This is a genomic window from Nanoarchaeota archaeon (assembly GCA_018897155.1).
Taxonomy (GTDB): Archaea; EX4484-52; EX4484-52; order EX4484-52; family LFW-46; genus LFW-46.
Genome location: JAHILE010000040.1, coordinates 1 through 57671 on the forward strand (window position 1 = coordinate 1; position 57671 = coordinate 57671).

At 41.5% G+C, this 57671-nt stretch carries 56 protein-coding genes, 3 tRNA genes and 1 pseudogene; 32 read left to right on the plus strand and 28 right to left on the minus strand.

The genetic code is table 11. The features are described 5' to 3' along the window. The first annotated feature begins 58 nt into the window (after nucleotides 1-58). The 6 genes from KKB09_04510 to KKB09_04535 all read left to right on the plus strand — a co-directional run bounded on the left by KKB09_04510 (nucleotide 59) and on the right by KKB09_04535 (nucleotide 10501). Entirely contained in the window at nucleotides 59-5923 is a 5865-nt protein-coding gene (locus KKB09_04510; GenBank protein ID MBU4300457.1) for a heparinase II/III-family protein, read from the plus strand. Between the two features lie 68 nt (nucleotides 5924-5991). Then, a complete protein-coding gene (locus KKB09_04515; protein ID MBU4300458.1) occupies nucleotides 5992-6150 on the plus strand; it encodes a hypothetical protein in 159 nt (52 codons plus the stop codon). 272 nt (nucleotides 6151-6422) lie between these two features. Then, nucleotides 6423-6872 carry a transcriptional regulator NrdR gene (gene nrdR / locus KKB09_04520; GenBank protein ID MBU4300459.1) on the plus strand — a complete coding sequence of 150 codons (450 nt, stop codon included), beginning with the start codon at nucleotides 6423-6425 and terminating at the stop codon, nucleotides 6870-6872. A gap of 67 nt (nucleotides 6873-6939) precedes the next feature. Further along, nucleotides 6940-9222 (plus strand): hypothetical protein, encoded by a 2283-nt coding sequence (locus KKB09_04525; GenBank protein ID MBU4300460.1) that lies wholly within the window; start codon nucleotides 6940-6942, stop codon nucleotides 9220-9222. Between the two features lie 136 nt (nucleotides 9223-9358). Continuing rightward, nucleotides 9359-10201, plus strand: a complete 843-nt coding sequence (locus tag KKB09_04530; protein MBU4300461.1) for an arsenite methyltransferase — start codon at nucleotides 9359-9361, stop codon at nucleotides 10199-10201. Between the two features lie 39 nt (nucleotides 10202-10240). Continuing rightward, entirely contained in the window at nucleotides 10241-10501 is a 261-nt protein-coding gene (locus KKB09_04535; protein MBU4300462.1) for a thioredoxin, read from the plus strand. Between the two features lie 21 nt (nucleotides 10502-10522). On the opposite strand, the gene KKB09_04540 is transcribed toward KKB09_04535, so the two are convergent. The 4 genes from KKB09_04540 to tuf form a co-directional block, all read right to left on the minus strand. Then, entirely contained in the window at nucleotides 10523-11146 is a 624-nt protein-coding gene (locus KKB09_04540; protein MBU4300463.1) for a hypothetical protein, read from the minus strand. A gap of 51 nt (nucleotides 11147-11197) precedes the next feature. Beyond that, complete coding sequence (locus KKB09_04545) at nucleotides 11198-12034, minus strand: NAD(P)H-hydrate dehydratase (GenBank protein ID MBU4300464.1); 837 nt, start codon at nucleotides 12032-12034, stop codon at nucleotides 11198-11200. 156 nt (nucleotides 12035-12190) lie between these two features. After that, the gene (gene rpsJ, locus KKB09_04550) at nucleotides 12191-12499 is read right to left on the minus strand and encodes a 30S ribosomal protein S10 (GenBank protein ID MBU4300465.1); all 309 of its coding nucleotides are present in this window, start codon (nucleotides 12497-12499) and stop codon (nucleotides 12191-12193) included. A gap of 100 nt (nucleotides 12500-12599) precedes the next feature. Continuing rightward, nucleotides 12600-13883 carry a translation elongation factor EF-1 subunit alpha gene (gene tuf, locus KKB09_04555; GenBank protein ID MBU4300466.1) on the minus strand — a complete coding sequence of 428 codons (1284 nt, stop codon included), beginning with the start codon at nucleotides 13881-13883 and terminating at the stop codon, nucleotides 12600-12602. 202 nt (nucleotides 13884-14085) lie between these two features. Here tuf and KKB09_04560 point away from each other — a divergent pair, with 202 nt between their 5' ends. The 5 genes from KKB09_04560 to KKB09_04580 all read left to right on the plus strand — a co-directional run bounded on the left by KKB09_04560 (nucleotide 14086) and on the right by KKB09_04580 (nucleotide 17185). Beyond that, complete coding sequence (locus KKB09_04560; GenBank protein ID MBU4300467.1) at nucleotides 14086-14652, plus strand: hypothetical protein; 567 nt, start codon at nucleotides 14086-14088, stop codon at nucleotides 14650-14652. A gap of 25 nt (nucleotides 14653-14677) precedes the next feature. Beyond that, a complete protein-coding gene (locus tag KKB09_04565; protein ID MBU4300468.1) occupies nucleotides 14678-15445 on the plus strand; it encodes a hypothetical protein in 768 nt (255 codons plus the stop codon). Between the two features lie 177 nt (nucleotides 15446-15622). Continuing rightward, a complete protein-coding gene (locus KKB09_04570) occupies nucleotides 15623-15865 on the plus strand; it encodes a DUF4258 domain-containing protein (protein ID MBU4300469.1) in 243 nt (80 codons plus the stop codon). Then, complete coding sequence (locus KKB09_04575) at nucleotides 15862-16074, plus strand: DUF2283 domain-containing protein (protein MBU4300470.1); 213 nt, start codon at nucleotides 15862-15864, stop codon at nucleotides 16072-16074. Before KKB09_04570 ends, KKB09_04575 begins: the two co-directional genes overlap by 4 nt. A 61-nt stretch (nucleotides 16075-16135) precedes the next feature. Beyond that, the gene (locus KKB09_04580) at nucleotides 16136-17185 is read left to right on the plus strand and encodes a tRNA pseudouridine(13) synthase TruD (GenBank protein MBU4300471.1); all 1050 of its coding nucleotides are present in this window, start codon (nucleotides 16136-16138) and stop codon (nucleotides 17183-17185) included. Between the two features lie 26 nt (nucleotides 17186-17211). On the opposite strand, the gene KKB09_04585 is transcribed toward KKB09_04580, so the two are convergent. Beyond that, the gene (locus tag KKB09_04585) at nucleotides 17212-17532 is read right to left on the minus strand and encodes a hypothetical protein (GenBank protein ID MBU4300472.1); all 321 of its coding nucleotides are present in this window, start codon (nucleotides 17530-17532) and stop codon (nucleotides 17212-17214) included. Nucleotides 17533-17604: 72 nt separating this feature from the next. Continuing rightward, on the minus strand, nucleotides 17605-17943 hold the full coding sequence (locus KKB09_04590; protein ID MBU4300473.1) for a nascent polypeptide-associated complex protein: 339 nt from the start codon (nucleotides 17941-17943) through the stop codon (nucleotides 17605-17607). Nucleotides 17944-17977: 34 nt separating this feature from the next. On the opposite strand from KKB09_04590, the gene KKB09_04595 reads away from it, so the two are divergent. The 4 genes from KKB09_04595 to KKB09_04610 all read left to right on the plus strand — a co-directional run bounded on the left by KKB09_04595 (nucleotide 17978) and on the right by KKB09_04610 (nucleotide 21514). Further along, nucleotides 17978-19189, plus strand: coding sequence for a tripartite tricarboxylate transporter permease (locus KKB09_04595; GenBank protein MBU4300474.1), 1212 nt, complete (start codon nucleotides 17978-17980; stop codon nucleotides 19187-19189). Between the two features lie 223 nt (nucleotides 19190-19412). Further along, nucleotides 19413-20120, plus strand: coding sequence for an LAGLIDADG family homing endonuclease (locus KKB09_04600; protein MBU4300475.1), 708 nt, complete (start codon nucleotides 19413-19415; stop codon nucleotides 20118-20120). A 98-nt stretch (nucleotides 20121-20218) separates the two neighbouring features. After that, nucleotides 20219-20854, plus strand: a complete 636-nt coding sequence (locus tag KKB09_04605; GenBank protein MBU4300476.1) for a cysteine hydrolase — start codon at nucleotides 20219-20221, stop codon at nucleotides 20852-20854. 48 nt (nucleotides 20855-20902) lie between these two features. Then, nucleotides 20903-21514, plus strand: coding sequence for a hypothetical protein (locus KKB09_04610; GenBank protein MBU4300477.1), 612 nt, complete (start codon nucleotides 20903-20905; stop codon nucleotides 21512-21514). Between the two features lie 16 nt (nucleotides 21515-21530). Here the strand turns inward: KKB09_04610 and polC are convergent, their stop codons facing one another. Further along, nucleotides 21531-26405, minus strand: a complete 4875-nt coding sequence (polC, locus tag KKB09_04615) for a DNA polymerase II large subunit (protein MBU4300478.1) — start codon at nucleotides 26403-26405, stop codon at nucleotides 21531-21533. A gap of 74 nt (nucleotides 26406-26479) precedes the next feature. Here polC and KKB09_04620 point away from each other — a divergent pair, with 74 nt between their 5' ends. Continuing rightward, on the plus strand, nucleotides 26480-27217 hold the full coding sequence (locus KKB09_04620; protein MBU4300479.1) for a hypothetical protein: 738 nt from the start codon (nucleotides 26480-26482) through the stop codon (nucleotides 27215-27217). A gap of 71 nt (nucleotides 27218-27288) precedes the next feature. Here KKB09_04620 and KKB09_04625 read toward each other — a convergent pair. Beyond that, a tRNA-Thr gene (locus KKB09_04625) sits at nucleotides 27289-27474 on the minus strand. 101 nt (nucleotides 27475-27575) lie between these two features. On the opposite strand from KKB09_04625, the gene KKB09_04630 reads away from it, so the two are divergent. The 3 genes from KKB09_04630 (at nucleotide 27576) to KKB09_04640 (ending at nucleotide 28603) form a co-directional block, all read left to right on the plus strand. Next, complete coding sequence (locus KKB09_04630; GenBank protein MBU4300480.1) at nucleotides 27576-28127, plus strand: hypothetical protein; 552 nt, start codon at nucleotides 27576-27578, stop codon at nucleotides 28125-28127. 16 nt (nucleotides 28128-28143) lie between these two features. Continuing rightward, entirely contained in the window at nucleotides 28144-28380 is a 237-nt protein-coding gene (locus tag KKB09_04635; protein ID MBU4300481.1) for a hypothetical protein, read from the plus strand. A gap of 65 nt (nucleotides 28381-28445) precedes the next feature. After that, nucleotides 28446-28603, plus strand: a tRNA-Leu gene (locus KKB09_04640). 115 nt (nucleotides 28604-28718) lie between these two features. On the opposite strand, the gene KKB09_04645 is transcribed toward KKB09_04640, so the two are convergent. Next, nucleotides 28719-29240, minus strand: coding sequence for a hypothetical protein (locus KKB09_04645; GenBank protein MBU4300482.1), 522 nt, complete (start codon nucleotides 29238-29240; stop codon nucleotides 28719-28721). A gap of 122 nt (nucleotides 29241-29362) precedes the next feature. Here KKB09_04645 and KKB09_04650 point away from each other — a divergent pair. Further along, nucleotides 29363-29434 (plus strand) — tRNA-Arg (locus KKB09_04650). Nucleotides 29435-29459: 25 nt separating this feature from the next. On the opposite strand, the gene map is transcribed toward KKB09_04650, so the two are convergent. After that, entirely contained in the window at nucleotides 29460-30350 is an 891-nt protein-coding gene (gene map / locus KKB09_04655) for a type II methionyl aminopeptidase (protein ID MBU4300483.1), read from the minus strand. Between the two features lie 44 nt (nucleotides 30351-30394). On the opposite strand from map, the gene KKB09_04660 reads away from it, so the two are divergent. From KKB09_04660 to KKB09_04670, 3 genes and pseudogenes are all read left to right on the plus strand, one after another. Beyond that, a complete protein-coding gene (locus KKB09_04660) occupies nucleotides 30395-32008 on the plus strand; it encodes a lamin tail domain-containing protein (GenBank protein MBU4300484.1) in 1614 nt (537 codons plus the stop codon). A 30-nt stretch (nucleotides 32009-32038) separates the two neighbouring features. After that, nucleotides 32039-32340 (plus strand): annotated as a pseudogene (locus KKB09_04665) (hypothetical protein). Between the two features lie 163 nt (nucleotides 32341-32503). Then, nucleotides 32504-33751, plus strand: coding sequence for a DEAD/DEAH box helicase (locus tag KKB09_04670; GenBank protein ID MBU4300485.1), 1248 nt, complete (start codon nucleotides 32504-32506; stop codon nucleotides 33749-33751). Here KKB09_04670 and KKB09_04675 read toward each other — a convergent pair whose 3' ends face one another. Beyond that, nucleotides 33752-34030 (minus strand): PspC domain-containing protein, encoded by a 279-nt coding sequence (locus KKB09_04675; GenBank protein ID MBU4300486.1) that lies wholly within the window; start codon nucleotides 34028-34030, stop codon nucleotides 33752-33754. A 763-nt stretch (nucleotides 34031-34793) separates the two neighbouring features. Here KKB09_04675 and KKB09_04680 point away from each other — a divergent pair. Continuing rightward, a complete protein-coding gene (locus KKB09_04680; protein MBU4300487.1) occupies nucleotides 34794-35669 on the plus strand; it encodes a hypothetical protein in 876 nt (291 codons plus the stop codon). 147 nt (nucleotides 35670-35816) lie between these two features. Here the strand turns inward: KKB09_04680 and KKB09_04685 are convergent, their stop codons facing one another. From KKB09_04685 to KKB09_04705, 5 genes are all read right to left on the minus strand, one after another. Next, complete coding sequence (locus KKB09_04685) at nucleotides 35817-36407, minus strand: nucleotidyltransferase domain-containing protein (protein MBU4300488.1); 591 nt, start codon at nucleotides 36405-36407, stop codon at nucleotides 35817-35819. After that, the gene (locus KKB09_04690; protein ID MBU4300489.1) at nucleotides 36397-36882 is read right to left on the minus strand and encodes a hypothetical protein; all 486 of its coding nucleotides are present in this window, start codon (nucleotides 36880-36882) and stop codon (nucleotides 36397-36399) included. The genes KKB09_04685 and KKB09_04690 overlap by 11 nt, the downstream gene beginning before the upstream one ends. 213 nt (nucleotides 36883-37095) lie before the next feature. Beyond that, nucleotides 37096-37539 (minus strand): GNAT family N-acetyltransferase, encoded by a 444-nt coding sequence (locus KKB09_04695; protein MBU4300490.1) that lies wholly within the window; start codon nucleotides 37537-37539, stop codon nucleotides 37096-37098. After that, nucleotides 37539-40082, minus strand: a complete 2544-nt coding sequence (locus KKB09_04700) for a DNA-directed DNA polymerase (protein ID MBU4300491.1) — start codon at nucleotides 40080-40082, stop codon at nucleotides 37539-37541. Before KKB09_04700 ends, KKB09_04695 begins: the two co-directional genes overlap by 1 nt. 35 nt (nucleotides 40083-40117) lie before the next feature. Then, a complete protein-coding gene (locus tag KKB09_04705) occupies nucleotides 40118-40894 on the minus strand; it encodes a geranylgeranylglyceryl/heptaprenylglyceryl phosphate synthase (GenBank protein MBU4300492.1) in 777 nt (258 codons plus the stop codon). Nucleotides 40895-41099: 205 nt separating this feature from the next. On the opposite strand from KKB09_04705, the gene KKB09_04710 reads away from it, so the two are divergent. Further along, nucleotides 41100-42038 (plus strand): NAD-dependent epimerase/dehydratase family protein, encoded by a 939-nt coding sequence (locus KKB09_04710; GenBank protein ID MBU4300493.1) that lies wholly within the window; start codon nucleotides 41100-41102, stop codon nucleotides 42036-42038. A 25-nt stretch (nucleotides 42039-42063) separates the two neighbouring features. On the opposite strand, the gene purD is transcribed toward KKB09_04710, so the two are convergent. The 3 genes from purD to KKB09_04725 are packed head-to-tail and all read right to left on the minus strand — an operon-like array spanning nucleotide 42064 to nucleotide 45097. Then, entirely contained in the window at nucleotides 42064-43398 is a 1335-nt protein-coding gene (purD, locus tag KKB09_04715) for a phosphoribosylamine--glycine ligase (protein MBU4300494.1), read from the minus strand. 15 nt (nucleotides 43399-43413) lie between these two features. Beyond that, nucleotides 43414-44052: a fibrillarin-like rRNA/tRNA 2'-O-methyltransferase gene (locus KKB09_04720; protein ID MBU4300495.1), complete on the minus strand. Its 639-nt coding sequence runs from the start codon at nucleotides 44050-44052 to the stop codon at nucleotides 43414-43416. Between the two features lie 4 nt (nucleotides 44053-44056). Continuing rightward, complete coding sequence (locus KKB09_04725) at nucleotides 44057-45097, minus strand: hypothetical protein (GenBank protein MBU4300496.1); 1041 nt, start codon at nucleotides 45095-45097, stop codon at nucleotides 44057-44059. A 136-nt stretch (nucleotides 45098-45233) separates the two neighbouring features. Here KKB09_04725 and KKB09_04730 point away from each other — a divergent pair, with 136 nt between their 5' ends. From KKB09_04730 to KKB09_04760, 7 genes are all read left to right on the plus strand, one after another. Continuing rightward, complete coding sequence (locus KKB09_04730; GenBank protein ID MBU4300497.1) at nucleotides 45234-45425, plus strand: 30S ribosomal protein S17e; 192 nt, start codon at nucleotides 45234-45236, stop codon at nucleotides 45423-45425. 78 nt (nucleotides 45426-45503) lie between these two features. Next, nucleotides 45504-46142 (plus strand): hypothetical protein, encoded by a 639-nt coding sequence (locus tag KKB09_04735; GenBank protein ID MBU4300498.1) that lies wholly within the window; start codon nucleotides 45504-45506, stop codon nucleotides 46140-46142. After that, the gene (locus KKB09_04740) at nucleotides 46111-47067 is read left to right on the plus strand and encodes a radical SAM protein (GenBank protein ID MBU4300499.1); all 957 of its coding nucleotides are present in this window, start codon (nucleotides 46111-46113) and stop codon (nucleotides 47065-47067) included. Before KKB09_04735 ends, KKB09_04740 begins: the two co-directional genes overlap by 32 nt. 78 nt (nucleotides 47068-47145) lie before the next feature. Further along, complete coding sequence (locus tag KKB09_04745; protein ID MBU4300500.1) at nucleotides 47146-47496, plus strand: hypothetical protein; 351 nt, start codon at nucleotides 47146-47148, stop codon at nucleotides 47494-47496. Nucleotides 47497-47507: 11 nt separating this feature from the next. After that, complete coding sequence (locus KKB09_04750; protein MBU4300501.1) at nucleotides 47508-48404, plus strand: radical SAM protein; 897 nt, start codon at nucleotides 47508-47510, stop codon at nucleotides 48402-48404. Further along, nucleotides 48401-49801 carry a radical SAM protein gene (locus tag KKB09_04755; protein MBU4300502.1) on the plus strand — a complete coding sequence of 467 codons (1401 nt, stop codon included), beginning with the start codon at nucleotides 48401-48403 and terminating at the stop codon, nucleotides 49799-49801. The genes KKB09_04750 and KKB09_04755 overlap by 4 nt, the downstream gene beginning before the upstream one ends. A gap of 4 nt (nucleotides 49802-49805) precedes the next feature. Then, nucleotides 49806-50654 (plus strand): hypothetical protein, encoded by an 849-nt coding sequence (locus KKB09_04760; protein ID MBU4300503.1) that lies wholly within the window; start codon nucleotides 49806-49808, stop codon nucleotides 50652-50654. A 28-nt stretch (nucleotides 50655-50682) separates the two neighbouring features. Here KKB09_04760 and KKB09_04765 read toward each other — a convergent pair whose 3' ends face one another. The 9 genes from KKB09_04765 to KKB09_04805 are packed head-to-tail and all read right to left on the minus strand — an operon-like array spanning nucleotide 50683 to nucleotide 57379. After that, nucleotides 50683-52776 carry a hypothetical protein gene (locus KKB09_04765; protein MBU4300504.1) on the minus strand — a complete coding sequence of 698 codons (2094 nt, stop codon included), beginning with the start codon at nucleotides 52774-52776 and terminating at the stop codon, nucleotides 50683-50685. 4 nt (nucleotides 52777-52780) lie between these two features. Then, nucleotides 52781-53299 carry a hypothetical protein gene (locus tag KKB09_04770; GenBank protein ID MBU4300505.1) on the minus strand — a complete coding sequence of 173 codons (519 nt, stop codon included), beginning with the start codon at nucleotides 53297-53299 and terminating at the stop codon, nucleotides 52781-52783. Nucleotides 53300-53312: 13 nt separating this feature from the next. Continuing rightward, nucleotides 53313-54020 (minus strand): hypothetical protein, encoded by a 708-nt coding sequence (locus tag KKB09_04775; protein MBU4300506.1) that lies wholly within the window; start codon nucleotides 54018-54020, stop codon nucleotides 53313-53315. Between the two features lie 9 nt (nucleotides 54021-54029). Then, nucleotides 54030-54497 (minus strand): hypothetical protein, encoded by a 468-nt coding sequence (locus KKB09_04780; GenBank protein MBU4300507.1) that lies wholly within the window; start codon nucleotides 54495-54497, stop codon nucleotides 54030-54032. A gap of 4 nt (nucleotides 54498-54501) precedes the next feature. Further along, nucleotides 54502-54711, minus strand: coding sequence for a hypothetical protein (locus tag KKB09_04785; protein ID MBU4300508.1), 210 nt, complete (start codon nucleotides 54709-54711; stop codon nucleotides 54502-54504). Between the two features lie 38 nt (nucleotides 54712-54749). After that, entirely contained in the window at nucleotides 54750-54971 is a 222-nt protein-coding gene (locus KKB09_04790) for a hypothetical protein (GenBank protein MBU4300509.1), read from the minus strand. Between the two features lie 18 nt (nucleotides 54972-54989). After that, nucleotides 54990-56945 carry a hypothetical protein gene (locus KKB09_04795; protein ID MBU4300510.1) on the minus strand — a complete coding sequence of 652 codons (1956 nt, stop codon included), beginning with the start codon at nucleotides 56943-56945 and terminating at the stop codon, nucleotides 54990-54992. 10 nt (nucleotides 56946-56955) lie between these two features. After that, nucleotides 56956-57228 carry a hypothetical protein gene (locus KKB09_04800; protein ID MBU4300511.1) on the minus strand — a complete coding sequence of 91 codons (273 nt, stop codon included), beginning with the start codon at nucleotides 57226-57228 and terminating at the stop codon, nucleotides 56956-56958. A 1-nt stretch (nucleotide 57229) separates the two neighbouring features. Next, the gene (locus tag KKB09_04805) at nucleotides 57230-57379 is read right to left on the minus strand and encodes a hypothetical protein (GenBank protein MBU4300512.1); all 150 of its coding nucleotides are present in this window, start codon (nucleotides 57377-57379) and stop codon (nucleotides 57230-57232) included. Nucleotides 57380-57671: the final 292 nt, after the last annotated feature.

Sequence of the window (57671 nt, forward strand, 5' to 3'; positions counted from 1 at the left end):
GTCAACAGAGAACCTGTCTTTTGCATTCCTCGAGTGGGCTGGCATAAAGAACGAGACCATGCAGGGCTCAGGAATGAACTGGTACAGGAACAAGACTTTTGTCCCGCGGGGCAACTACACTTTCAAAGTCTACGCAAACGACTCTGCAGGCAACTGGAACGTTACTGTGTTACGGTGGGTATATATGAACTCAACCAACATCTCTGTCCCGCACCCGTCGCTGTTGTTCACCAACATAAGCGAAACACCGGGTTACCAACATAGGACAGAAGAGCCGTGGCTTGGGTGGGAAAAGAGCGTTATCAACTCCGCAATTGCATCGCTTGCGCGGAACTTTTCTGCTGAAGGATGGATTTATTACGATAGAATGTTATACCGGGCCGCTTTCGCAAGAGATTTGGCACTGGCTTATCAAATAACTAAAAATGAGTCTTATGCTGAAAAAGCCAAGGAGGCTCTCTTAAACATAGGCGTGGGTTTAATATCCAACGATATCGACAAATCCGATGCTTTGGAGGACTATTCCTTTGCATATGACTGGACCCAGCCATACCTTGACCCTGCAAATGACACCATCATCCGTGACAAATTGGCCAACCTGACAGATGTGGTCTACATGGACCTCAATGATAACGGCACATACCTCAATTATGTTACTTTTGCGGATTACCACGGCAAAGCATATCCTTCTGTCGGCATTGCATCCCTCGCACTCTATGACTATACAAATCCGAACAGCATAACTCTCGTGTCCGGTCCCTCTGACTGGCTGAAAGTGGGGACTGATTATCTTTTCGTAGACGACAAATTGCACATCTTCAACAGGTCTGTGATGTCCTTCGGCTTTTCAGATTCAGGCAAGCATTTAAACGGCGCTTACAAAGGATATGTCGCTGAGAACTTTATGTGGTGGCTCCAAGCGTACAGCCATTTTCTCAACAGGAATGCCTTGGACGACTACCCGGTTGCCAAAAATGCATTCACATCAGAAATCTGGGAGTCTATGCCGAACCACTACCATAACAACTATATTACTGACGGCAATAGAAAAATAATATATTCTAAAGGGATAATTAACCTCCTTGACAGCGACTATAAGTCTTATGTCCTCAACCATCTGGAGATGCTTGATAATTTAAGCATATTGCCGTATTCAGGCACACTCGGATATTATGCAAACGGCTTCTATTACCTCACTTACCAGAATTACTCCGAAATCCAGCGGAAGTATCCTTCATGGACGAGCCGCATGGATTCTGATGTTTCTAAAGCCCAATACCAGGTCTTCAGGGGCAGCTGGCTGAATGACAGCGACTGGCTGTCTTTTATCACATGGAATATTACCTCGAATAGCAACCGGGATATGGCTCATCACGACCAGTTAAGCTTCGAGTATTACAGCAGGGGCGATCTGCTTCTTGCCGATGGGGGAGAGGAGAAGCACATCTTGGACAGATATTATGGAGATTACGAAACATACCATAACGTTATTGCCATTGAGAATCCGAGGTCCCCCTTTGCTTCGTCTTCATGGGCGGACAGCACAGCAAGAGGGATTAACAAAGGCGATTCCTCGGGCCTGAAAACGCCAATTTCTATTGAGCATTTTGCCCAGACACCCTGGATAGAATTCATAGACGCAGATGTGACTATCACAGCCGTAAAAGATACATCAACATATACTCTTTCCTCCCCTATCGGCTATAGCCGGGCAATCATTTATCCAAAGGACTATTTCATCGTTATAGACCGGATGGAGAGCAGCGAAACATGGACGTATAGGAACATCTTCCGGCCGACGAGCCTAAACATAACGCCTACAAAACAATATACGAATCTAACAGATATTGATATAAATGTCACTGCCGGCGATGTCGATGCAGTTCACATGATTACGCCGACATCGTTTGACGGCAAATCCGCAGAACTTTTGGTAACACTAGCGAACGTCTCTGCCCCGGGCAACCTTTCAGTCTACATAAACGCTACGTATTTGGGAACTATCCCGTTCAGCGCCAACACAAGCTACTACCTAAGAGACATACCCTCAGGGAACTTCACAAAGGGCGCAGCCAACAAGATAAACTACTCGACTACGAATGATGTTTCGCTTGTCATTGATGAAACCCAAATTACAATAATGGGCGAGGTTAATTTAAACCTCTCCGTAGGGGATACATACTACGACTGGCTGTCCCTGCCATACAAGGATGAAACCCAAACAGGAATAAGCACGAACTCTGTGAAGTGGAACACCACAAACCCGTACGGGAACAAAGTGGAAGCGCATCTTTTCTCTTCACCTGCATCAGAAATAAGGGTGACAAAGCATGTCGGAAGAATTGCAGGTTACAATACTGACTCCGAGGTTTTCAACCCCGTCGTGTATTTCAGGACAGGCCCAACGACTACGCTATACTGCGTGAGTGTCCTGCTCTCAAGATATGGAAACGAAACCGAAAAAACACCGGCGAACCTGTCGGTCACAGGAAACGGAAACGCAGTAAAGGTCACTTCAACTGATTACGAAGACTACATCTACTCTGGAAGCGGCAGTTCCACTTACGCAACGGCTGCGACCGACGCAGACACAGCGTTCAACAGATACAACCTGACCTCGGGTAAGATGCAATACATCATGCTCTTGAATGCCAAATATTTCACTTACGGTTCAGATGAGTGGCTCAACTCAACGCAAAAAATATCTTCGTTCCTGATGAACATTTCCGGCACAAATCGCACGATAACCGCAGACGGCACCAACGGCACAAATGCGACAATTTACGTTGCAAACAGCTCGAACATCACAGTTAAGCGTGATGGCGTTACTCTTTCGCAGAACATCGACTGGTGGGCCATTGACCCGACTCATGTGAAGATAAAGATGACGTTCTCAAGCCCGACAACATACGACATATTCGGCGGGATTGAGTCCGACACAACGCCGCCGACAATAACTTTTGTTTCCCCGACATGGGAAAACAATGACAATAGACCAGAAAATTGGGAATTTGTTAACATAACTTTAAACGAGGCAGGAAATGTCTCCTTACTGGAATGGAACAACGGCACATCATACAATTACACAATGCAAGGCTCCGGAACAACAAATTTCTATCTGAATATGACCAATCAAACCGGAATGATAATGTATAGAGTATATGCAAACGACAGCGCAGGCAACATGAATATTTCTGAAATAAGAACTGTAACTTTGAATTACTCTGTAGCACCGATAACGATCATAGGCAATGAAATGTGGGTGTCTTCCGACGGATACTCAGATTTTATTGATGATAATGTGTCTAAGGTTGCTACTTGTTTCCAGGCACCCGTAACAAAAAACATATCTGAAATATGGGTTATAAACGGGGAATATGGGTCATCAATTAATATTACAACGAGATTGGCGACTGCGGACGAGAACTTTGATCCCGTGGAGTATTTTGAAAATAATGTCACATGGACCACAAAAAATGGGGGATTAATGAGGAGTTGGAGAAATTTATCTGGTTTTGGTTCAGTTACTATGAATCAATCAGATAACTATTGTATTGTATCTTGGTCTAATGATCCTAATGTATCATCATCTAATTACATACGTCCGTTTGTGGTTAGCAATACAGGTGCAAAAGCAGCCAATATGACACCCTATAATTATTTAGACAATGAACATACGGGCAAATATACTACTTCCGCGAGATATTATGGTGGTGTTTCGTGGGTGAAGAGTACTGGTTCGGGTGGTGTTAATAGTCCGGAATCTATCTTTTTTTTATTATTCGATGATGGGACGGGGTGGGGGCAGCAATTTTCCAAAAAAACATCTTCTTTAGATATTTCTCCTTTACAAGAAAGTGGGCAGTATTTTATATTTAACAAGAGTTACACAATAACAAGGATATTTGGGGTGTTTTATGGTTCTCCAGACGCCGATTTAGATTATCGCGTAATTTATTCAAACAATACCGCAATAGATTCCGGTGTGTTTGCATCCAATACATCGCTATCACCAACTGCATTCCGAGCAATTAACAAGTCAGTTAATTTCACAATTCCTGCAAATACCGGTTTTAAGGTACTATTCAGTTGCAATAAGTGCACGGACACGAAGTCATGGGAAATAGGGCAACTTGATATTGCGAACCTATGTAATCTCAATGGGGCGTCGTGCAATGCCGAGAATGATGCAGTATTTGCACCTTTGAGGAATAGAACATATAACGGCCTGGTATCCTACCGTGTTCATAATGTATCCAATGTTGTTACAAACTACTACTCTCAAGACGCATCCATTTGGTTCGAAGCAGTAGCTATTATGACCAACAACACCCTAGTTTCCTTAAACATCCCACAAAACAATCTGGCGACAAACAATGCCACAGTCACCTTCAACTGCTTCGCTTCAGCTGGTAATCCACTTGTGAACCTCACTTTATACGGCAACTTCTCAGGGACATGGCAATCAAACGGCACAGCCAATATTAGCGGAACAAGCAATTCAAGCCAATGGTTCAATACTCTGGCAGACGGCTCATATATATGGAACTGTTTGGCTTATGACAATACATGCAACTCGTCGTTTGCGGACAGCAATTACACGCTGACTATAGATGCAACTCCACCTTCAACAATAACAAACCTTGCAAACCAGTCATCCGGCGACACATGGATTTACTGGAACTGGACAAACCCTGCGGCAGACTTCAGCCACGTTGAAGTCTGGCTTAACGGCACATGGAAACAAAATATTTCCCTGAATTACTACAATGCCATAGGGCTTTCTGGAAACACAGGGTATCAGATACAGACAAGAACCGTGGACAATATTGGAAACATCAACACAACATGGGTTAATTCAACTGCAAAGACAACTTCCGACATTACTGCGCCCATAATTACTGTCGTATTTCCTGTGAACGGCTCGGCATTGGCAGCAGGAACAATATCAACAACCGTCAATATAACCACAAATGAAAACGCAACATGCAGATATTCAACAAACTCATCATTTGTATATGCAGACGGAACTAATTTCACCAACACCGGTGAAACAAACCATTCGTTCATTTATCCCGTATCTGCCGGAACCTATAGTTTGTATTACTTATGCAACGATATTATTGGAAATGTTAATGCAGAGGCACTACAACATACCTTTAGTATAGCTTCTGCCGTAGTGCCGCCAACTACACATTCCGGCGGCGGAAGTGGCGGTGGAGGAACGCTGACAGTTGTGGAAAATAAAACAAATTCGACTGTTGCAAATGCAACTGTTGTTGTTCCAGTAATTGTGAATAATACTAATACAACTGTAGCACATCCTGCGCAACAAGAACTGGAAATCAAAATAAAGGCATATGAAAAAATAAACGAAGTCAGGCAAAAGATTCCTGCAGGCAATACAAAAGCAAAAGAAAAAGTTGCAGATGCTGAAATTGCTTATAAAACAGGAGATTATTCCAGTGCATATAATTTAGCAGTTGAAGCCGAAGGATTAATTGATTCTGTTGCTCCGGAAGAAAACAAGACGAATTATGCTGTTTATGCAGTTACTTTAGCAGTGTTTGCTACTGGCGCATATGCTGCAAAGGCGGGATTGATGAAACTGAACAAAAAGATTGTTGAAGGGCGCGCAATAGTTGAGGAAGATATAATTCCGCAGGAACTTACGTGGAAGCCGGCTGCACCTAAGGAGCCGAAAGTACAGATTCCGAAAAACTTTGAAAATGAACAGCCCGAACAGATTAAAGACGAACCCGAGCTTTCGATGCCTAAAAACGCCGAGGAGAAACCGCCAACAAGCCAAATGTTGCAAAACGCGCCGGAGAAAAATAGCGACAAAACGGTGCATTCGCAGGATGATGAACTTGATGACATACAGCGCAGGCTTGAGGAGATTAAGAAGAAACTGAATGAATAGACGTTCTATCGGCAATGTGTAGGGCGCACATATATAAGGCGCGCAAAACCAGTTCTTTTGTGAGCTATATGGCTACAAACTGGCAAATGGAACGATTTATGGTGCGCCACCGCATGAAGCAAAAAATTGTGGAGCTGAGCAAAAAATATCCTGTTTCAGACATTAAACCGATGTCGCGCGTCATAGGACAGCAGCAACTATTCGATTGGAACAACACAACATATTGAAAGAATAATTTTCGAAATAGAATTCACAAAATATATCGTTCAGTATCAAAAAGTATATATACTTAAGATTCTATATAACACAACATATGGTTGTTATGAGTGGAGCTAACCACCATATATGGTATTTAGGCGTTTTTCACAACACTGAGCAAAAAACGTTGCTGAAAAAGAAAATTGCGTAAAAAATGCCGGTGATTTTCAATGAAATTGCGCAAATCCCGCCAATATTGCCCGATTTGCTGATTTCATATCCAACATATATGGTGATTGATATAAAATGCCCCTTTTGCACTCATTCAGAAACAAAAGTCCTTGACTCGCGCGAATCAGAAGACAACATAAACCGGCGAAGAAGGGAATGCGAGAAATGTTCCAAAAGGTTCACTACCTACGAGCGCATCGAGCTTCCGTCACTACTTGTGATAAAAAAAGACGGAAACAGGGAGGAATTTGATCGGGAAAAAGTCAGGCGCGGCATACTACATGCATGTGAGAAACGCCCGATAACGCACGAAGCAATAGAAAAACTCGCAAGCGAAATAGAATCAGAAATAAGGCAAAGGCATGAAGACGCCCACGAAGTAAAAAGCTCTGAAATCGGTACCGTCGTCATGAGGAAGCTAAAATCGCTTGATGAAGTCGCATACATCAGATTTGCATCAGTATATAAACGATTCACAGACGTCGAATCGTTCAAGAAAGAAATCGACAAATTGCTGTAAGGATGCAAAAGAACATATTATTAAAATATAATTTTTAATGTTAAAATTCTTTTTGGAGAGGAATATTATGAGTGATGGGGATATAAGTGCGGGCAGTATTGAAAAACAGCAGACGCTTCTAAGAACCGAGCTGAAGCTTCCAAAAATAAGGACAAGCAATCAGGAACTTAGCGAGTTCACTCCAAAAAAGATTTATGATGTTTACATAAATGAAGCGGGCCTAGATCCGGAAACCGCTGAATACTACACACAGCTCATAATGGCGGACTTGAACAAGCTGTACATACAGAACAGGCTGCACGAGATATCAACAAGAATGCTTCGAGAACTTATGTGTGCGCACGCAATACAGCAGGGCGACTTTGCCACAAGAAACAGGCTATCCGTTCTCGGGCTGCCAATAAAAGATGTGGAAAACCTGTTCTTCAGCTATAATTCTGAAAACAGTAATCATGTTCCGTCAGAAGAGTTCATCCATAAGGCAATGGCAGATGTCATAAACGAGCAGTATTCATTCTCAACGCTTTACAACTTCAACACGCAGTGGGGAAACCCAGCCTACTCCCATATGAATGCAGACATCTACATCCATGACAGAGACTACCCGGGAAGGCCGTTCTGCTACCAGCACAGCGCGCGTTTCATATTCCGCAACGGCCTGTACATCGACGGCACAGGAAAGCATGTGAATGTCTCAAGGCCTCCAAAAAATCTTGAGGTCGCAATAAGGCAGGTGTGCGAATTCCTCGGAGCAGCAAGCAGGAACTGGAACGGCGGCCAAAGCTTTCGAAATCTTTTCTGGGAACTAGGCCCTTACCTTGAAGCTTCTGCAAAAAACAATCCAAGCACAAAAAATCTTGGCGGCGTTGAAATCCCGACATCTATTGTTCAGGCAGCTCAGATGATGCGCTATGAGCCAAATCATATCCTTGTCGGTAGAGGAAGCCAGGCGGCATTTTCATCTCTTAGCAACTTCGCAGTCCCTCCAAAATATCTTACAGAGGATTCTGATGTAGTGCTTCCGGGCGGCCAGGTAGTAAAAGGTTCTTATGCAGATTACAAAGAATATGTACTGAAATTCTGGTATGCCTATCTTTACGAATCAACGCGCGGGGATTCCAACGGCGGAATGTTCCACTGGATGAAAGATGATATAGGAATAAAACCCGAATGGTTCAGCGACCCTGAGCTTCAGCAATATGTTTTTGAGCCTTTGATGAAGTATGTTGCAAAATTCGGCGGCCCATACATCTATAATGTAAAGAATGTCAGCGACGATGAAGTAGCATGCACATCTTGCTGCTCGCTCGTGCTTCAGTCAGAAAGCCCGGATGACTTCGAGCTTGCGCGCCAGGGAACTCTTGGAATGGGTGCGCTTCAGTGCGGCTCATTCAACCTGCCAAGAATCGCGTATCTTGCAGGCGGAGACGATGCAAAGGTATATGAAATGATTGAAAGCAGAATGAATCTTCTTGCAGAAGTGATGAAAGCAAAGAAAGAATTCATGAAAAAAATCATCGCAACAGGGGTGGCGCCATTCCTCACTCAGCCAAGGCTGCGCGGAAAAGACAACACCCCATACTTTGACATAGAAAAACAGAGCTATCTTATGAGCTTCTGCGGAATGAACGAATTCACAAAAGCACATACAGGCTACGAACTTCATGAAAGCAAAGATGCCCACAACTATGCGATGAAGCTGCTCATGCATATGCTAAACTACTCAAAGAAATTGTCAGAAGAAACTGGCTTGAACATGGCATTCTGGAGACAACCCGGAGAAACTATGCCTGGCAAATTCGCACAGGACGACTACAAGAAATTCAACGGAAAGGCAGTAATTCAGGGAAATCCAAAAATTGGTGCAGGATATTATTCGAACTTCACTCACGTAAATGTGAATTCGGGATTGTCAGTATTTGACAAAGTCAAAAACGAGGCGCCATTCCACGCACTTTCGCCATCAAATCTCTTGCACATATGGCTTGGCGAAACAAATCCGGATCCTGACGCTCTCTGGGATATGACAAAAAAAATCCTTGACAAGTCGCTTACAAACTATTTTGCTTTCACGCGCGAAATAACAGTCTGCAACACCTGCAAAACATCGCATTCAGGCGTTGTTTCTCACTGCAAATGCGGCGCAGGCCCAAAAGACCTTGTGGTAAACAGCAGGATTGTGGGCTATTACAGCGCTGTCGGAACTGTAGAAGCAATACTCAACTGGAGAAAAAACCAGTCAAAAGAATCGCTCAAGGGCGCATTCTGGCAGCCGCATAAGTTCGCAGAATTCAACAACAGGACTGCAAATTATTCTGGTGCAAGGCTGAGCCAGCTTGGGGCGAACTGAGGATGAACAAACCTTGGAAAAATATTAATAAACTTAACGAATATTCGCGCGCTGAAAGCTGATAAAACTACGGCAGGGTTCTTTCATTGCATCAATTCATATAACTAAGATTTTCTTAGACTAAATTGTGACCTGTATGAAACAAAAACATGAAGAGATAAAAAAAGCTGTGCGCGAAGGCTACGGCAAGATTGCTAAAAATAAAATATCCTGTTGCAGCCCGATGTTTCCGTGCTGCGGAAATTCAAGCGCAAAAATTATAACTGACGTCAGTAAAAGCGTAGGATATGCGGACGATGATCTTTCTTCAGTTCCAGAAGACGCGAATCTTGGCCTTGGATGCGGAAATCCCGTTACCTTGGCGTCTTTAAAAAAGGGTGAAACAGTTCTCGACCTTGGTTCCGGCGCCGGAATTGATTGTTTTCTTGCTGCAAAAAAAGTCGGAGAAACCGGCCGCGTCATCGGCATTGACATGACGCCGGAAATGCTTGCGCGCGCAAAAGAAAACGCAAAAAAAGGCAATTACAAAAACGTGGAATTCCGGCTTGGTGAAATCGAGAACCTGCCTATAGAAGATAATTATGTTGATGCAATCCTATCAAACTGCGTTGTAAATCTTTCTCCTGATAAAGATGGTGTTTTCAAAGAGGCATTCCGTGTTCTGAAGCCTGGCGGGCGCCTGATGGTCTCAGACATAGTTCTTCTGAAAAAGCTCCCGGAGTCCATAAAAAAATCAATAAATGCGTATATCGGGTGCCTCGCGGGGGCAACAATGAAAGAAGAATATCTGAACGCGATAAAGGCTGCTGGATTTAACGAAGTGAAAATCATAAGCGAATCGACTTATCCTGTTGAGCTTGCTGCAAGCAATCCGGCTGCAAAGGATATTATGGACTCGAATGATATTTCAGAAAAAGATTTCGCTGAAATGATAACATCCATTGTCAGCATAAGGGTTCAGGGAATAAAGACAAAATAAGTTATTAAATATTATGAAACAATTTTAAAGAGTGAGATTATGGAACTGAAATTTTTCGAATCCCCGACTTGCCCGGATTGCCCGGCTGCAAAGAAGAATGTAAAAGAAGTTCTGACAAAATTCAATATTCTGGATACTCTGAAATTCTTTGACATATCAACAGACGACGGAAGGATAGAATCCCTGAACTGCATGGTAATGGGCTCACCCACACTGGTTATTGATGAAGACATCATTACAAAAGACATTCTCCTAGATGCGAGAAAATTAGAAGAAGAGATACGTGGAAGAATTAATTAAATGCTGGTCCACACCATAAACTTAGAACCATGGATTATGGCCTTCCCTCATCATTGCTTCACTTATTCCTTTTTCCTTAGCAACCAAACGGCAAATAATATTTAGAAGTATCTGTGACTCTTTTTCAGAATCCTCACCCATATAATGGCATAAATCTTCATTATTTGCATCCGAGAATTTATTGTTGGCGGTTATAACGAAATATTTTCCGACATCACATACTTTTTTTAGAGGAGATTCTGGACTCGCACTTATTCCTAGTGACGTTAAATCTAAATCAATGCCATATTTTTCTTTATCTTTATAAATGGTCTTTACTTTTTCTGCGATTTTTTCATTTCCAGAACCTGAAATAGATAAAAGAACGCATTTTCCTTTTTGAGAAAGAACTCTTATACCTGGAGTGAATTTATAATTTGTCTCATACACATCGCAGTACCCCATTTGAGTCAATCGAACAAACTCTGTTGATGCATTAAGGTTAGAATTGCCTTCTGCGTTTAAAATAACTACGTCCGCATTAAGAATTTCATCATATACTGCATTGAATACACCTATCTGACGTACAATATCCTGCTTCAAATTTTCTGTGCGACCCGAATATGGAGCCATCAGAGAATTCAGTTCATCTACAGACAATGCCATAAAAAACGTGTAGTTAATGAACTTTAAAAATACAACATCACGTTTAAATAATTAAATAGTTCTTAGAACGTTTGGGAGTTCTGTAATAATATCCGACGCAATCAGCGAATTTCCGAATTTTTTGTACGCCAAATCTCCAGCCGCGCCGTTGATATGTGCTGCGCAAATGGCTGAATTCAAAGCGGAATTTTTCTGCGCAAGAAGCGCGCCGCAGACGCCCGCAAGCGTGTCTCCTGTTCCGCCGCAGGTCATTCCGGAATTTCCGGTTTTGTTCAAAAGCATAATCTTTCCGTCAGACGCGATATCAATTTTGCCTTTCAGCAAAACTGTAGAATCAAAATTTTCTGCAATTGAATTTACAAGAGATTTTTGCGCGCCGAAATCTTGCGGCAATGCGCGACCAGCAAGCCTCTCAAATTCTTTGACATGCGGCGTATAGACTGCATTTTTTATCCCGCTGCCGCCTGCAATTATTGCATCGGCGTCTATCACACACGGCTTTTTGTATTCTCGAATCATTTTTTCTGCAACTTTCAAAACATCGGGTTTTTTCGTCAGGCCATTTCCGATTACCATAACATCTGTTTTTTCGCGAAGTTCACGAAATAAAGGCATTGCCGAATCATTCAAATATTCTCCTTTGCACCCCCATACAATCAAATCAGGAGAATATGATGCAACTGTCGGCGCGATATATTCCGGCACAAGAAGATAAACCAAATCCGCACCTGTGCGCAAAGCAGAAAGCGCGACAAGCGCGGGAGAACCAAAATACTGCCTTGAGCCTCCGACAACAAGAACGCGGCCGTTCTGGCCCTTTCGTGAATCTGCTTTTCTTTTGGCAAGATTATCTGAAAGAAATTTCGCGCCGATGTATTTGTCCGCCATATTAATTTATTGGCAAAACGCGCTTATATAATGCGCGACTATTCAAAATACAGTTAACTATCAAGTACTTCTTCGACATCTTCGATATATGGAAGAGATGTATGCACTAACATACAGCCTTATTGTCAGGAGATATTTTTAAAGAAAAGTACTGAATTATTCCTTCAGCTCAATCTCAATATTAACGCCCTCGGGAACTTCTACTCGCATGATTTGCCTTAGTGCGCGCTCATTAATTCCAACGTCAATTACGCGCTTATGCACTCGCATTTCCCAGCGCTCGAATGTTGCTGCTCCAGAACCAGAAGGTGATTTTCGGGTCACAATTTTCAGCTTTTTTGTCGGAAGCGGCATCGGTCCTGTGACTGATGCGCCGAATTTCTGGGCTGTGTCCTTTATTGAGTGGACCAGTTCTTCCAATTTCTTGTAGTCTGTGCTTGCGACCCGTATTCTTGCGATTTGCATAAATATCTATCCTTTTTTGTTTGTTTTCCGAACGCAATTGCCGTTGCGCGCGGACATAAAAATAAACTCCGCCTCGTTTTTGCATGGTGGCTCATATAACTTATTTTCCTGCTTTCTTTGCAGGAACAACATCAATCACCATGCCTGCTGCAATTGTCATTCCCATATCCCTTATTGCGAATTTCGCAAGCTGCGGGAATTCAGACTGCTTTTCAATAACAAAAGGCTTTAGTGGCTTGCATTTGATAACTGCTGCATCTCCGGCTTTTATAAAATCCGGATGCTCTGCCTCAACAGCTCCTGTTGCAGGATTCATTTTCTTAACTATTTCAGTTATGGTACATGACACGTGTGCTGTGTGTGCGTGAAACACCGGAGTGTATCCTTTTGTTATGACTGAAGGATGCTGCAGAACAATTATCTGCGCTGTGAACTCTTCAGCAACTGTCGGAGGGTTATCTACATGACCCGCCACATCTCCTCGGTCAATATCATTTCTTGCAAGGCCACGGATATTAAATCCGATGTTGTCACCTGCCGTTGCCTGAGGAACTACCTCATGATGCATTTCAATCTGTTTTACATCACCGATTTTCCCCGAAGGCATGAAAATCAATTTGTCATTTGGCTTAAGTGTTCCTGATTCCACTCGACCAACTGGAACTGTTCCAACGCCTGTGATAGTATAAGCGTCCTGAATCGGAATTCTAAGCGGCTTGTCTATTGGTTTTGCCGGAACTTCCAATTTATCAAGTGTTTCAAGAAGTGTCGGACCTGTATACCATGACATTTTTTCAGATTTCTTTGCAACATTATCTCCAGTCCATGCAGAAAGCGGAATGTAAGGTAAGGTATCAGTCTTAAAGCCAACTGATTTCAAAAGCTTTATGATGTCTTCTTTTGTCTTGTTGTAGACTCCTTCATCAAAACCTGCATCATCCATTTTATTTATTGCAACAATGAGCTGCTTCAAACCCAGTGTCTTTATGAGAAAAACGTGTTCCTTTGTCTGCGGCATCACGCCATCCTTTGCTCCAATAACAAGGATTGCCGCATCAGCCTGTGATGCGCCAGTAATCATGTTCTTTACAAAGTCTCTGTGCCCTGGAGCGTCAATGACTGTAAAGTATCTGTTTGCGGTATCAAATCGTTGGTGCATGATATCTATTGTCACGCCGCGTTCTCGCTCTTCCTTTACAGTATCCATTAAGAATGCGAATTTGAATGATTCTTTTTTCAATTCCTTTGCTTTCTCTTCAATTTTCTTCATTTCCTGCTCAGGAACATTTCCAGTATCCCAAAGAAGCCTGCCTACCAGTGTTGATTTACCCTGGTCAACGTGTCCAATTGTCACGATGTTCATGTGCGGTTTTGCTGATGCCATTTTAATCACCATTAATTACTCTGTACGAGTTCTCTATTATTTACGCACAAGATTTATAAATCTATACTAGATGCAATAATCTTGGTGCGTACTCACACGAGCAACTCATTTCCTTTAAGTCGTAAATATAAAAAGGGATTAGATTTAAACCTCGTTTTTTCACATATTTAAAACTAACTAATCAATAAACTCTTGTGATATTATGGCTCAAAAACAAGCAGAAGAAATAATTTCGAGCATTAAAGATGATGCTATTGAAAGCGTTCCGGCGGCTCCTGTCGTTGATGAAGAAATATGCGATGAATCGCTTCCGTTTCCAAACGCAACGGTTGTAAGGCACATAAAGGCATATGCCCCAAACAAGATGATTTCGTCAAAAGTAAAGATAGCGCTGAATCATTTTCTTGGCGATGTTGTGAAAGTCGTTGCAAAGGATATGGGTAAAACCAGGTATTCCATGATTGAAATGGACGATTTTCAGCGCGCGACAAAACCGTACACAGTAGCCGAAGATTTGGAATTCGAAAAGCAGAGAATCGTTGCACAGCTTGAGAAAACAAAAATGGACATCGACGGATTAATCCGCGATTTCAACAGAAAATTCAAGATGCAGGAAGCAAACGAATTCCATGTTCTTGGAATAGAAAACATTCCGGTTGCAGTTTCTAAAAAAGAAGATGCAAATGCAAATACTGAAGGCGCAGAAAAGAAAGATAGTGATGATAAGAAAGAGCACCAAAAACTTGCATTCGGGAACTTGGATGTATAAAAAGTAAGTTGGAGTGGTGGATTGTATGGGAATACTAAAGAAAATCGGGCTTGCACTTCTTGTACTTATTGTAATCGGGGCTATTTTTGGAGAAAAATCGGATACTTCAAAGAATACTACGCAAAGTAACGATAAACTTACGAGTACAGATATAACAACACAAACACAACAGAGCCCTTCTGAAAAAAGTATGATAAATAAAGCCATAACTGCAGTGAATAATAATATTGAGGCATCCACAATATCTTACGAATATTTTGAATACATGAGCCAGAAAGTATTGAGAGTGGATTTAAACATCACCAATAAAGGTTCTAAAAAATTACATTTCATGCCTTTGGACCCGGATAAACGTTCAAAAGCTGTTGACATTAATGGAGACAAATATGATATAATCCAGAGCGGTACATTGATTTATTCCAATAACGAATTTATATATCCAAAAAATTCAATTGAAGGTTATGTCTTATTTGAAAAAACAGAAAATACACCGCAAATAGATTATATTCTTTTAGGGCTCGGTTATTATGGCGACGACTCGATAACGGACTTCTTGAAAATAGATTTACGGAACACTTTGACTGAAAATGGAAGTTCTGCTTCAACAAGCGCGAATCCTTCGGAAAAAACATCGGGCTACACAGTAGCTGAATGTGATGCTCTTTGTGAAAAATACGCTATGAAGATTCAGGTTGATAATTGCCAAATGCAGTGTGATTACACCTTCGGCAAACCAAGTGCGCAACTCGACGAATACGTCAATGGAATAAAAAATAGTTTGAAACAAAAATAAGTGTCCACCCACATGCAACGACATGACCAGCGAAACCGCGATAGTAAAGCTGATGTGGATAATGGGCAATTTCGGCAAAGACACGAAAACTGTGAAAGAACTGATGCTGAAGAATTTTATCGGAGAAATACGTGCTTAGATAAACAAAGATATATTCACGCGAATGCCACTAATTCTATGGATGTGGTTTATACAAATCACGCAGAAGAAAGGCTCGCTGAGAGGAAAATTCCAAAAGCAGTTATTGAGGAAGCTCTCAAGAATCCTGATGCCGTTGTGGATGGCACGTTTGGAAAAAAGATCGCTCAAAAGCTTATAAGAAACAAACTTCTAAGAATAGTATATGAAGACTCGGGCGAAAAATACCTAATAATAACTGCATACTATGCAGAGCCCGAAAGATATGTTGTGGTATTATGAAAATAACATATGACCCGAAAGCCGATGCAATGAACATACGGTTTCAGAAAGGAAAATACGAAATCAGCAAAGAGATAGCAGACGGTATAATTATAGATTACACAAAAGGGGGGAAAGTCATATCCATAGAAATTCTGGATGCTTCAAAAAGAATGCCAAAAGAAAGCATTACGGACATTATTGTCGGCCTTCCTGTGAAAGCCGCTTAAGTGCGTGTTCTCAAAAGTAAAGCCATTGCGCAAATAAATCATTTGTCATGCAATTAATATTATGCCAAATAGTGCATTCGCATTAAAGTCTATTCCATCAGACTTCATAGTCGAAGAAATCACTCCTGACAGAATTGTTCTTGCGCGCAACACCAAATATTCTTTTGATGCAGAAAGTAAAGGCAAATTCCTGCACTTCATTCTCCAGAAAGAAAACCGCGATACACATGAAGTATTGGATGAAATCGCGCGCGCTCTTCACGCTCCGCGCGAGGTTCTCTCAATCGCAGGAATGAAAGACAAATCTGCAATAACTGTGCAAATGGCTTCTGCACACAGAATCAGAAAAGAACAGCTAGAACGGCTGAAAATCCGCGGCGCGAAGTTAATTCCTTTGCAATACATCGACAAAAAAGTGTTTCTCGGCAATTTGTGGGGTAATAGGTTCACTATTACTGCGCGCGGCATCTCAAAAACACATTCAGAATTGCGCGAATTAATTCTGGCGCGCGTTAAAGATATGTCTGGCGTTTTCCCGAATTACTTCGGAGAACAGCGATTTGGCGATGACAACAGCACGCAAAAAATCGGCAAATTGATTCTGAAACGCGATTTCAAAACCGCTTCAAAAGAATGCGCGAAAAGATACCGCGAATGCGCAGCACATTTGGAAAAAAATCCTAAATATCATCTTGGCGCAATAAAGCAGTTGCCTTTGAAACTGCAAAAAATGTTCATTCATGCGGTTCAGGCAGAGATATTTAATTCGGCACTTGACGAACTTTTGAAGCAAAAAACAATAGACAAAGACGCTAATATCCCCCTTCCAGGCTACACTTTTGCGTCACGCATATTCACGTCCGAAATCGATCGATTAATCGAAGAAATAATGAAAAAAGAAGGGATTACGCCTGAAATGTTTCGCGTGAAGGACCTGCCTGAAATAGCGTCAGCCGGAGAACTGCGGCGCGCGTTTGAAGAATTCTCGGATTTTGCGATTCTCGCAACAGAAGCTGACGAACTAAATGCCGGAAAGACAAAAGCGGTTGTGCAATTCGCGCTCAAGAAAGGATGTTATGCGACCGTGTTTTTGGATTGGGTTTTTAAATAACCTTGAATGGTAAACATAACGAATACTTAAAAATCCCTCGCAGAAAGATTTACAGACACTTTAGAATAGAGCACACCAGGAACCTCACAAGAATTATATAATTTACAAGGAAGACAATAGTCCCTTCTGCACCCACAAACTATTTGGTCGTCAGGTTTTTCTGCCTTCCCCTCAATCTTAGAAATTTCTTTTCCTTTTCCAAATGCTTCGCGTCCAGCTTTATCCATGGATAAGTAGTAGGATATAATACCCACATCTTTGTTTTTACATCCTTTCAGAAATGCGCAAGAATTAAAATCTGTCAAATCTTTATCCTCTGGTGCATACGCGTATCTTCCTGGTGGCATGGTATATGAGTAAAATCTAACATTTAAAAGCTGTATTACCCTGAGTAAACTCTCAAATAGAACTTCCCAAAATCACATATCTGCAAGTTTCATTATCGTCTCAGCAATATCCCCATTCGCTTCTTCAAGCGCTTTCTTTGCTTTCTCGCGCGACACTCCTGCTTTCTCTGCAACAATGGCGATGTCGTCTTCAGTTATCTCAGCTTCTGCACTGCGCTCAACAGCCTCGCCGCTCACCTGAAAGCTCGCGTTGCCGGCCATAATCACTTTCTGCACGCTCGGGTTTGATATGACGAGCTCGCTGCCTGAATTCAGGCGGATAATCACTTCAGAAGCGTCAATATCTTCGCTTTTAATGCCCATCTGGCGCATTGCCTTTTCCATCTGCTTTGGATTGATTCCCGGGAACATAAAGGATAAAATAGTTCTGCAAAATAATAAAGCTATGCTTGCGGAGCTTGTGTTCACGCTTGTCGGTGTTGTATTTGGAATAATTACCGGGCTCATCCCCGGAATGCACATAAACACAATTGCCGCAATACTTGTTGGAGCATTCTACAAATACGAATTTCCCGGGCTGCCTCTGGTATATTTTGTAATCGGGCTCTCGGTTGCAAATTCTTTCTCGGGCTTTATCCCGTCGATTTTTCTTGGAGCGCCTGATGAATCAACAGTGCTTTCAGTTGCACCGGGGCATCGTATGCTTAAGCGCGGCAAAGGATATGAGGCACTCGCACTTACTGTTCTTGGCGGCGGCGGAGGATTTATCGCCCTCATCATTCTGCTGCCAATACTAGCATACACAATTCCTGCAATTTACGCGGTCCTGCGCCAGTACATGCAGTATGTCCTCATCATTGTTGCGGCGTTTCTTATTCATAAAGAGAATCGCGTTCTTTGGGCGCTATTCTTGTTTGCGCTATCCTCTATATTCGGCATTGTGTCAATGAATGCGAATATCAACAGCTCGTTTTTGCTTCTGCCTATGCTCTCAGGTCTTTTCGGTTTGAGCACGCTTGCAGTAAGCTATTTTTCAGATTCAAGAATACCTGCGCAGAGGACAAAATTCCGAATAAGGTATAAGAAATACATTCCTGCAATCTTTCTCGGTCTCGCTTCAGGCATTATTGCAGGCCTTCTTCCTGGGGTCGGAACATCGCAATCAGCCATAATCGCACAAGAGACCGGCAAAGCAAAGGGCAAGCGAAAGTTCATGGCAGTTCTTGGCTCGATTTCTGTGACAGACACCATGCTTTCAATTATAGCGATTTACCTGATAGGCAATCCGCGTTCAGGAGGCGCCATAGCAATACAGGATTTTCTTGGCGGCAAAATGGCATTTAATGACGTTGTCTTGTTCACGGCTGCAGGACTGCTTTCCATGATAATTGCAGCTTATTTCACGCTAAGGATTGGGCGTGTGTTTGGAACGCTTGTTTCACATGTGAACTACAGGCATGTGGCGTGCCTGACAGCAGCGTTTCTTTTGTGGGTAATTTACGCATTCAGCGGCGCTGTTGGCATCCTGATTGCGCTAACTGGCACTGCAATAGGCATCATCCCTCATCTTGTCGGCGTGAAGAAATCGCTTCTTTTGGGATGCTTGATAACGCCCACTGTGCTTTATTTTCTCGGGATAAGCATTTACTTCATATGATAACCCTCTGGCTTCACATGAATGTTCGTATATGGTCGTGCGTATTCACGACCCCCTCGTTTCTCTTGGAAACAAGACATCTGTCGACTAATACCGCGCACTTATGACGTATTTTAACGAACCTGACAAAGTCTTTCACATAACCACACGTGTTCTCCACGTGAAGTCATCCTCACCCCTCTCTCACCGATGGATTTATATAGATTTAGCTACAAATACACATATGGAATACGAACTAGGGTATGTTGCCGGCGCTTTGTGCGGTGATGGATGCCTTGTCTGGAATAAGAATGCCGGAAATTATGGCATAACTCTTGAAGTCAAAGATAAAGATATTGCAAATTATTTTTCGGAATGCCTTAAAACAGTAATTGAAAAATCTGTAAAGACGATGATTCGTAAAAGAACATATAATCGTGCCCCTTATTTAACTTTTGTAGTCTATTTCTACGGAAAAAAAGAAATAAAAAAACTAAAAGACATCTATAATAATGTAAACTTCGGAACATTTGAATGGTTGCCTCCAAACGAAGCATATAATAATAAAGCATTCAGGCAAGGATTTCTCCGCGCATTTTTCGATTGTGAAGGCACCGTAAGAATAAGATTCAGAAAAAGAACATCAACGAGATTCGAAAAAATTCGCAACATACGAACACAATCCGCCAATAAAAACGGGCTTTTCGAAATCAAAAAACTGTTAATTTTAGAGAACATACCCTCAATAATATATTCTTCTGGAAAATATCATACGCTCGACATTGAAGGAAAACAACGTCTTGAATCTTTTTTTAAAAATATTGGTTTTGCCTCTAAAGTAAAACAAGAAAAACTTGAACTTGCGGCACGTTTCTTAACGCCGGAAGAAAAAATCAAAGGATATGATGCAGAAGAGCCGCTACAAGAATCGCCTGATGAAATTCGGCATTAGTCGAATAGATTCAAACTTATGTGCATTCACGTAGAAGGACATGAATAAAACGCAAAAAAATGTAATAATATATACTTCAAATGTACATCAATGAACATATGGTCTTAAGCAGAATTCGTTTAAAAAACAGCGCCTTGCTCGTCATCGATGTCATCAACTCCTGCTGTAGCTCCAAATGCGAAAGCAGAGAGCCAAAAATTACATTCAAGAAAATCAGAAAAATGGTTCCGGAATTGGTCGCATTTATCAAAAAGTACAAAGAGTGCTCAGAAAACCCTGTTATCTATATCAATTGCACGCAATGGGATAAAGAGCATTTAGCCGCGAATATTAGTGAATTATACAAAGACCCGAATTGCCGCTATTATTCTAAAGATAAAACAGGATTCCGCAATACGTTTTATAAGGTGAAACCGGATAGCTGCGACATCATCGTTACAAAGAATGGCTATGATGCGTTTACAAATCCAGAATTAGATAGACTTTTGAAAAAGAGGCAAATAAGATACTTAATAGTGGCAGGTGTGTTCGGGGATGGGTGCGTGCACTCAACTATTCAAAGCGGTTTTTCCAAGGGATATAATTTCATAATCCTCAAAGACCTGATTGAGACAACCGACGTTAAAATACGGCAAAACTTGCAGAAACTGCTTAAAAGTTATACTTGGCCAGTAATGTTTGGGAAAACTATTAGTTCTGAAGAATTTCTAAATAGAAGTAGTAATCACTCATAAATGACGAAATATAGAAAGATTAATAAATACCTGAAACTAAAATAGATTATGGTTGATTTATTCGTTTACGATGGAAGCCCGATTGTCAGGGATATGCATTTGAAGAGTAACCAAAAGGATGAGGAACTCCAGAATGTATTTCGTGAGGTAATACGTTCGTTAAAGCCTAATATACCACAAGATCTATTGCTAAGAACAGTAGTAGATTATAACCGCGATAATTTCGGAGGAGTTAACAGACTATTACTAAATTGTATGTCGAATGGTCATGACCGTATAAGCGATTCGAATTGGGGATCTATCAATGATGAGGCGAAGAAAGAACTCATAATAAAAGGATACTCTTCTAAGGATGTTATCTATGCTAAGCCAGAAATAAGAGATGGAGACCCTAAACCATATAATTGGTCAGGGGCTTCACACGGCGTAAATGTCGGTCTGCTTATTATTGATAAAGGCGCCTACAATGAAGAATTCTATACGATTTACGCACAAAATAATGTTAATGTACGAAAAAAGGGTCTTCGGGGGATTCTTCTTTTCGATATGGATAAAGAGCAAACCGAACCAAGAGCTAATCTACATGTGCCGTATGTGTCATTAGAGTATGTCGGAGAGGCCATGGATAAAATCCATCGTGCAGGATATTTTACCAAATAGTGCGTGTAAACTTCAATTACTTCGCATTAAACCTTTCCAGCCCCAACTGCCTTGCTTTTTTTCCAAACAGGCTGTCAATATCTTTCTCAAGAAGCGAGAACTGCTGAAACAAATATGGCGATATCTTGTACTTTTCAATAATATGCTTTGTAGGCTCAACATATTTCCTTATCGCGCCTTCAGACACCGAAAGCATAAGCTTTCCTCCACAGTAGCACTTCCCGATTAAAGGTACTCTGCGGTACTTTGCATTACAGGTTGCGCACCGAACTTTCTGCTCTGAAAACGTGCGCAAATTCCCCTTTATGTCGCGAAGAAAATGCTTTGAAATAACCAACTCAGCCACAGAATCCTTATTCACGGCAACTATCTTCTCTGCAAGACCGAGTTGTGCAGTAACTTTGTCCTTCATGCTGCCAAGCTCCACATACTTTGTCTTAATCGGCGCATCATTAACGTCGGCTGTGCCATGAGTGAACTTTATATGAAAGACCTCGGAAGTCTTTATTACATCTGCAACAAGGCGCGGCTTTTTTGTAAGTTCTGATATTGTTTTATAGTTCATGGTGTCTTCATAGAATTCAAGCGGGTATTCTGAAGAGATATCAACCCGCCATGCCTCATCATCCACTTCCTCAGGATTAAGCTTGCTTGTAAGGACGAGTGGCGCATCCATTGTCCTCCCCCCGCGCGTGTCCGGCAAAAACTTACGAGAGAAATTAAGCAATGCATCCATCAAAAGCATTATTGAGTCTTCGTCGCCATCACAGTTTCCTGCAACAATGCCCGAGCAAATAAGGTTGTGATGCATATCAACAGTTACATCGTAAACATATTTTTCCCTGTTTTCAATAAACTTCTTGCCCACTATCTTGTCAACAAACGAATCCCCTTCAAGAACTGCTCGCGCAGTGCCTTTCTTTGTGAGCCACTGCTCCAAAAGTGCTTTGGCGCGAACTTGCTTATCTTCGACAAACCCTATTGTCTCAATATATTTTCTGGCGTCATCACCATATAATCTTATTTTATACGAATGCAAAAATTTGGGCTTTCCGTAGAATTTTAAGATTAATTCGCTTTTTATTTCGCGGTTTTCTTCATAAATTGAATGTTTGATGCCCAAAAACATCAAAATTACTGAAACAGAATCAATGAGCCACTTATTAACCGAGGTAACATTGACTTCAAGAGTGCTTTGAATGGCGCAGGAGCCATCGCCTGAAAAATATCCTCTTAAAAGTGCGGCAAGTTTTTCTTTTGGCAAAGAATAAACAAAATTTGGAACTCGTTTGCTTCGCGCGTCCTTTCCAACTTCGAGATAATTAAATAATTCATAAACAAACCGCGAGCATATAGTAACTGCATTTCCGGACGTGTTTGGCGTCAAGCCAAAAACATCCTTTATTTTCGTTTCAAGATACGCTTTCACCCGCGCCTTAGTGGCAGTTATTGAAATCTGATGCGTATTTTTTTGATTTTTCTTTGTATATCCTTCGGCAAGATAAAAGCCCAGAATGCATAAAAAATCCTCGTTAAGAAGAATCTCGGGCTTTATAGATATAGAATCCCTTTTGCTTCCAAGAAAATATTTTTTGTTTTCGAATAGATTCTGGCTAAAATGCTCAACAATATCAAGCGGATAAAACTTTCGATAAACATAATTAGTGAGTGTTTTATAATTCATCCCAAGATTAGCGCTGATTTGCGACAAAATTGTTCCGTTGCCAAAAATCTGCTCTTCGGTTCTTACCATAACATTTCTGTTATTAACGACATCAAGCAAATCTATTTTCTCAACATCAGATGTAATCGGGTTTTCTATTTGCCACGGTATTAGGACTTCGGTCGCATCTTCGGCGCGTATTTTTTCACCGCATTTGTTCAATAACAGATGGTCTGGGGTAACAACTATTTTTCTTCCGCACTTAGTTTTAATCTCTAACAGGATTTGTGGAGCGGGATGTTTTGAAACATGCGTCATATCCGAAAGCTCGAATTTTTTGGTGAGTTTATTAAAAGCAAATGTTTTCAATCCAGCAATCGTTTTATATTCTGTTCCAAAAGCGTCTGTTTCAACCCCATCCGTAAGATTCGTCTCCACTAATTCGCGAATAGTTGATAATCTAAACTCTTTTCCATCATGTACAATAATTTTTTCGTTGCCAAAAAAACAATTCCTTCTTTTGCCAGCATGCCAGAATGGATGCGCATAACATACTTTTGAACGAGTAAAGCCTACAATTCTGCCCACTATGCCTGCAGATGTGTGTGGAGCAAGCCCTACAACCAGCTGACCCACCAAATCCTCTCTTGAGTTCATATTATAATACGGCGGAAGGCTGTAAAACTTTACAAGAAGCTCGTCGATAAACCTGCTGACATTCAGCATGTAATTTACTGATGAGAACTCTTCATTGTCGGATATGACAATATCCTGTACGCTCAGCTCAAGAATCTGATTCTCATTTTCAAGCGGTCTGCCCAAATAATCATTCACATAGCCTATGGATTTCAACTTTGCAACAGAAACGCCAAGCTCAGATGGCTTGAAGTGTGTCATTGAGATATCAGAAGCATCATATCGTGTAGTGCCGTCCTTATTCACGTAAAGCTCGTATTTTGTACGAAGAACGCCTTTTTCAAGATATTCCATGCTTCTCTCAGGGCCTGAAACTCCCCTAACGCCTTTGAATAGCTTTGGCAATTGAACAACTGAAATGTTTTTGAACGCCTCATCAAGTAGCTCTTTCAATTTAATAGTCATCTTACGATATTTTTTTGTAGGCTGGTTGCAGTGCATAGTTGCTTCAACAATGGAATTACATGACTGACAAATATTTCTCGGAGTTCCGCGCACATTGCATTTTGGGCACATAGAAAATACATTCTCAGCACCGCATGAAGTGCATTTAAAGACCGGAAATTCTGCAGTTACTTTTCCGGAGGAATACGCCTCCATGAGATTGCGCATTTTTCCGCCTTCAATGCCGCAGGGAAAAAGTATCTGAGGCTTGCCTTTCAAAAGTCGTTTTTCCGCCTTTTCTGGTCTGCCCATTCTTATGCCTATGCGCGTCAATCCCCGTTCACGCACCCTTATTCCTGCAAGTTTTGATACTGCAGACATGGCTGATGTTTCCTGCGCAATAGATGCTAAAATATCTGCAACATTCTCTTTTGTCGGCTTTCCAAGCGAATAATATGCTCCAAGCGATTTTCCGGACAATATTACTTTTTCATCTTTTACCGTACAAGGAGTACAAAGGATTTCAAGAATCCGAAATGATTCTGCCTTTGCAAGCGCAGCACGTTCGCCTTCAGCATCATTCTCGATTGTAGCTGTTGAAAACCATTGAATGAGTTCTTTCAATTCTCCGATTGACAAATCATGCCAAAAGAAATTGTACTCCGGATGAAGCGGTATTCCAAGCTCGCGCGCAATGTCGAAAGCCTCCGAAATCGTCGGCGGCTTTAAAGCATATTTTTCATAAGAATACTCTGAATTCTTTTCAGAAATTGCTTTTTTCAATTCCAGCAGCCACCATTCTTTGCAATAAGCCGAGGGCATCAACATATGATTGTTTGACACAAACTCGCCATATGGAACAACAATATCCCCTAAAGAAAGAATGGACTCAACAGATGTTTTGTGCTGTTTCACTTCCTCGCGCGTCCTTAGTTCAAGAATGGTTCCATTTCGAAGTTTTACTATCGGAGGATCTATTGTATCGCAAGGCGCACAAACAGTGGCCTTTCCAGGAAACTCTGTTGCAAGCTGAGTGCCTACTGCAATGAATTCTGTAAGCCACATCGTAGCAGGGTGCAAAGAAGTTGCTGCAAGCCCTCCTGTTCTTGAGCGGCCGTATCGTAATCTGAAACCGCCGCGTTTTGAAGGATGTGAGAATATCGGCCTTCCTGCAAGCACTTTTGAAAGATATGTGTCTTTAGGGGTATATTTTGCCGCATTCGGATTGTCTTTTAGCTCAACCTTTTTTGCAGCATGAATGCTGTTTTTCAGCTTTACAAAATCTGCAAGCCACAGCCAGTTTTTAAGATCGTATTCTTCAGGATATTTCTTCACCCTGCCAAGAACTTTCTCTGCCTTAAGCGGGATTCCGTCAAGAAGAATCAGGCACATCCCCCCACGAATTTTATTTGTTTCAACTCTTGGAAGATCCTTGCAGGTTGAGACTTCAAGCTCTTCTGTAGGGTCTCCAGTAATTTCTACAGGAACGTTTTTTATTATTGCGGTCATTTCCTCTTTTGTCGGATGATATTGCTTTGCAGTGACGCGCGTGTAATAATCCTCGACCTCGACAAAATACCGATTTATCTCTGCTTCTGTGGGCTTGTAAGCACCTATTTTCAGCGCCTTTCTTATGAAATCCGCTGCAAGAACAGAAACTGCTGAGGCGGTTCCTCCTGCAGACCTTATCGGGCCTGCGTAATAGACTGCAAGATAATCTGTTCCGTCATCATTCTTTTTGATAAGAACTTTTGAAATCCCCTCAAGAGGCGCAGTCACAACACCGAGTGTAAGATAGGCTACTGCAATGCGCAAACCGACCTCTGCGAATTTTTCTGCGGTTCCAAAATCTCCGTATTTTCCTATTGCAACATTCCTGCCGATAAGAAGCGCCACTCGCTCGTCATTTTTGCCGTACTTCCCCTCAAGCACCCGTATTCCTTCCTTCAACCCTGAACCAAAAAGCGTTGGAAAAAACGTAGAAACAAGGCCTTCGACTCTTGCCGCAAGGTCCTCTGCAAGAAGGATTTCAACAGTTGTCTCGGGATCTTTACCTTTTGCGCGAGCAGCTGTTGCAATAGAATATGCATTGTCAACCTCTTTTTGTATTGAGTCAAAATATTTTTGAGTCTGTGCATCAGTCTGCATAAGTGTATTGTGCAGATGAGATTTTTAAAAGAAAGGCTTGTAAGGATTATTAATTAATACTCCTTAGTGATGCAATGATAAATCATATTTATGAATCCGTTGGATCTTCGTATTCTAATTCGGGCATATCATACAATCTACCCAGCTCTATCGAAAATCTGAAAAAGGAATATCATTTTAAAAAAATCGGTGCGTCGATAAATCTCCAGAAGGTGGGATCTGTTAAAATCGGATCATCTGCTAACAATCTATACGCAATATTGCTTGAATTTTCAGACACAATTCCTTTTTCAATAACTAAAAAGGATGAAGTAACGTTGGACGCGTTTATGGATCTTAGAGGTAATGAAAACGTTATTGATGAATTAAAAAGAATATCGGAAGAAGAAATACATCAGAAAAGAATGGAACTTCAAGATAGTCTTGAAAAAAGATTTCAAAAAGTAGGTAGTATTCATGTCTCAAAACCTGAAGAAATATTAAAAAAACATATAGACGCTCATCTAACCGTCCCCTACTCTGTTTTAGGTGTTATAAGTGGCGTAATAATGATATATGGCGGCGAAACATTAGCTGAAAAAATACTTGGCGGTACTCTTGCCATTGGATCCCCCACAGCCACTACTTTGCTTGGAGAGGGCATATACAGTAGTGATAAAACGGTCATTCAAGTAGCATTGAACAATAAAGCCGATTCAGAAATAGAGTGCTTATTCAAATCCGCATACCCTGAAATGACACTATCTCTCTCGAAAAGAGAAATTGCCGCGCTTATCATTAAGGAAAGCGTTAGTGAAGGGAAAAAAATTTGAAAACACATACCAATCCATAAAACATATAAGGGCTAAAGACGCTTTCCACGATAAAGATATCTAAAATATGAAGCCCTGGGCGCGAATTTCACCGGTTCTGGGCAGACATGCGACCTCAACGAAGTTGAAGTCGCTCCTTCTTTCTTTTCCACCCGGACTTGTCTATTCTTTCTTGAAAAGAAAGAAAAGAAACCATGTTTTGAACGCACGACCTTTACCTTACCAAGGTAACGCTCCACCAGCTGAGCTACCAGGGCACTGACATAACTAGAGAATGAATCTTTTTATTAGTTTAAAAATTCACCCATAAGCCGCTGTTTAAATTATATATACTCGCGCATCGAATAGTAATGTATATTTGCAATTTGGTGATTTTCTGGGGAAAAAAGATGAGGTTGAAATTAAAGGCGATGATGACTATGAAATTGTAGCTCTTTCACCCATAAGGCGTCTTGAAAAACGGCTTGAAACAATGGAAAACACAAAGACTACAAACAATCTTGAAAAATTCATCGACAAAATGATGGACATGGTGGAACTAAACCAAAAGATCATTGAAGATATTGTCAGATCCAACCAGGCAACGCGCGAAGATATTGGAATACTTGTGGGAAAACTTGATTCTTTGCAGGCAAAAATATCGAGCTTTGTAGAGATGGTTCAAAGCGCTGCGGAGTCAGATGTTGCCCAGACCGCTGCCGAAAGTACAACAGAAACAATAAAGCCGCTAATAGACCGCCTCGAAACAATGAGCGACCAGACAAAGGAAACAAACGCCCAGCTAGTCGAAAGCCTCGGAAACATAGAAAAGCTTCTAAGAAAACAGCCTCAATCAACACTACCTACATCGCCGTCCAGCCAGACTGCTCGTGACATTCTTGCAAGGCGAGGCATAAGACCTCAAGAATAATTGGAGAATGAATTAAATGAGATCCGATCCAAAACATATGGAGCTCGTATTAATCGCTGCAATAATAACAGTAACCATTGTAACATTCGTGCTAATTTTAGCAGGCACTCTTTCAAATACGCCGCAAACAACTCTAATAAATGTGAGTCTGCTTATGATATTTGGCGGATTGCTGCTATTAAGCATCATAAGCCTTCAGATATATGACAAACTGATAGAAATTAATGAAACACTGAAAACGAGACATAAATGAATTCAGAAACAGTGCCTTTTAAGATTTATTAAGTTCTAGAAAAATATAAAACTGTGCCGCACAATGCAGGGGTAGCCAAGCGGTCAACGGCGGTGGACTCAAAAATATTGAGTTATAGACCAACACAGGCAATAACTTTAGGAAATCCACTCTCTTAGTGAGTTCGAGGGTTCAAAACAGTTTTCAGATAAATGAAAAAACTGTGAAAATCCCTTCTCCTGCATCACATTCTTGCATATAAAATAAAGAAATTACCTAAAATTTGCGCATCTCAACCGCAGTAAAGCTGCTGGGTATTAACCCAAACTGAAAAATAAAGACACAAAAGAGCCTAAGAATTATTTCTTTATTCCGCCAAGCTCGCTTTTTAATGAATCTAATTCACTGCGAAGGTCAATAAATTCGTCAGATGCTATAGATCCAGATATCTCAGGAACATGAAGCCCTTCAGGCGCAACAAGTTTCGATTCTATTTCTTCAATTTCTGCATCAATTTTGTCGAGCGCCACTTCCATGCGGGTAATAGCTTCAGACTTAAGCTTTTCTGCTTTTGCAAGTAAAGAAACCGTATCTGCTATGACCTTCATATCTCCTTTCGCTTCGGCAAGTTTTTTGCCGATTGCTGCATGCTCTTCAACCTTTACAAAAAGCTCGGTATCTATAGCGGATGATGCTCGTTCCTCAGGCTTTTTATATGGATTTACAGATACATAGGACCGTGGTTTTTCTGGAATCTGTGTATTTTTAACGGGCTTAGTTTCTTCAATTGGCTTTTCATCACTAAATGATTCTGTTTCCGAATCAAGGCCGACAATTGCGCGAAGTTTCTCTATTTCCATGTCGCTTAGCTTTTCATCCATAAACGTCAATATAAATATTTATTCACGTTACTATATATCCTTTATTCGCGACAGCCCCAAAATCATCCAAACTTTTGAAACATTTTGGCTTTAAATTTTTGAAAAATAAAATTAGTTTTGATGGACCTGTAGTCTAACGGATAGGACACGGCCTTGCGGAGGCTGAGATCCGGGTTCGATTCCCGGTGGGTTCGTTTTTAATCATCATGCAAGTTGTGTTTATTTTGTCGTCACAATCGGCTCGTCCGCTACAATTACTGTATGCTCTGCCTGAGATATGCAGCCACCAACAACTTCTTTTAACGGAGGATATGTGTGAAGCCCCCCTAAAGAAACAAGCTCACGAAGTCCGTTTTCTCGCAGCATTCCTTTGACACAAATTATGCTTCTCGATGAAAATGGCAAACCATTCAGCTTTTTTGCAAACAATTGTATGTTCCTTGCACTATCAGAACGGGGAGAAACATCCCGGATAAAACTAAAAATCATTGCGCGCGAAGTGTCCTTAACCTCGCCGGAGCCATCTGTTGCAAAGGGTTCTATTGCGATTACATCACCTTCATTCAGAATGGCTTTTGAAGTATTCATGACATTGGGGATGCTGGGCGCTCCATGAATTATGTATTTTCCAAGATAATGCCCTGTAAGGTTTGCTATCGGAAAGAACCCTGATTTTCGTATTGTGGCCTCAATAATTCCTGAAAGTTCAAATATTTTTGCGCCAGGGCGCACGACAGAAATAGCAGCCTGGAGCGCAGATTTTGATGCATCAACAAGATCAAGTTTCTTTTTATCGCTGCCAAGGTAAATTGTTACAGCAGTGTCTGCGATATATCCCTCAACATGCACTCCGAGGTCTATCTTCACCATGTCGCCTTCTTGAAAAACTTTTGAATCATTGTCTATTGGAGTGTAATGCGCTGCGATTTCATTCAATGAGATATTTGCAGGAAACGCCAGTTCCCCGCCAAGTGCCGTTATTTCCGATTCTATTTTTTCTGCAGCATCAAGCAATTTTGCGCCGGAAACAATCCATTTTTTTGATTTTTCACGGACTTGGGAGGCTATTTTTCCGGCGCGCATATAACAATCAAGAGTCTGTGTATCCATACAATCACTAAAGGTATATAATATTATATGACACTATAACTTTTATGAGCTTTAAATTTCTGTTATTCATACTCATTCTTCTTTCTCCGATTACAAATGCCGAAATAACCATAAACGAAATAATGTACGCGCCAAACAGCAACTGGGGTGGAGAAAATAATGAGTGGATAGAATTGTTTAATAACGGCATAGAAGATGCAAGCATCGCAAACTGGACAATCGATGAAAAAACAATACCTTACGCCATCGTTCCGGCGCAAGGATATTTAATCCTTGCAAAAAACACAACAAAATTCATAGAAGTATACGGCCGATCGTCTGTCCGCGTACCGTTTACGCTTTCAAACAGTGGAAAGGCGCTGTACTTAAAAACAGCTGGCGGCTCAACAATAGATTCCTTCGAGTATACAGAATACGCCACTAGCGAGATGGCCAAAAACAACAACCGCACACTTGAACGAAATACAACAATCTGGCTTGAAAGCGCTGGGGTTGGTGGAACTCCGGGAGAGCAAAACAGCATATCATTCAACGCGCCTCCGGTTCAAACTCCAATGAATGAAACGAAAAACACAACAAATACAACACCATCCACAAATACTCAAGAAAATGACAGTGATATCCCGAACACGCAACAAAATCAGGAATCAGAAAATCCAATGAGCCTCGAAATACTTGTCGCGCCGGATACAATGAACTTCGGCGGATATTCCACGATTCGTGCAAAATTCAATTCAGGAAACCGAGACTTCGAAACAGTGCGCTTTGTAGCATACATCTATAAGCCGTCGTGGATTTTGCGCGACCTGAATGGCAACGGAACAACGCTGCGAAATTCGCCATATAATTCAAATGCTGCTGCAGAAGTTCGAGAAATTTCCGCAGACGAAACATATTATCTCGTACTCCCGATTTTTCTAAAATGCAACACAGAAGGATATGCTGATGCCACCTATACAGCCCGGCTGCGCGCTTATACTTATGAAAACGACGAATGGAAGGCGCTAACAGAAAGCGACATAAATATTTTTGTCAGTGGAGAAAGCGAATCTTGCAAAAAAGAAATTGGAAAAGAAACCTCGTGCATAAATAAAACAATTGAAAAAAACTGCACTGAAAAAACAAAAATATTGCGCGAATATGCGCTTGAAATCAACATCACTCACCCGGAAATTATTTTTGCCGGCGAAAATTTCACTACAACGGTTTTTCTAAAAAACAATGGCGAAAAATTGCGCGACATTGAAATATACTCATACATGTACGAGCATAGCACAATAATATCAAGCGGATTTGATGGCACAAAATGGGGCAATACAAGAACTGCGAACTCGAGAAAAGTAACGCTTTCAGCAAACGATTCCATAACAATTGAACTTTTGAATCGGGCAAAAGAAAATGCAAGCACGGAAAAGTACACCTATAAGGTAGTTTTTGCTGATTTGGCGGACGATAAAAAATCAGAGGAACGAATATCTCTGATTGAGCTTGATGCGCGCAATGCATCTGAAACTAACGGCTTAAAAAACGAAACGCTTTCAAACATGACCGAAATAGAAAATAAAATTACCGGGAATATGCTTGCGAAAAACGCAGTACCGAAAAAGCTTTCGCTTTTTGACAGAATAATATATAAAATAAAAAGCTGGCTAATTTAACAAATTATTAAAGTATCTCTAAAGATGATTATGGCAACTCTGCAAAATTTGGAAAAAGAAATAGAAAAACTAAAGGAACGAAACATCCGTGTTGAAGCCGACAAAGCATGGGAAACAAGCTATTCGCGGCGAATGCTTCTTATGGTGTATACGTATCTTGCAGTTGGTTTTTATCTAAGCGCGACGTATCTTGCAGTTGGTTTTTATCTAAGCGCGATAAAAATCGCTAGTCCCTGGATGAATGCGATAGTCCCTACAGTCGGATTATGCTTTCAACGCTGACGATGCCGTTTTTCAAGAAATTGTGGTTAAAACACAAATACGAGAGATAATAGCCCTTTTTAAAGATGGAAAAACAATAAGAATTATCGAGCGAGTTCAAAAACATTTGATAAATATATACATAAAAAATATATACGTATTCTAGTGTCTTTTGGATTCCCGTATCCTCGCGCGTTCGTGCCCGGATATATGAAAACAAAAAAGGCGTAATTAATGAAATTCGAAGAATTGAACCTTAAACCCCTTATTCTGAAAAAGATTAAAGAAGAAGGGTTTTTGGAACCGACAGAAATACAAGAAAAATGCATTCCCGAAATAAAAAAAGGACGGGATGTTGTAGGCCAGGCAATGACTGGATCGGGCAAAACAGTAGCGTTCTGCATACCGATTATAGAGGCCGTATCTCCCGGAAGAGGAGTTCAGGCGCTTATTCTTACACCTACAAGAGAATTGTGCGTGCAGGTATCCGACACATTCCATAAATTCGGCCGCGAGATGAACGTACACACAACCGCAATATATGGCGGCGTCGGGATGGAGCCGCAATATCATGCGCTGAAGCGCGCTGATGTTGTCATAGCAACTCCTGGAAGGCTGATGGACCATATGCGCAGAAATTCGATAAAATTAGCCGGTCTGAGATATCTTGTGCTTGATGAAATGGACAAAATGCTCGATATGGGTTTTGTCGATGATGTTGACACCATTGTCAGAAATATTCCGAAAAATAGGCAGACTATGCTTTTCAGCGCGACAATGCCGCAAAGCATAAATTCGCTGATTCACAAATATCTGAATTCACCGCAAATTCTGCGGGCGCAGACAAAGGTTGACAAAAGCCTCCTGAAGCAGATATATTATGTTGTCGAGCAACATGAAAAATTCTCGCTTCTTGTGCATTTATTGAAGCACAAAACAAGCGGTTTTGCAATGGTCTTCTGCGGAACAAGGCATCAGGTTGATGCGATTACCCGGAATCTGCAGAAAAACAGCATAAATTCAATGGCAATACATGGCGGCCTGACTCAAAACAGGCGAATGCATGCGCTTGAATCTCTGAAAAAAGCCAGCATTGATGTTCTTGTCGCAACAGATGTTGCTGCACGAGGGCTTGACATACAGAACGTAACGCACGTTTACAATTTCGACGCCCCGAAAACTCCTGATGAATACACGCACCGCGTCGGAAGAACTGCAAGAGCTGGAAAAGCAGGCGATGCAATAACGCTTTTATCTCATCGGGATTTTGAAAATTTCGACCGAGTCCTGCGCGATAAAACCCTTGAAGTCAGAAAAGAAGAGCTGCCGAAATTCGAGCGCATCCATTTCAAAGCGCGCGAAGATACTTTTGTAAGAAGCGGTGGACGAGATTTTCGTGGCGGAGGGCGTGAAAGCCAAGGCCCGAGAAAAAGCTTTGGCGCGCCCAAATTCCAGAAAAGAGTAAGATGGAAAGACGGATAATCACCATCTATGATTCGGATTTCTTGGTATTATCAGCCATGCGATTAAATACAATAATACGCCCGATCCGCCTGCAAACGTCAAAATAACCCATATCAGACGGATAGGAACCGGATCCACGCCCAAATATTCTGCAAGCCCGCCGCAAACGCCGCCGATAATCCTGTCGTTGCCGGAGCGATAAAGCCTTTTTACCCCATTGCTTGGAATATGATGCAATTCCGTTTCTGCACTTCTGCGATGGGGTTTTGTAATGTACTCCTGAATAATGAGCTGCATCAAAAGAAGAAAATACCCTAAAAGCAAAAAGAACCAAAAGATTCCTACCAGATTCACTTTCACATATTGCGCGAGCACATAAATCACAGGGCTTACGATCATCCCGCCATCAACGAGCATTATGCTTGAAGCAATCCAGAAAAACACAGCTATTCCGAATGCAGCAGAAAGCGGAGAGACAAGCAGATGCCCGGTTCTACAGCATCTTGAAAAATATGTAAGAAGTGATGAAAAAATCAAAATAAGAATGAATATACCGATGTTCAAAAGAAAAAAATCATGCATCGCATAAAGTATTGCACTCCCTGTTCGTTGCGCAAGAAATTCAAGTGCCCAGATGCAGACTGCCAATCCCACGATGCCAATGATTATTGAAAAAATGAGCTCGATAGCGCCAAAGGGGTGATAATCCCTGCCGCAGCATTCATTACTATGTTTCTCTATTCTTTCCCCGAATGCTTTGCCATGTTTTTCGAATCGTTTCCCAAACTCTTCGCCGCGTTCACCTAATTTTTTTCCAAGAGCTTCAGCCTCTTCGCCGAAATGCTTTACCTGCTTCTCGAATTTCTTTTTGCGGGATTCGCGCGACATGGCTGCTTTTTGTTTTGCCTTGCGCGGCTTCTTTTTTGGCATATGGTTTATTTTGCGCGCGGGAACTTATATAGAAAAATCATATAAAATGTTCGGCAGGAGACGACACTATTAAAACATTTGCAATTCTGACGAATTAATGAATTAATAAATATCTCATCCATAGATGATTATGGGGATTTTAGAAAAAATCAAAGAGATCTGGAAAAATATAGGCACATCTAAAAAATCTGTAAGGATATTGGATTTGATAACAATAGTGAGTTTTATTTTGATTTTCTACGGATTTAATGAAAGCAAAAAATCAGAGGAAAACATAATCAATAATGTTAATTCATCAACATCAACAATTACTTTAGGGCAGAAAGAGATTAAAGAACTAATGCTTACCGATAAGATATCCGACTGGAATGTAAATAGTTGTCCCGACATCGTCGATAATCTTAAAACAAAATTTCCGGAATTAACTTGTTTATCTCCGATAAAGACGGAATATTGCGCATCCCAGCCCACCATTGAAAATAGTACCCTTCTTATCGATGGTTGTGATATAGCATATAAAAAAATAGATCTTCCGGATTCGGGATATGCGATTAGGATTCGCTTCAAATCATCATGGAACGCAAATATCGACTCAATACATTATCTATTTGATAATATTGGCGGGGATAATCCTGAGAGGAACAGAATCTCACTATATGTTCAAAATGGTTATTTGAAGTATTCTATTCTTAATGAATACGGAACTGAAGAACATATGATGAAACTGAAGTTAGAAAATAACTCTGCATGGAACGAAAAGGAGTTTAATACCATTGAAATTGGATGGGTTAAAGATCAAAACCGAATGTTTTTAGAAGTAAATGGAAATGAATACAATAAGGTAGTTGGAAATATTAGCCTAAATACATCAAATTCTATTATGTTCCTAGGTTCTGCTATTTTTGGAAACTATCAAGCAGATGGGTATTTCGATTACTGGTTTGTGAGAAAGTACATTTATCCAGAACCGACAGTTTCAATAGGTGCAGAGCAAAGAATATCGTAAATCTACAGAATTATTATTGCCCGCGAACATCAATGTAATAATAACGTCGTTATTGTTTTGACAGCTTGTATCTAACTGTCATACACACACCAACTTATTTCGCCCCCCCCCCAACTTCCCATCCCCTCCTGCTTTGCGCGCCCACCTTCAAACCAGCCGTATGCCGTCGCGCTTTACCTGCTCCACTACGCCGCCTGTGGTTTTTTCAAATTCAATTTCTGTGAAAAAATGCGGCTGTATCTCGCGCCCGAATCTAATCTCTGCGCGCTCGCCTATTTTTTCAAGCAGTATTCTTTCTTTTGCCGAAAGCTCCTTTTCAGTAATTATCGCCATATCCACATCAGAATCCGCCCTGTACGAGCTTTTTACAATCGAGCCGAACACATATATTGCGGATATCTCGACGGAATCCGTTGCCTGCCGCACATACTCCCTAAGAATCATTGCGATTTTCGGGCTCATGTTGTTCAGGTCTTTTCGCTCGCTCTGGATTATTTCAGCGGCCATGCGCGCGTATTTATTTGCCATATTCATGCGGTAATATGTTTTATTTCCTGATTTTTCATAATCAACTATGCTGTTATGAAGAAGGATTTCCATCGACCGGAAAATGGCGTTTCCGCCAAGCTTTGTTATTTCTTTTATCTCTTCTTTTGTAACGCCCTGTCCCGGAGCTTGCGCAAGAACAACTAGCGCGCGCCACACCGCCTTTGACCCGAAAACAATATCAACCAGCATTGAGCAGCCCCTCCATGATTTTTATGAACGGCTCTGCGATATTTGCAATGAACCAAAGCGCTTTCTTTGAATAATCGATATTTTTAGACGATGTCTGCTCGGAATAATATTGCGCTTTCCCGCGCTCCTTTTTTCCAGTTATGAGCAGATACGGCACCGAATCGGGTTCAACGCCGGCTATTTCATCCTCTGCTTTTTCAAGAAGTTTTATGACTTTTTCTTTCTCCTCTTTTTGCTCAAAAACATTTTTCAGTTCATCAATAGTTTGCCTGTGGGTTTCGGATCCGGAAATCTTGAGGTTATGAATATTTCCAAGATAAAGCTTTGCAATATCATGCATCGCATAGTAACTGCAAATTATCGCCCAGCGCGGATGTTCTTTAATAATTTTTTCTGCCAGCCGAAAATCATCCTTATACGCAAATTCATGAAACTCAAGCCATATCTTTCGCTCAACTTCTGTAAGATTTGTCATTTTTAATCATTCCTCCATTACAATGGATTAAAATCATCTCGCTTTGCTCGAAGCTTTTAAACCTTCGTTCAAAAAGCTTGAAATTGGCCTTTATGCCATGCAATTTCATGAGTATATCACTTTTATGATATTATATTCGCTTATTTATATAGTTTATCACTTTTATGATGAATTTGCATCACTTTTTGTGCAGACGTGCGTTCCAATAATCGCTTATATTTCTTTTCGCAGTATAATAATTTCGCCGATATTTTTATCGCGCTTTTTTTCAATCTCCTTATAGCCGAGCTTTTTGTAAAACTTGTCTGCGGTTATACTTGACGGCAGCTCGACAAAGGAATATCCTCTGTTCTTAACTATTTTTTCGGCATGTGCCATCAGTCTTGTGCCGATTCCAATTCCATGAAAGGTTGGATTGACAAAAAGATTAAAGACGTGGTTATTTTCTATGCCGACAATCCCGAAAATTTTCGCGTTTTCCGCTGCTACAAAGATTGCTCTTTTTTTAGAAGCATCAATTAATCTTTTTGGAGAATACTCATCACACAGATATTGAATTGCTGATGGGGGATAATCTTTGCTGTTGACTTCAACCAACGCTTTTCTGATAAGATTTGAAACTTTTCGCGCGTCTTCTTTTTTGAATTTCCTAATCATCACTTCTTCCCCCAGCTTCCAAGCCCCTTCTGCTTTGCGCGCCCGAGTAAATCGTCTTCTGTCACGCCGAAAATGTGCAAGACGCGCAATGCTGCAGGCACAATCTGGTTGTTGATGTAATACTCCGGGTCGTAATTCTTTGCGTATTCAGTCAATTCCGCGCGATCGCTGATAGAACCGCTTCCTTTTGTAATGACGTATTCGATTGTCTCGCCGACCCGAATTTCTTTGCCGCGCGCGTTTGCCTTCTCAACCGCTGCAACATGCGGGCCGCGCTGGACATAATGCTTGAGTTGCCGCGTAAGCTGCGTATAGACGCGCAACTCAGTCAAAGGCACTTTCTCAAGCTTTACTTCCTGCACGATTTTTTTAACATACTCGACAGCTTCTTTCTGCCGTTTATTCAGAACCAAGTCAAGCACTTTTTCTTGAGTATCTTTTGCAAGCCTTGACCAGTCCCTGCGCACTTTTTCAAATCCGCGAATTGTGATATTGCCGTCTTTGTCTATCAGAGCATATCGCTTTTTCGCCCCACCCTCGCCGGCTTTCTTTGAAACAAAAATTCCGCGCACATAAATTCCCTGCAAATCAAGCTCCATTATTCCAGGAAGTGTTGCATTCACTTTCTGCAAAAAATTATGCGCCTCAACTTCTGTATTTTTGTCGATGCGCAAAAATAAAGAATCCGTATCGCCATATAGCGCTTCAAAACCCTGCTCCTCTGCCATTGCAATGACATTCTGTATATAGTTTCTGCCGAATGCAGTGACTGCTGACGCACATTCCCTATTATACCATCGCGAGCCGGCAAAGCCAAGATACCCGTACATTGCGTTGCTGACTGTCTTTACCGCGAACTGGCGCGCATTCAGTTCGGCATAATCGCGGCTTTTCTTATCATGGAATTTCATCTTTTCCTTTATGTGCTTTCTTTCCTGGAAAAGGTCTAAAAGAATTTCCGGAATAAACCCTTTTGTATTTGTACAAAAATGGCTTCTGCTTCCAGGAATTTTATTTTCCTGCCGGTCCTTACAGCACGAACAATTCAGCGTCTCAGGATCTATGTTGTGTGAGACAATTATGCTTGGATACAATCCCCGAAAGTCAAACACGGCAATATTTTCATGCATCCCTGCTTTCGGCTCTTTGACAAAGCCGCCGGCAAACTGCTCCATATCCTTTCGGTCTCCGATTTCCTCTGACGATGGCCGATTCGGCACAACCACATTCATCTGCGATGCTTTTTTTATTGCATAGCTTTCAACAAGCTGGCCGTAAGTCATTCGTGACGCATCGCTTGGCAATTGAGCAGTGAGATTTGACAGCTCAAAAATATTCGGCATTATCCGGTCTGCAAGCTTTAATGTAAGCAGTGAATCCTGCATGCAATAATCCGCAAGCTCGTGAAGCCGCGTCTTCTGTGTCCAGGCATCTTTCAGCTCATCCCAGGTGAATCCTTTTTTCCCTTCACCGACTAATTCCATTGCCACACTATCAAGGGATAGCGTTTCAGAACTCATTGCCGGGGACATCACCCGGGAGATGAAATTGAAAAGGTCTATATGCGGCATGCCTTTAAGAGTTGCGGCCTTTATTCTTCCTTTTTTCTGAAAGGAGAGTGGATTACCGTTCCTGCCGGAAATGATTTTCTCCTTAAGGTCTTTTGCTCTGGAATCAAGCACAACAAAATCAAACCCGTCGCCATTATACGTAACTATGAAGTCGGGGTCAATAGATTTTATCTCTGAAAAAAGCGTTGACATAAGCTCTTTTTCTGATTTGACAAAAATTTCTTTTTCAAATCCGTTTTTCTCATAGCTTATGACCTTTGCGCGCCCGGCAGATGATGCAAAACTCGCCATGATTATCTTCTGTTTTTTATCCTCGTCAATTGTTTCAAGATCAAATGCAACTGTCTTTAATCCATTATGAAATGATTCTGTTTTTGATGCAGAAACGTTTTTTGCTAGAATAACAATATCTGCAGAATATCCAAAACGTTCTGCATTTTCCTTCTGCAATACCTCTGTTCCTTCTGCACAAACCCATGTAAGTGGCGCTATTTTTTTGTCAAGAAAATACCGCTTGTAAAAGGATATATCATATTCGCGCACTTCTGCTATTTTTTTTGACACTATCGGATTAGTTTTTACAATAGATTTCAGATGCGGTATGTGTGCGGGAATGTTTGCAAAAACTTTCAAGATATGGCGCTTGTCAAGACCAACAGTTTTCTCAGAAACATCAACAGATTTTACAGAAATGTCCCCGCCAGAAACAGCAGTTTCATCGCCGCCATTTGCGGTTTCATCAAACACTCTTTCAGGAGTTCCTTTCACAATTATTTTTTCAATAGCTGATTTCAACAAAAGCAAATCCTCGGTCGTTAGCCCCGGCCTTGGCACAACATAAAAATAAGGATAGAATGAGTTGTCAAGAACTATTGCAGACTTTCCTTCATGCGTCCTTCCGTAAAGCCTGACATGCGGCTTTCCATCTAGCACAACATAATCTGCGTCGATTACGAAAATATCAAATACCATACATATATTTGCACTCAAAGAATTAAATGCCTGATTCATTCTTTTTCGCCATGTATTGCCTTTGCAAATTCCATTGTTCTTGCAAGCGGATCTGCCGCATCCTCTATTTTTGTCCCAATGTGAATGCAATCGGCACCGACCTCAATCAACGCCTTTGCCTGTTCTGGTGTTTTGACGCCACCAGCAATCACTATTACAAGATCCGTCGCCTTTCGTATTGCGGTCACAACCTCAAGCGGAACATGAACCGAGGCACCTGAACCTGATTCCAGAATCACAAAACGCATACCCATGCACTCTGCTGCCAAAGCATATGCAACAGCCACATCCGGCTTGTCGCGCGGAATAAGGTTTGCCTCACTCACCCAGCCGACGGTCTGGCCAGGCTCAAATATCAGGTATGCTGTCGGAATCGCCTCTACATTATGCTTTCTGATGAATGGCGCACCCACGGCCTGCACTCCGGAAATCCAGTACGGATTCTCCGAATTCAAAACAGTCATAAAATATATCGAATCGGCATGCTTTGTAAGCGCTGTCGCATTACCTGTAAAAAGATGAAGCGGCAAAGAACAAGTTTCCTTTATTCCCTTTCCGCAGAGATCTATCAGCGCCTCGGTTCCCATAGACCCCCCAAGCATTAGTATATCCGCTCCGCCTTTTTGAAGCATCTTGGCAAGTTCAACTGTTTTTTCGGGCGCGTATTTGCCGGGATCAAGAAGACCCATGAACACTCCCCTGCCTTTGGCGCGTATGTCTCTGATATGCTGCTCAACGCTGCCTTTAAAAGTATGTGATTTATTGCCATTCATAAGTTTTTGTTGTAGCCGAAGGTTTAAAAACGCAAAGATTCAATATTTTGTATGCGAAACTTGGCATTGATTATGCCAAGCTTTTCATTTTGAGGCCGTAGAGCCCTCAAAAGCTTGACACGAAGTCCTCTCGTTTTCCCTTGAGGCTTTACAATCATCAAATTGTAAATGGCATGATTTTTTCGATATGTATGGTGGCTCAAAAATGAAAATTCTGATAACCGGAGGCGCGGGTTTCCTTGGAAGGCGGATTGCAAAAGAGGCAAAAAGGCGCGGCGCAGATGTTGCTGTTTTTACCCGAAATTCCGATAAAGAGCTTGAATCTCTTGGCATAAAGATAATTGCCGGAGATATCATGAGCCGCGAACAATTAAAGCGCGCGTTTGCCGGCTATGATGTCGTATACCACCTTGCTGCAGAAATTGATGAATCATCTAAGGATTTGTGGAACATTAATGTTGAAGGCACGCGAAACGTGGTCCGGGCATGCAAAGCGTCCGGAATAAAGCGGCTGATTTTCGCATCATCTATTGGCGTTCTTGGAGGATCGCAGGTGCAGCTTACAGAAGATTCGCCTCATGCTCCTGAAACCGCATACGAAAAAACAAAAGCTGCTGCGGAAAAACTAGTTGTTGCTTCCGGAATTCCATACACTATTGTACGCATGCCGCCGATTGTCGGCCCAAACAAGACGTGGCAAAAAATATTTGATGCTGCAAAAAAAGAATATCCAATTATCGGCTCCGGAGAAAATTACTGGGCTCTAGTATATATCGATGATGCTATTGAAGCGCTTCTCAAAATGCTTCGCCAGATAGCAAAAAACCAGGTATACAATATTGCGGAAGCAGAACCTCATAAATACAACGAAGTCTATTTCACAATCACGCGCGTACTTGTTTGCCCTGCGCCCGAGAAGCACATGCCCGTATGGATTGCAATAATTGGGGCTTTTTTCTACGAATTAAAATGCAAACTCGCGCATAAAAAACCAAGCGTCACACTAATGATGGCAAGCATCAAGCGGCTTACAAGCAACCGCATCGTTAGCATAGAAAAGGCTAAGCGCGACCTTGATTATTCGCCGAAATACACGCTTAAGGATGCGATGAGTAAAACTGCGGAAGGGCTGGAAAAAATATAAGAAGCAAAATAAATCTCCAAAAAGATTATTGGCATAAATAATCGCTGCCACGCAATTCTTGCATGTTCAAAATTGCCTTTGAAATATGTTCCTGAGTGCCGATGTCGGGTCGGTGATATATTGCTCCTCGGACTCCTGAAAAACCGGCCTCTGCATTTTTTTCTGCCGCACCAAGATTGTCTCCCACACCCAAAAATCCAAATGCCCTTGATTTTGTCAGATATAAGTTTTCGCCGCTTTCATAGACATTTGCATAAATTAATTGCGAATTGCCGGGCTTCTGGATGATTATAGCCCGATCAACAACTGGGTTTCCCGGATATCCTTCGGGAACGCCATATTTGAAAACAGTTGCCTGTTTTTTGAATTTTACGTTTTCTTTATTGAGCTTTCCATTCACAATCGCATTGAAAACATCAAGAATATCATTTTTAAGAAGCGGAAGAACATTGATAATTTCGGAATCTCCGCCGCGGGCATTGAATTCGATGACTGAAATCCCTTTTGCAGCGGCCATGAACTGACCGTATAGAATCCCCTGATACGGAATGCTTGTTTCTTTCTTTATCGCACCGGCAGTATCAGCCATTATTTTTTTGGCACCATCATAATCCGCTTGCGTCATGAACGGCAAAATGTCTTTTGAATCATTATATGAACCCATGCCGCCGGTGTTCGGGCCTTTTTCCCGGGCACGCTTCTCATCCTGAACCGCAGGCCCAAAAGCAAGAGTATCCCCGTCGACAAATGCCTGAAGAGTAAATTCCTCGCCGCGCAGCCTTTCTTCAATCACCAGATCAGATTTTTTCAAAACTTCCGCGGCATACTTTTTTGCGCCGCCAATATCAAAATGATCCGGAAAAAGGCGAACGCCTTTGCCGCCTGTCAAGCCTGCCGGTTTTATGACCGGGTCAATATCCTGCGAAATCAATTCATCGATGTACGCTCCAACATCAAATGCGGTGTTTTCATTTTTTCTGAAAATGCAATACTGCGGATTTCCCGGAATGTGGTGCTTCTCCATTATGGATTCTCTGGCCCATGGCTTGTTTGTTTCAATCTGCGCAGCAAGCTTTTTCGGCCCCACTGTCGGAATGCCTGCATCCCAAAGCAAATCAGATATGCTTGCTGCAAGCGAAGTTTCGCCGCCAATGACTGCAAGCTCAATTTTTTTCTTCTCTGCATAATCAACAATTCCGCAATCATCTTCAGAAATAATCTTAAAGCCTTTGCATAATTTCGAAATGCCCGGATTCCTTTTGCTCATCGCTGCATAAAGTTCCGGTTCATTATAACTGCTAGAAATCACTTTGGCAAATTCGTGCTCCCGCCCTCCGCTTCCAACCAGGAGAACTTTCATGCATATCACCTCAGATCATTTCATCTTCCCAACCATAAAGCAATGGTCCTTTTCAAGAGGATCAAGTTCTATCTGTTCAAGAATATTAAACATCTTTGAAAGCTTCGCGCGCTCTTCTGCATAAATCTGCTGCGGCTTTTTTGCGACATTTATGCTTCGCGCCTTTACTGCAATCATCATCCAGCCCTGCGGCTTAAGGAAGACTTTTGCATTGCGCATAATGATTTCAGACTGGTCCGGCTGGGCAACGTCGCAGTAAACCAGATCGACTTTCTCAACAATCTGCGCGTAATTCTCAGGCATCCTTGCATCATCAAGAATCGGCGCGATATTTTTCCTCTGCCTTGCAAGCGGAATTAAATCGCGCATAGAGCGGCCTGAAAATTCTACGGCATAAATTATTCCGTTGCGCTCAACAATGTCAGAAATATGACTCGGCGTTGTTCCTGTGCTTGCGCCAAGATAAAGTATCTTCATTCCTTTTTTTATCGGAAAGTTCTTCAGGCCCTTGACAAGCGCCGCCCCGAGCTTTGAGCTAGTGGGGTCCCAGACGCGCCATTCCTCCTTTCCCTTTCGCATAATGCGCTCTCCGTAGACTTTTTTTCCGTTCACAAGATTTTTTGTCGCATAGTCGCGCCCGAATTTTTGCATCATAAAATCATTTCCCTCGCTTCATTTTCGAAAGTTCTGCATCAAGCTCTCTTTTGTATTCCGCACCCACTGGCTTGCCTTTGTAAAAATCAACTTTTATCGCCATCGACAGCTTTGATGCAAGAAGGCGCGCCATTTTCCCTTTCCTCTCAAACGGCGCCTGCTGAACATAATTTGTCTGGAACAGTATGCCGTATTTCGGCGACTTTCCGCCGGTTACGAGATGGCGGAACAGCGCTTTTTCCGCGCCAAGAATCTGAATTGTAGATGACGGGAATTTGGCAAGCTTAACAAGCGAGCCGGCAATAGCCAGGAGCCTTGCCGCAATCACGCTTCCAATAATAGCCGTTGTATTCGGCATGATTTCTTTTAATCGCGACTCGACATATCCCTCTATTGATTTTCTCTGTGCATACATTGCCTGAAGCGACTTCGCAAGGCTTTGCATCTGCAGAAGGTCTTTCTTTTCTATATCCGCGCCTATAGTCTCTGAAACATCAATTCCTTTGACATCTTTGCGGTAAAGCTCATCAGCAACATAACTTACCATTTGCTCGCTGTCCTGCATCTTTTCAAGAAGCTCAGGAAAGTAATATCCATACCACTCGCGCAGGCGTATTGAAAGCAGATTAGTGGTTTTATCCAGCTCGTCAATCGCATTCACTGCCTGTATGACCAGCTTGTCGTTTGAGAAGTCCGAAACCATCTTTTTTGCGGATAATTCGAGCGCAATAGAAGAAACAAATTCGAAAAGCATATCCCTTGACGCGATTCCGCTTTTTGATGCTATTGTTTCAAGGTTCCTGCGCAGGTATTCGCCGGCAGGATTCGGAAATTCGTGCTCATATCCTTCCTTTCTCTGCTCAAAAACGATTTTATCTGCCGCAATTTGCGAAAGAAGCTTTTTTTCGGCGTCGGTTACCGCGTATTCTGAGCATGCGTGCATGCTTTCAGCGGCTTTTGCGCGGTCAAAAAGGACGTGCCCAATCTCCTTGCCAGATGCATCAACTACAAATACGCCAAGCGCGCAATACGAAACAAAAATCATGAAAACCACAATACCTTAATACACTCCATATATAACTATTTTCAAGTTTTTAATGCAGTGCCTAAAAACTATCACACACCATTAGTGCTTTAAATAGCTTTAAAAATGTATTAGTCAATAAATATGAGAGATACTTATGGGAAGAATCAAGCAAAAATTCATAAAAAACAGGGCCTTTGAGCTTGTCTGCGAACACGAGAAATTCACCACGGATTTCAAAAAGAACAAGGAAATCCTGCCTGAATTCGCGGATGTAAAGAACAAAAAAACAAAGAACAAGCTCGTGGGTTACATAACTAGGCTTGAAAAACAGAAAAAAAGGTATTGATTCTTGTCAGTGGCATAAGCGCCATACCGCACAGATTAAAGTATTTAACTTTTGAAGGGTAAAATAATCTGTGAATTGATGATACCTGAAGAATCCAAAAATCTGGTTCTTGACGAAAGCGCAAAAACAGTAAAAATCACGCTGAATCCGCGGCTTTATCCGCAGACTGTTGTGATGCGCGCAGCCTACCGTTTCACCGATGATTTCGACGTTATTGTTGACGGAGATCCTCTGTCAAGCATATTCGTAACGCTAAAGGTCAAGGCAGAAGATGTGGAAAGCACAACGCGTAAAGATTTGGAACAGCTTGAAAATGCTTTTTTCTCCGAGCTCATCCATGCAAATGTCGAAGAGACTCAGTCGCGCAGGTATGCTGATACAAGAAACGCGCTGATAGGGGCTGCGCTGAGGAACTTAATGGTCCAGGCAACACCGGAAAAGATTGAGAATATCGGAAAAAAACAAAAAACAACTGACGAAGAAAGTGCTTTTGATAAAATTTACAAATACATGCCAAAACAGAATTGTGGAAAATGCGGCGCAGATTGTGAAAAAACCGCAAAAAAAATACTTACAGGTGCTGCGAATCCAAATACATGTTTTCATCTGAAAAGGGCAGAATTTTCTGTGGTGCGAGAAGGGCTTGAAAATGCGCTTATTGCGCTAAAAAACAATAATGATTGCTATGAGCTTAATAAGAAAGACGAAAAATGCTGATTCCATTCTGGCAAATGGTGCCTGTCAAACCGCAGAGCATGGCAAAACAGATTATATTCTTATAGGCATCAACAGAATTTGCGATAATGACTGCCTATTCTGCACAGATAACGAAAGCCATCCGGAATTAAACACAGATGCTAATGGCGTTATCAAAAGAATCGATTCACTAAATATTAAAAAATACCGCACAATAATACTCTCTGGCGGAGAGCCTGCAGAACAAGAAGGAATATCGGGAATAATATCACACTTAACTAGAGAGGGTCATACGGTTCAGATAATCACAAACGCAAGAAAATTTTCAGATAATATATTTTCAAAAAATGTTGCGGATTCTGGCCTGAAAACCGCAATTACTGAAATACATTCTTCGATTCCCGAGGTACATGACTACATCACGCAAAGGCCCGGAAGCTTCAACGAAACCGTACTCGGAATAAGAAATCTAATTAATCTGAATGTAAACGTGCAAATAAAAATCATACTGAACCGCATAAATTACAAGACTTTGCCGCAGATTATAAAATATATTTGCAGGACATTCCCGGAATCAAAAATCAATATCACAACAACAAACATTAGTGGAAACGCACTAAAAAATAAGGAATTACTCGCGGTCCGATTCTCTGAGGCTGCTGAGTACATAGAAAAAGGAATAAATGTTGCAAACCGATTTAATGCGCGAGTTTCTATCTCATGTTTGCCGCTTTGCGTGCTTCGTCCGCAGTATCGCACGTACATATTATCGAATGTACAATACCAGTATCTTGATGTTGGAAGCGATAAGATGCACACGCCAAAAAGGCACTTTGCACCATCATGCGAACGCTGTATTGATTCATGCAGATGCATGGGATTTTGGCGCAGCTACCTGGACTTATTCGGAGAAAGCGAAATACCCCCCATATTTGCGAAAGATTAGCAAACGCGTTTTTATAATTTGGCTGACAATTTAGTATATGCCCAGTAGATGCGTTAGCGTATGTAATAAGGTGCTTCAATGAGTTTAAAGGAAAAACTGGAAAGAATAAAAAACCAGAACATAAAAAAAGCGTTTGAACTCCCGGAAAATGAAAAAACCGGAGTTGTAAACGGGCTCCTGATTCTTGGCGCGGCCATCGGAGCGCTAATAAGCCAGCAGCAAACCGCACATAGCACTCCGACGCCGACAAGCTGCGCAGATACATTAAACGACAAAGTAACGGAAACAGAAATACCTGCAAATAATCTGGATTTGGGTTTTGTTGAAAACTCCTGGCAGGACCACTGTTGGTGGGATCATTGCTGGTGGGATCATTGGGACCATTGGGATCATTGGGATTTTACATTGTTTGCAAATGGTGGTAATTAGGTGACGCACGTATGACGAATAGATTATACTGTGCATTTAGCTACGAGTGCAACAACAATTGCCTGCATTGCGCAGCTGATTCGGAAAAACAAAGAAATCTTTCACTGTCTATTGAAGATATTGAACGGCTGCTTAAAAAAATAGACGAAATGAAAGACGTTGAAGTGGAACTTTCCGGAGGCGAGCCGACGCTAAAGCCAGAATTATATTATTTCCTTGCGCGCCTGACTGAAAGCCATCCGGAAATAAAGCACGTACTGCTTACAAACGGGCGCACATTTTCAAATCCCAACAACGCCGCAAAACTGAGTGAATATAATCCATACAGCATTTTTGTGCCGCTTCATGCTGACACGCGAGAACTTCACGACAAAATTTCCGGCGCAAAAAACAGTTTTGATGAAACAATGCTCGGCTTAAAAAATATGTATGAGTATCGCCTTCCGGTAAATATAAAAACAGTTGTCAATAAGCTGAATTATCAGCGCATGCCGAATCTCGTTGAAATGGTTGCGCAGACACTTCCAGAATGCAAATGGATTACGCTGAATGGCCTAGAACTTTCCGGAAGGGCGCTAAAAAACAAAGATATGCTTGGAATAAGAATAAGCGACACCAAAACACATATAGAGAAAGCCATAGACATGGCAAATAAATACGGACTTAGAATCGCCACTTACTCCATCCCGCCTTGCATCTTAAGCAAAGATTATTGGAAATATGTCGGAAGAAAGCGGCGCAACGTCATAATTACAAAAACGCCGACAACAGACATGAAACGCGTTGAATTAACGTACGGAACCGTGCCTGAGTGCAAAGAATGCCGCTTTTTTAACGGCTGTACGGGTGCGTGGTATAGTTACTTTGAGGTTTATGGAAAAGACGAACTGAAACCGGTGATAAAATGACTGAAAATAAATCCGATGCTATGTGCAGCACGGTTTGTGCGCCAAACGAATATTTTACAAAAAAACTATCAACTGGAAAGTATCTTGTGACTACGCGGCACAGACAGTATGCATTTCTTGACGCCAAGGAATATGACTTGCTTTATAGAGAACAATTTCAAGAAAATAAAGAGCTTTTTGAAAAACTGGAAAAAACAGGCATCATATTCACTGAAAAAAACATTAAAAAAATAGTGGGCTCGTTTGAGAAACAATACATATTTCTTTTCTTTCCAAAATCGTTCCGAATTAATTTGTCAAATGAGTGCAATCTCATGTGCAGTTACTGCCTGTCAAATGCGACCCCCACCCAGCACGAAACAATGTCAGACGAATTAGTGGATGCAACAATCAAATTCATGCTTTCTGCGCCCGGAAAAAAGTTTTATATGGAATTTCAGGGAGGCGAACCGCTTGTAAAATTCAATGAAATAAAAAAATTCGTAGCGAAAATAAAACTTGCTGCTGAGGTGGGAAAAAAAGAAATAGAAAAAATAGTTATTGTAACAAATATGACTCTCATGACTGAAGAAATAGCAGAATATCTGCTCGAAAACAACATAGGGTTATGCTCTTCCCTTGATGGGCCTGAAGAGCTTCACGATATCCATCGCAAGTTTGGCGGCGGCGGCGGAACTTACAAAACAGTTACAAAATGGCTTTCGTACTTTCGGGAGCGAGGTAAGACAATAAATACGCTGCCCACAATAACTGCACACAGCATAAAATTTGGCGCGCGAAAAATAATTGACGAATATCTCAAACAGGGATGCATTCGAATCCCCATTAGGGCAGTAATTCCGGTTGGGCGGGCAAAACAAAATGACAACCACACATATTCTGCAGAAGAGTTCATTGCGTTTTGGAAAGATGCTGTCGAATACCTGGTGGAAATAACGCTGAATGGCAACCCCGTATTTGACCCTAACACGCAAGCAATGCTAAGAAACATAATGGATGGCCCGGTATCCTATATGTGCATGCGAAAACCATGCGGAGGTGCAATATCGCACATGTCGATATCCTGTGACGGAACAATCATGCCTTGCGACCTTTCAAAAACACTGCCTGAAATGGCTATCGGAAACGTGCGCGAAAGCCATATTGATGTTGCTCTAAGGACAATTAACATGAATGCGCGAACTTCTGATTTCCAACCGCTCTGCAACACCTGCGCGTTCGGGCCGTACTGCGGAAACTGCTACACCAGAACGCGTGCCGTTTTTTCCGATGAAACCCCGAGAACTCCGCGCGACTTTGAATGTAAAGTAAACAAGGCAATGTTTACATATCTTTTTGAAAAAATGCAGGACGCAAAATACGTAAAAGTTTTCCGCATTTGGATAAATGGCAGGTGATTAATTGTATTCGCTCATATTAAAGGCAGCAATAGTTGCAGCAATCTTGAAAGCGACAAACGCGTTTAAATGGCGCGCAGTTATTGTATATTTCTTGCTGTCAGTTTTTATGATATACTTCTCCGGCGCACAATATGCTCCGGAAAGAATCCTAGTATACACATTTGAATTTTTTGCAGCATATGTCGCAATCGGCATCATTAAGTACCGCATAAATCGCGCAAAAACAAAAACCCCCGTATACGGAGGAGTTACTCTTTCGCTGAATTCGCTTCTGTTAATGTTTTCAATGGGCTACATGTTTGCGCTTAGTGAAATAAATAAATATGCTTCGTTTTTTGTTACAATGCTTCTTTTTTTTATTCTCAATAAAAACGCTTACCGAAAAAAAATGATTTTGTTTTGGAAGGCCGTATTTATGTTGTCAATAATTCATTCGCTAATAATTTCCGGCGGCAGAACGCTAATAACCCCGACGTATTTTGTTGCGACATACGCGGTAATAACACATCTTTTTTTCGCTGCAAAAGATGCGTTCAGTTATGCACATTCGCCTGAAGAATTAACCGAGGGTATGATGCCGGCAGAAAGTATTGTTCAAGACAATAAAAAATATATTTTCGGAAGCACGCTGTTCCCGAGTGCGTTTGGGCTTATTAGATATGTCGCAGGCGACATTCTGCTGAAAAGACGTGTTGTGGCTTCATTTTTTGTTCCGCTAACAAAGAAAAACATTCTTGAGATAAGAAAAATCGCAAAGGAACATAAACGTCCTTTTTTTCTTGTGCAAAAAGAAATAGACTTTTTGCCATTCATTGTTTTGGGCGCAATTGTTGCACTTTTAACAATGTAGCTTTTTATCGCGTTGCCAAAAATCGATTCTATGCAGCAATACAACACACCTTACTTAAAAGAGGCATATCAACACAGCCATCACTACATGCCTCCATACCCGGTGGACAGCCGCCCATAAACTCAAATACAAGGTCACATGTTGGTGGTGGTGGCAATCCTACTTTGCAGCAGATTTTAGTTATTTCCTGGCAATCTGAAATAGTTATTTTAGGAACTTCATTTTCTCCTTCCAGACACGCACCCAAAAAATAGCACGTTCCGCCGTTATCGGCGCACGTTAATCCAGCTGGTGCGTCTTTGCAGCAAAGTTCACCTGCATCACAAGTTCCTGAAGCGACGATCTTGCCAACAGGACATCCCGCTCCTGCTTCACATGTCTGGCCTGCTGTATTTTCACATGTGTATAATAGCGGCGAGGGCACTTCAATTGGAGGTACTGTTTGAGGCCCAAAAGCACCGCCGCTTTGCGTAGAACAAACATGGCCGAAATCATCGCATGCATTGTCATCCACTATATCTATTTCGACAAAAAAGGTAAACTGGTACGGCACCCATTTCTTTTCAACGCTGTCAAAAACATTATATTTTTCATCGATAATCGTCACATTTATTGGAACGTTTTTTAAAACATATCTACTGTCATAATGCATGTAACAAGTATTTGAAGTATCACAACCGCCAGTACAACCAGATGTTGATGAGCATTTGCCCGTATTCACAGCCAATCCGCTTTTGTATCTATAATATTCCAAATTTTGGCCGCTGCACCATTCGTTTTCATCGGCGGATGGTTGAGAATTTATGGGGCATATTTGAAAATCTGGTGCAATGCTAAGTTTCAATTTTATATCCGCCCCCACATTATCAAACTGATTTGATATATCACCGGCGATAATATCCAAGCCGCTGTTAAGGACAATCCGAAAATCAACTGCAGTATATTGTGGCGTAGGGTCTGAAGGGCATCCGTTCGCATAACTCAATCTTCCAGAATTGCATCCAAGTGTGTTTGATGGTATTTGATGATCTACCAACGTATTAAGTTGATTATACCATCTCGGCTTCACCCACGCCTCATAATTATCAACAAAAAACTTCGCGACCCCGTACATTCTCCAGTACCTGATTTGAGCGTCTTCTTCTACAAGGTTCCAGTTTTTCAGATTGGCGTCTGCGCTCAAGGAGCTTATTTTGTCGGGCCCATAAGCACTTCCTCTCAAAAAGCCTTCGCCGTTATTGAGCGTCTCGTAAACGCCTTTCCCTGCCGGCACAAAAAAAGCATTTAACGGTTCTATCTCAAAGCGTTGTAATTTGAGTTTTTGTCGGTAGCTTTCTATACTTGCGTTAAGTGCTGCATTAAGATTATTCACAACATCTTTGTCATATATTGAAACCGCCATAACACGAATATGCGCAACATCAACGGCAGAGCCAGTAAATATGAGTGTAATATCCTCAACAGAATTTTGCACAATGCTGTTTCCAATTGGAAGGATTGTCGTGCCTGAGGTTGTGATTGTTGTAACACCATTACAATTTGCATTCTGGCAAATCTGGACATCAACAGATTCTTCTTTCAGCATAATCACATTAAACATTATGTTCAGCTGATAGTCTCCTCGCACAACATCCTTCATAGTCTCGACATACTCCGCGGCGGAAACTACTGTGTATGTCTTGGCATCTGTTCCAAGCTTAAAATTGGCATCAATATAAGACAAATACGGCATTCGTTTTCGTATTGTGCTCTCGGAAGTTCCAACTGTCTTGCATCGGGAAACCGCAAAATTCAGAACGCCGTCGGTAATGTCCATTTTCGGCACAGGATCATTTCCAGGATCTCCATCAGTAGCTGCAGTAATTACTGCCGCGCTTACTCCGCCATGCACTCCAAGCTCCTTTGCAGTATTCATGAGCCCAAAAAAAAGCGCGGTTTTTTCAAACGACTGCTTTATTCCGTGAAGCGCAAGATTAGCATCAGATATTGCGTCAGCACTTCTTGAAGATGTGCCCTGCGCAGCAGAAAATCTAAAAAGATCATATAATAAGGCACTGCCCAAAGCAATAACTAAAAAGAAGACCCCGAACAAAACAAAATGCCTTGACAATGCTTTTTTCATAAAATCATCCCCTTGTTTTCAATACCACTTTGGCAACGTCGCCGTTTGGAAGAGCGATGTACTCAAAGGACAAAACATTGAAACCGGTAGGGCCCATACTGGGCATTCCATAACATCCCGAAACCCCGAGAAGTGGTGGGCAGAGTACGGAATGTTCTACATAAAAATCATATGTTGTAATAGATAGTTCCATTAACCACCCAAAACAATCCACAGGTTTCACAGAGTCTGTTTTCCCTCCGTACTCTATTTGAACCACGTCGCCTAAAAAGCTGTTTGTTTTCCCTTCGCCAATACCTATTGCTAACACATCCCTTAAAGGCAGTTTTGTATTCGGTGCGCAATCCGTGCTTTCAAGTATGCTGTGAAGCGCATATTGTGTAGTTTTGCTCTTATCATCATATAATAGTGACGTTACTTTCAGATAAGCCACAATTGCTATTATCACTATGAATATCAGCATTATAACCAAAAGCCATGGCGCAAGAGGCTCAGTCTGTCCGCACCTTTTTTTGTTATTCATATAATCATCTAACTTAGCTACAGGCATCATCAAACCCCACTGTTTGAAGCGATTTATCACATATTTTTGAACAAAAACATTTTGTATAAGGGCATTGAATGTCGCAAAGGCATAGCGGATATCCATCTGCGTAAAAATCAGTTCCTGAATCCGCGTCCAATATTACTTTTATTGATGCAAGAGCCATTTTATCATCGCTATTTACGACGCCGGAAAATCTTAAAAAATTTCCATCACTGCCGTAATTATAAGGGGATGGCATAAGCGTTTCGAACCCGAGCGGCCCTCCAACAGTCGAATATAAAAAAAAACCGCGATCCGAAATGCAACGTTTAGTTATTCCGCGAGCATGCGTATTATATGCATAATCAATATTGTTGTTGTTCTGAAAATACCACGTATCGGTCCCGCTTTTGACTTCAATATAATACAGAGAGCCGGGCAGGTCCAGCGGTTCCGATGTTCCGGCGCAAACAATGCTATTGTTGTACTTGTCGAGAGCAGTCTTGTTAAATACAAATTTTTCTGTTGATCCTTTTACGTCATTCAAATTTATGCACGGAGCTGACAAAAGCTTTTCTGAAAGCGCTATTGAAGATCCGCGAGTTTCTATATCTCCTATAACCGTCTTTGCCCATACAAATATTACAATAAGCGCAACTGCGCAAGCAGTGCCTATGATGACGTAAATTGCAGACATTAAATTATCAACAAATTCCATTATATCCCTCTAGCAAAAAGATTCTTGAAATACTGCATTGCAGCAGGCAGTACCTTGGACACAAACTTCGACAAACGGCCGGCATGAATCAGCCGGATCTTTTTTCTTAATAACGCAAAATGCACGGGCTTCAATTGGCGTAATTATCTGCTTTAGCTCCGCTGTGTAGTGGCTCATTTTAAGCTTCGGCGTTAATGCTTCAATAGTGATGGCATCGCCGGAGTACTGAACTTGTATTGAATCTTCATCAATTTCCACAGTATAATTTTCATCATTCGGCAGTTTATATATCGCAATGCCGTTTTCAGCCACAGATATTTGGACGATGGTGTTTCTTAGCCCCATTATGGCAAGCTCTGTTTCGCCCCGCTTGTCTGCAAAAACATTGGCTGTTGTGGAAAGGGCAAATACCAATATGACAACCACTATAAGAAGCGCTCCGATACCGTTTATAACATTTCCAACAATGCCTTTCAAAAAATCACCAAAAGCTCAAAAGACCGGCGCATGCAGACCAGTCCCATCTCAGGCAATCCAAAATTTTTGCCGTTCTTTCAGCAACAGGAATTGCCGGACCCATTGCTGCGCTGATAAAGTAAAAAACAATCACTAAAAGTATTATAAATATAAGCAGCTGCCGGATACCGTCTATAGAAAATACAAACGCGCCCTTCCGCCTTGAAAAAATCATACTATTATATTATATCAAAGGCTATTAATATAAGTTCTCTATAGCAGCCAGCAGAGCGGCAGGCACTTGACAAGGCCATTCTCAGGAATACATTTGCCGCAGTCTGAAAGAGACTTGAACATGCCTGTTGATTTTGTCAAAAAGCCGGAATTCGTATTTACAAAAAACAAAATTACTAAAACCGCCATAATCAGGCCCAGAATTATGATTATGGTTGTTGAATTCACCTCTACCTGGCCTTTAGGTGATTTTGAGTTCATAGAAGTCCTCGATTGCGTTCAGGCTTTTGGCTGACATACCGCTAAGACATTATTCCAGATACATGCAGAACATTTCGGGCAATTTGTCTTGGTATTGTATGTCGGAGTTCCGCACAGATCGCCGCATTTGCTTACACAGGTTTCTAAAACCCATTTACATAGGCTTGAACAAACATCACAATATGTCTGGCTAGTGCCCGCATATTCCGCACAATTATATCCGCAGGAAAAGAACGCCACGCTCTTTGACCATGTAACCGGAGTTGCCAAATTATCTGCGCTTGCAGATGTTGCTAATGTGGCGCTGACCGATGTTTCAAGCAGAGGCACTGTCGGCGAATCCTCTTTAAGGAGAACAAATGAGTAATTCCTTGACGCACTTACCGGAATATTTATATTATCGCCGCCCAAAAGAGCCAAATCCTTTGCCCCTAACTTTGCGCTAATATGATCGCTAACTTTTATCGCTGCCATGGTACCCGTATTTTTTACAGTGACGTTAACAATGCGATCACTGACGAGGTCTTCATAAATTCTTGAAACACCGATTTTTTTGTCTTGAATATATACATTCGTTATCTCAAGCTTTGGCGCTTTGCAGCTTCCATCTGCGCATCCTGTTAAGCAGGAATCATCTGCCTTAGTAGTATATTTACAGCCCGTCACAGTATCAGAATATCCAGAATCGCTCGGGCCTGAAAGGACATAATCACCGTCACATCCACCAGTTTGCGATGAACACGACCAGGTAAAATCTTTTTCAATATAATTTATTATGTATGGCTTCGTATCAAATGTTTTTATGCAAAGAACGTTTTTGCCATCCCCTTGGCGCTCAACACGCAGCGTATTTTTTCCATCATTAAAGCCGCCAACTCCGACCTTAGGCAGATCAAACAGAATTTCTTTAGGATTTGCGGGATTAATTTTCTTCCCTGCAATAACTTCCACAGTATTCAGCTTAACCACAACATGCGCGGGATTCCAAATATCGCTTTCAAATATCGCGCCCATTTGCTTTCCAGGCCCAAACGGCAGATCTGCGTCAAAAGTGACTGCCGGGCAAGTCCATGAAAAACTAACATCACGATCTGCTGTTTCAATTCCGCGTTTTACGTGAATTTTCAAAGTATACCCGCCATTATACAAAGCTGCCACAGGCACTCTAAAACTATAAGACGCCATATTTTCGATGCAAGCAACAAGAGGACCTAGATTGCATTTTTGTTCAACCCCTCCTTTCCGTAATATAACTGTTAGACCGTCCACGGGGTTTTCAAGTGGTCCCATACCCACTTTAATTTTAACATATACTTGTTCTCCTGCTTTTACTGAAGATATTTTAATGTCACAATTCACATCTGAACAAAGAATAACGCGATTTACGCCCGTTTCTTCTTCCGCTTCTTCTTCATCTTCCTGAATTGGTTTCGCGCCTTTGTCAACCAACATCGTAATCGGCTTTGACGGGTAATTATCTGCGCTGACAGTTAGCGTCACATACCCCTGCTGAATGTTTGTGGTGCTTATTGTACCTTGATAAACTCCAGGAGTTGTGGTTTCATCGAACGCGTCCGTTATGTATGGCCCTGTTATTGTTCCGCCGGTAATCGGAGCGCCATTATATGTCAGTGCGATGTTTATTATATTCTCCCCCTCGCCTAGTTTCTCCGGATAAGTTGCTTCAATTGTCTTTGCCAGATGATCTAAAAATTCCCTGCAGGTCTGATCATTCATCTGCGGGTCTTTTACCGTCAAACATGCGGCGCCTGTCGGATTATCATTGCACACTTTTGTGCAATAATCTATTTTTGAAGAATTGCTTCCAAGTGAGGGATCTGTGCCTTTTATTATTTCTTCCGTTCCTGTTGCTCGCCCGTTTAGGATAATATAAATAATTGCAGAAATTGCCAAGAGCACGATTATGTAAATCACCATATTCATTGAAACTTCAAACGTGCCTTTGCGTTTCATAAACACACCATCAACATACCGTCATAATCCCTTTAGTTACGCAGTCGCCTCCAAAATCGTCCCAAACACAGCCGTCTCCATAAATCTGCTTGCAAGTGTTGCATCTTTCCTGGCATATCTGGGCTTGAATCACATTGTTCGCATTATCTGAAGTGGCTTGATTTCTTTCATCTGCCTTATTTGTAGAACTGCTGAAAACCAGAAGGATTACCACGGCAACTGCCAGCGCAATCACTATTGCAATAATAATCCACATAGCCTGGCTTGTTCCTTTTTTAAACATGTCATACCCCCGGAATATGGATGGTTTTCAAAACCATTATAATTGACCTGTCGCGCATAAAAAATAACATATACACCAACACAAGAAGCACAATCAAAGCAAGAACCCATTTTATAATGGTTTCTATAGGCATGCTGAAACCCTTTTTCATAATTAATTTATGTGCGAGCTTATTTAAATAAGCATTCACAATAATTTATATGCGAAAGGGAATTGAGACCGAACGGCTCACAAATGTTGGAATTGCCATTGCATTGGTTTCGCTGGTACTTATTTTTGCATACACTTTGATGAAAAAACATCTTGGGTGATTGAATTCGAAGTAAAGGGCTTTCAGATATTTTCAAGACGCTAGTATTCGTAATACTTGCACTGATAGTCTTTGTTATTGTTTTATATCTGAGCGGAAATCTTGGAAATATGATGAGTGATGGATCAAAAAG

Coding starts and splice junctions, on each gene's coding strand:
- KKB09_04510 (MBU4300457.1), top strand. CDS start 59: ATGCAGGGCTCAGGAATGAACTGGTACAGGAACAAGACTTTTGTCCCG.
- KKB09_04515 (MBU4300458.1), top strand. CDS start 5,992: ATGGCTACAAACTGGCAAATGGAACGATTTATGGTGCGCCACCGCATG.
- KKB09_04525 (MBU4300460.1), top strand. CDS start 6,940: ATGAGTGATGGGGATATAAGTGCGGGCAGTATTGAAAAACAGCAGACG.
- KKB09_04530 (MBU4300461.1), top strand. CDS start 9,359: ATGAAACAAAAACATGAAGAGATAAAAAAAGCTGTGCGCGAAGGCTAC.
- KKB09_04535 (MBU4300462.1), top strand. CDS start 10,241: ATGGAACTGAAATTTTTCGAATCCCCGACTTGCCCGGATTGCCCGGCT.
- KKB09_04540 (MBU4300463.1), bottom strand. CDS start 11,146: ATGGCATTGTCTGTAGATGAACTGAATTCTCTGATGGCTCCATATTCG.
- KKB09_04545 (MBU4300464.1), bottom strand. CDS start 12,034: ATGGCGGACAAATACATCGGCGCGAAATTTCTTTCAGATAATCTTGCC.
- rpsJ (MBU4300465.1), bottom strand. CDS start 12,499: ATGCAAATCGCAAGAATACGGGTCGCAAGCACAGACTACAAGAAATTG.
- tuf (MBU4300466.1), bottom strand. CDS start 13,883: ATGGCATCAGCAAAACCGCACATGAACATCGTGACAATTGGACACGTT.
- KKB09_04560 (MBU4300467.1), top strand. CDS start 14,086: ATGGCTCAAAAACAAGCAGAAGAAATAATTTCGAGCATTAAAGATGAT.
- KKB09_04565 (MBU4300468.1), top strand. CDS start 14,678: ATGGGAATACTAAAGAAAATCGGGCTTGCACTTCTTGTACTTATTGTA.
- KKB09_04570 (MBU4300469.1), top strand. CDS start 15,623: ATGGATGTGGTTTATACAAATCACGCAGAAGAAAGGCTCGCTGAGAGG.
- KKB09_04575 (MBU4300470.1), top strand. CDS start 15,862: ATGAAAATAACATATGACCCGAAAGCCGATGCAATGAACATACGGTTT.
- KKB09_04580 (MBU4300471.1), top strand. CDS start 16,136: ATGCCAAATAGTGCATTCGCATTAAAGTCTATTCCATCAGACTTCATA.
- KKB09_04585 (MBU4300472.1), bottom strand. CDS start 17,532: ATGCCACCAGGAAGATACGCGTATGCACCAGAGGATAAAGATTTGACA.
- KKB09_04590 (MBU4300473.1), bottom strand. CDS start 17,943: ATGTTCCCGGGAATCAATCCAAAGCAGATGGAAAAGGCAATGCGCCAG.
- KKB09_04595 (MBU4300474.1), top strand. CDS start 17,978: ATGCTTGCGGAGCTTGTGTTCACGCTTGTCGGTGTTGTATTTGGAATA.
- KKB09_04600 (MBU4300475.1), top strand. CDS start 19,413: ATGGAATACGAACTAGGGTATGTTGCCGGCGCTTTGTGCGGTGATGGA.
- KKB09_04605 (MBU4300476.1), top strand. CDS start 20,219: ATGGTCTTAAGCAGAATTCGTTTAAAAAACAGCGCCTTGCTCGTCATC.
- KKB09_04610 (MBU4300477.1), top strand. CDS start 20,903: ATGGTTGATTTATTCGTTTACGATGGAAGCCCGATTGTCAGGGATATG.
- polC (MBU4300478.1), bottom strand. CDS start 26,405: ATGCAGACTGATGCACAGACTCAAAAATATTTTGACTCAATACAAAAA.
- KKB09_04620 (MBU4300479.1), top strand. CDS start 26,480: ATGATAAATCATATTTATGAATCCGTTGGATCTTCGTATTCTAATTCG.
- KKB09_04635 (MBU4300481.1), top strand. CDS start 28,144: ATGAGATCCGATCCAAAACATATGGAGCTCGTATTAATCGCTGCAATA.
- KKB09_04645 (MBU4300482.1), bottom strand. CDS start 29,240: ATGGATGAAAAGCTAAGCGACATGGAAATAGAGAAACTTCGCGCAATT.
- map (MBU4300483.1), bottom strand. CDS start 30,350: ATGGATACACAGACTCTTGATTGTTATATGCGCGCCGGAAAAATAGCC.
- KKB09_04660 (MBU4300484.1), top strand. CDS start 30,395: ATGAGCTTTAAATTTCTGTTATTCATACTCATTCTTCTTTCTCCGATT.
- KKB09_04670 (MBU4300485.1), top strand. CDS start 32,504: ATGAAATTCGAAGAATTGAACCTTAAACCCCTTATTCTGAAAAAGATT.
- KKB09_04675 (MBU4300486.1), bottom strand. CDS start 34,030: ATGCAGCTCATTATTCAGGAGTACATTACAAAACCCCATCGCAGAAGT.
- KKB09_04680 (MBU4300487.1), top strand. CDS start 34,794: ATGGGGATTTTAGAAAAAATCAAAGAGATCTGGAAAAATATAGGCACA.
- KKB09_04685 (MBU4300488.1), bottom strand. CDS start 36,407: ATGCTGGTTGATATTGTTTTCGGGTCAAAGGCGGTGTGGCGCGCGCTA.
- KKB09_04690 (MBU4300489.1), bottom strand. CDS start 36,882: ATGACAAATCTTACAGAAGTTGAGCGAAAGATATGGCTTGAGTTTCAT.
- KKB09_04695 (MBU4300490.1), bottom strand. CDS start 37,539: ATGATTAGGAAATTCAAAAAAGAAGACGCGCGAAAAGTTTCAAATCTT.
- KKB09_04700 (MBU4300491.1), bottom strand. CDS start 40,082: ATGGTATTTGATATTTTCGTAATCGACGCAGATTATGTTGTGCTAGAT.
- KKB09_04705 (MBU4300492.1), bottom strand. CDS start 40,894: ATGAATGGCAATAAATCACATACTTTTAAAGGCAGCGTTGAGCAGCAT.
- KKB09_04710 (MBU4300493.1), top strand. CDS start 41,100: ATGAAAATTCTGATAACCGGAGGCGCGGGTTTCCTTGGAAGGCGGATT.
- purD (MBU4300494.1), bottom strand. CDS start 43,398: ATGAAAGTTCTCCTGGTTGGAAGCGGAGGGCGGGAGCACGAATTTGCC.
- KKB09_04720 (MBU4300495.1), bottom strand. CDS start 44,052: ATGATGCAAAAATTCGGGCGCGACTATGCGACAAAAAATCTTGTGAAC.
- KKB09_04725 (MBU4300496.1), bottom strand. CDS start 45,097: ATGATTTTTGTTTCGTATTGCGCGCTTGGCGTATTTGTAGTTGATGCA.
- KKB09_04730 (MBU4300497.1), top strand. CDS start 45,234: ATGGGAAGAATCAAGCAAAAATTCATAAAAAACAGGGCCTTTGAGCTT.
- KKB09_04735 (MBU4300498.1), top strand. CDS start 45,504: ATGATACCTGAAGAATCCAAAAATCTGGTTCTTGACGAAAGCGCAAAA.
- KKB09_04740 (MBU4300499.1), top strand. CDS start 46,111: ATGAGCTTAATAAGAAAGACGAAAAATGCTGATTCCATTCTGGCAAAT.
- KKB09_04745 (MBU4300500.1), top strand. CDS start 47,146: ATGAGTTTAAAGGAAAAACTGGAAAGAATAAAAAACCAGAACATAAAA.
- KKB09_04750 (MBU4300501.1), top strand. CDS start 47,508: ATGACGAATAGATTATACTGTGCATTTAGCTACGAGTGCAACAACAAT.
- KKB09_04755 (MBU4300502.1), top strand. CDS start 48,401: ATGACTGAAAATAAATCCGATGCTATGTGCAGCACGGTTTGTGCGCCA.
- KKB09_04765 (MBU4300504.1), bottom strand. CDS start 52,776: ATGAAAAAAGCATTGTCAAGGCATTTTGTTTTGTTCGGGGTCTTCTTT.
- KKB09_04770 (MBU4300505.1), bottom strand. CDS start 53,299: ATGAATAACAAAAAAAGGTGCGGACAGACTGAGCCTCTTGCGCCATGG.
- KKB09_04775 (MBU4300506.1), bottom strand. CDS start 54,020: ATGGAATTTGTTGATAATTTAATGTCTGCAATTTACGTCATCATAGGC.
- KKB09_04785 (MBU4300508.1), bottom strand. CDS start 54,711: ATGATTTTTTCAAGGCGGAAGGGCGCGTTTGTATTTTCTATAGACGGT.
- KKB09_04790 (MBU4300509.1), bottom strand. CDS start 54,971: ATGAACTCAAAATCACCTAAAGGCCAGGTAGAGGTGAATTCAACAACC.
- KKB09_04795 (MBU4300510.1), bottom strand. CDS start 56,945: ATGAAACGCAAAGGCACGTTTGAAGTTTCAATGAATATGGTGATTTAC.
- KKB09_04800 (MBU4300511.1), bottom strand. CDS start 57,228: ATGTTTAAAAAAGGAACAAGCCAGGCTATGTGGATTATTATTGCAATA.
- KKB09_04805 (MBU4300512.1), bottom strand. CDS start 57,379: ATGAAAAAGGGTTTCAGCATGCCTATAGAAACCATTATAAAATGGGTT.